Genomic DNA, 41,554 nt, shown 5'->3' with positions numbered 1-41,554 from the left:
GTTCTTGGCCTTCTCCGTGGTATCGCCGGAATCGAGCACGACCAGCTTCAACTTGGCGCCGCCGAGCGCCTTGATGCCGCCTTGCGCGTTGATGTGATCGATCGCCATCTCGGCGCCCTCGCGCATCACAGTTCCTGGGCGGGCATAGAGTCCGGAGATCGGCACAAGCAGGCCGACCTTGATCTCGGCAGGCTGCTGCGCCGAGGCGCGGGCCGCGATCAGCGTGCCCGACGCGCCGGCCAGCAGCGTTCGCCTCGATATCGTGATCTTGCTCTTTGCAGTCATGGCAATTCTCCTCCCTGAAATCGCGCGACGTTTAGGATTTTTTCGGCCAGAACGGCTCTGCCTGCGCGAGTTCGGGCGGATAAACGGTGACAGGCACGCCCGATTGCCATTGAACGATGACGACGCCGGCGCCGACGCGGCGGCCCTTCTCGTCGAATTTGAGTTGACCACCCGGATAATATTTCGACGGGCCGCCATCCATGCTGCGGAAGGCCTGCGCGACCGCATTGCGGTCGGCCTTGCCGGCCTTCTCCAATGCCTCCTTCATCAGCCACATGTCGCCATAGGTCGAGATGACGTTCTGCGTCATCCAGGGCTCCTTGTATTTGGCCTTGAGCTCGGCGATCAGGGCTTCGTGGCCTTTCGAACCCCAGTTGGCGACGATGGTCATGATGCCCTGCACGGTTTCCGGGCTCACGCTCTGGAGCATGTCGGGCTCGGCAATGGTGATGCTGAAGGACACCGTCGGGATCTTGCCCTGGCCGAGGCCGAATTCGCTGATCTTCTCCAGGCCGAGCTTGGCGTCGGACACCGCATTCGGCATGAACAGCAGCAGATCGGGCTTCGCGGAGCGAACCTTCTGTATCAGCGGCGTCGCATCTGATAGCGGCGGGGTCCAGACCTCCTCGACGACGAGCTGGAGGCCTTCCTGCGCGAACAGCTTCTCCTTGAGCGCCTTGGCTGTGGCGACAGACGTTGCGGTGTTGTCCATCAGCATCGCCACGGTCTTCGGCTTCTTGCCCGATGCATTTTCGGCGAGCTTCATGAGCGTCGGCAGGCCGAGCTCGGACTGGCGGCTTGCGGTCGCGGCGGTCTGGAAGATGTATTTGAAGCCGCGGTCGGTCAGCAGGTCCGAATAGGACAGTGTCAGCATGGGAAGTTCGGCGCGCTCGGTTACCTCGGTCACGGCGAGCGTGAAGGAGGAGAGATAGGCGCCGGTGGCGGCGACGAGATCGGGCTCCTGCGCGACCATCCGCTGCGCCGCGTTCTTGGCTTTCTCGGTGGTGTCGCCGCAGTCGATCACGACCAGCTTCAGCTTGGCGCCGCCGAGTGCCTTGACGCCGCCTTGCGCATTGATGTGCTCGAGGCCCATCTCGGCGCCCATCTTCATCACCTGCCCCGGGCGGGTGTAGATGCCCGAGAGCGGTACGATCAGTCCGACCTTGATCTCGCCAGGGGCCTGCGCGCGTGCAACGCCGGCTAGGCCCACGGCGGCGGCGCCGGACAGCACGGTCCGGCGGCTCAATCCTGTCGGTGTCACGCCTTTCGACGTCTTGTTCATTTTGTTTTCTCCCTGGTCTTTGTTTTTCTGTTCGTCACATGCCGAGATAGGCTTTTCGCACGCGATCGTCGGCGCGCAGCGTGTCGTTGGTGCCTTCGAGAACGACATGTCCGGCTTCGAGGACGTAGCCGTGATCGGCGGATTCCAGCGCTTCCGCGACGCGCTGCTCGACCAGCAGCATGGTCAGCCCGGACTGGCGCCGGATCTCGATCAGCCGCTCGAAGATGAAGTCTGCGGTCGACGGCGCGAGCCCCATCGAGGGCTCGTCCAGCATCAGCAGCTTTGGCGAGGAGGCGAGGCCGCGGCCAATCGCGAGCATCTGCTGCTGGCCGCCGGACATCGTGCCAGCGAATTGATTGCGGCGCTCCTTCAGCACCGGCAGCCACTCGAAGATGCGCTCGATATTGGCCTGCCAGTCGCGGCGGCCGCTTTCGGTCATTGCCCCCATTTCCAGGTTCTCCATCACGGTCAGTGACGGGAAGACCTGCCGGCCCTCGGGGACATGAGCGATGCCGAGATGGGCGCGCTGTGGCGGCGGGACGGCGAGCAAATCGACGCCATTGAACGAGATCGCTCCTCCGCTCGGCTTCACGATGCCGGAGATCGTCTTGAACAGGGTGGTCTTGCCGGCGCCGTTGGGGCCGACGATCGCAACGAACTGGCCGGTGCCGACATTGATCGAGACGTCGTTCAGGACGGGTTTGGCCGAATATCCTGCGCTCAATCCCTCAATTCGCAGCATGGCCCACCCACTTCTTGCCGAGATAGGCCTCGATCACGCGGCTATCGCGCGTCACCACCTCCGGGAGGCCCTCGGTGATCACGGCGCCGTGGTCGAGCACGAGGAAGCTGTCGACAAGGCGGACCATCGCCTGCATGGTGTGCTCGATGATGGCGATGGTCATGCCGTCGCGTGCAAGCTGCTGGATCACGGCGACGAGCTCGTCCGCCTCGCCATGGCCGAGGCCCGCGAGCGTCTCGTCAAGCAGCAGGATGCGCGGCTTGCCGGCGATCGCCCGGGCGAGCTCCATCAGTCGCAGTTCCTTGGTCGACAGCTCGCCGGCAACACGATCGGCAACGGCGGAAAGCCCGACACGGGCGACCGCATCCGCGGCAAGCTGGCGGGCTTCCTCGTCGGAGCGCGCGCGCACATAGGCGCCGATCACGACGTTGTCGAGGATCGACATCCGTAGGAACGGCCGCATCACCTGGAAGGTTCGGCCGATACCGGCCTCGCAGATCGTGTGGGGTCGCTGGCCGGACATGTTGCGGCCGTCGATCAGCACCTCGCCCTGGCTTGGCTTCAGGAAGCCGTTGAGAAGATTGAACAGCGTCGTCTTGCCGGCACCGTTCGGGCCGATGATGCCGAGGATCTCATTCCTGTGCAGCTTGAAACTGACATCCTGCACGGCCTTCAGGCCGCCGAAGGAGCGCGAGAGCCTGCGAACTTCGAGCACGACTTCGCCGGTCGCCGCGCGCTGCCGCCCGGCGGGCTTCAGTGCCGTGACGTTGGCGGCCGATGCTTCCGGGACATTGGCGGCAGCCGCGTTGGGGGCGATCCGCTTGCGCACGAGATCGCGCAGTTTCCAGAACAGCCCTTCCGGCGCCAACAGGATGACGCAGACAATGGCGAAGCCAAAGATCACGCCCTGGATGCCGGGGAAGCGCGCGCCGGCCTCGGCGTGCAGGATTTCGGCAAGCGGGATCAGGATCACCGAGCCGATGACCGGACCCCAGACCGTGCCGACGCCGCCGAACATCGCGACCGTCAGCGCCTGTGCGGACACCAGCATGCCGAACACCGATTGCGGGGTCACGACCAGCAGCACTTGCGCGTAGAATCCGCCGATCGCGGCAGCGATCGCGCCGCTGAGCGTGATCGCGCGCAGCTTCCAGGCCAGCGTGTTGATGCCGGCTGCTTCAGCCGCAGCTTCGTTCTGCTTGATCGCGAGCAGCGCCATGCCAAATCGGGAGCGCTCAATCACCTGCGTTAGCACGATGGTGGCAAGCATGATGGCAAGCCCCAGCAGCGTGTAGAGGCGGGGATCGGCGAATTGCATATAGGCGATCGGCGCGTCGCGCTTGATCGGAAGCGTCACCTCCTGGAAGCCGAGCCACTCGAACACATAGAGAATGGCGAGCGGATAGGCGAGCATCGCCAGGGCAAAATAGTGGCCCTGCAGGCGGAAGGTCGGAAACCCGATCAGCAGCCCGGCGATGCCGCCGAGCATGGCGGCGACCGGGATCAGCAGCCAGGGAGAGATGTTGAAATAGATCTGGCCGAGCGCGGTCGCGTATGCGCCAATCCCGAAGAAGGCGGCGTGGCCGAACGAGATCAGTCCGGTGTAGCCGCTGAGCAAATTCCAGGACAGACCGAACACCGCCCACACCGGCACCAGCGTCAGAATGAGCTGGTAGTAGGAGTTGGTGACGCTGAGCGAGATCCCCGCATAGGCGAGGGTGAAGAGGAGGGGCGGAAGAAAGGAACGCATCCGGAGCATGGTCATGTCCTCTCGACCATGCGCCCGAAGAAGCCTTGCGGGCGGAAGAAGATGATGAGGAGGAAGACCGCGAAGATCGCGGCGTTCTGCAATTGCGTCGGCAGGATCAGCGTCGACATCTGCTGCACGAGCCCGATCGTCATGCCGCCCCAGAAGGCGCCGATGATGCTGCCCATGCCGCCAAGCACGACGCCCGCGTACATGACGATAACGTATTCAAGGCCGACGAAGGGATGGAACGGATAATTGGTGGCAAGCAGGCCGCCGGCAATTGCAGTGATGCCGGAGCCGAGTGCGAAGGCGGTGCGGTGCGCGCGGTCGACGTCGATCCCCATATAGGTCGCGGCGGTCGGATTGTCCGCGGCTGCGCGCAGCGATTTTCCGATCCGCGTGCGCGTAATCAGCAGCGAAAGCAGAATCATGATCGCCAGCGAGACGATCGCATCGATGCTGCGCGCCTTGTTGAGGAAGATGCTCATGTCGAAGAAGGGACCGAGCTCCCACGCCGAACTTGACAGCGGCGTGCGGATCGAGGCCAGCACCGAGCCGAAGACGATCAGGCCGCCGTTCTGCAGGATCAGCGCGATGCCGAGCGTAAGGATGAGCTGGGCGTAGTGACCTTCGCCCTCGAGCGAGGCGGTACGCGTGCCAGAAACGTGTGAGATCAGCGCCAGATGGACGACATAGCCGAACACGGCGAGCACTGGTCCGGCCAGGAGAATGGCGACGAACGGGCCGACCGTATTGCCGAACAACGCCTGGACGCCGGCGGCGGTGAAGAGATAGAAGGCGACATACATGCCGAGCATCATGAAATCGCCATGGGCGAAGTTGATGACCCGCATGACGCCGAAGATGAGGCCCAGCCCGACGCACATCAGGCCGTAGACGGCTCCGATCAGCAGGCCCGCGGCGAGCGCTTGCAGAAATCCTTCCATCAGCCCCGCCTCCGCGCAACGGTCGTGCTGGCTTGCCAGCGATCGTTCACTACTGACGATGCCCGGCTGGTCTCCCGGTCGACCATGTTTCCCCCGTAGTCCCTGGCATTTCTTATGATGCCGATCGCAAGGCCCGTTCCGGCGCGTCCAGACGACACTGTGCTGCGATGACGCTGACATCGCCGAGCCGTTCGCAATCCTCGATCAGCTGTTCGAGCCGGCGCGCGCGGTCGTCGCCGAGGACGCGGCTGGCGGCAGCGCGAAAACGCGCGCGAATATCTGAAGGCGTTGCGGCGATGACATCGGGCAGGGCGTGCCTGATGGTCCGGCCGTCCCGCAAATGCACGGTCACGTCAGCGCCTTGCTTGCCCGGGAAGGCGGCGGTGAAGCCGGGATCTGCCCTGAGGTCGGTGACTGAGACGAGGCGGATGATGTCGGAACCGTCGAGCTCCGCGTAGTTCTCTTCTTCGATCTCGCCCCGCGCCAACGTCGCAGCGACGCTGAACGGAATGCTCATCTTGGCCTGGAGCGCGTTGCGATAGGGCCCCATCGAATCGCAGCCGGGATAGCAAACGGCAGCGTCGGGGGCGCGAATGACGACGCGGTCGATCTCGTCGGCGTCCGCGATCTCGTGCGAGACACGGAGCGCCGCCTGCGCCGCGGTCTGCGCGAAATTGCAGGCCGGGACCGGCTTGTTGTAGACGGCCATGATCTCGCTCTGGCCGTCCGGAAACAGCGTAATGCTGTCGGGCGCGGGCTGGCGCCGGAAGGCTGCGAACAGGCCGGCTTCACCCTCCAGGATCGTTTCCGAGCCGAAGGCGCCGGCCGCAGCGAGCCCGACCGCCTTGATCGCGTTGCTCGCCGCAAAGCCCGGGTGAAAATACATGTCGGAGCCGCCCGCATGCGGCCACTCGTTCAGTCCGCTGGAGGTATTGGCTGCGATCGCGATGGCGCTCGTTGCGGCGTCCTCGGACAGATCGAGCGCAAAGCTTCCCGCAAGCGCCGCGCCTGGCGGCGCCACGAGGCCGGTCGGGCGGTAGAGGCGCGCGAGGTCGGAGGTCAGGAGCGCGCGGCCGATCCGCGCACCGGTCTCGTAGCCGATGATGGCGGCAGCCAGCAGTTTCGTGCCGTGCAGCGGCGTCTGCTCCGAGAGCGCGAGCAGGGTCGGCCAGATCACGACGCCGTGGTGCGCGATGCTGGCCGCATGCATGTCTTCGCGCACGAGACCGTGTCCCATGACCGCATTGGCGAAGGCGGCGTCGGCCGGTGAGGAGAGTTGCGAGGTTCCAATGATGGTTGCATCGCCGCCAGCCTGCGCAATTGCGATGGCCTGGCGGCTCCAGGGGTGATGGCCTGCCTCGAAGGCACACGACAAGAAGTCCAGTAGGCAAAGCTTTGCTTTGGTGATGACGTCAGGGCCGAAATCTCCGAAGTCGACGGCAAGTGCGCTCCGCGCCATCTGGCGCGCAAGCGATACCTTGCCGGAGCCGGTCGCGCCGATCGTCATCGCGAGTCTCTCTCCCAAAGGCTGGCGCGCTTAGCCGCGCATCTCGACCCCGGCCCATTCCTCGAGCACCTTGGCAATCGAGGTGAAGTCGGATGAAGGGCCGTATTTGGCGTTGGTGATCGCGAGCATCTGCCGCACGACTGCGCCGCAGACCATCGGCACGCCCATGGCCTCGGCCTCGTCCACGCACAGGCGGACATCCTTGTAGGATAAGCCGGTCGTGAAACCGAAATCGAACGTGCCGGGCAGCACCGAGCGTGGAAATTTGTCTTCGGAAGCGCTGTTGCGGCCGCTGCTGGCGTTGATGATGTCGATCAGCACCTTCGCGTTGACGCCACCCTTGACTCCCATCGCGACAGCTTCCGAGGTGATCACCAGCGCTGCGGCTGCCATCAGGTTGTTGGCGAGCTTGGCAGTCTGTGCCACGCCCGGCTTGTCGCCGGTGTAGAACAGCTTGCCGAAATTCTTCAGGATCGGCTGCACGGTGTCGTAGGTTGATTGCGGGCAGGACACCATCACGGCCAGCGTGCCGTTGACCGCGCCCTTGATGCCGCCGCTCACGGGCGCATCGACCAGTGTCATCCCCTTGGCCTTCAGGCCTTCCGCAACCAGTTTCGCGGCGCCGGGACCCGAGGTCGACAAATCGATCACAATCTTCGCGCGGGTGCCGCTGCTGATGCCGTCCTTTCCGAGCGTGACCGCCTTGACGATGTCAGGTGTTGGCAGGCTTGCGAGCACGATGTCTGCGCGGGAAGCGACATCCGCCGGCGAGGTGCCGAGCAGCGCACCGCGCTTGACCAGCGGCTGGGTCGCTTCGCTCTGCGTGTCGTACACGACGAGCGGATAGCCCGCATCCATCAATCGCCCCGCCATGGGACCGCCCATGCGGCCCGTGCCGACAAAGCCGAGCGTCTCTCCCGCCATCGTTCACTCCCTGTCGCGCGATCCCGTGATCGGGCGCGGCTTCTTCTCTTGTTCGTTGATCATATCTTGCCGGCTGATCCCGTCGGCCGCCGTCGTTGCGGTCAGGGGCTCACTGCGCCAGCGGGCCGGATTGTTATGATTGTCAGACAAACTGTCAAGCATAACATTTAGGGTCGACAGTTTGCCGCAGATGGGCATAAGGTCCGGGAAAACGAGGAAGACGCCCCGCGTGCCGCAAGACCAGATTCCAAGCGTGAGCACGACGCTCGCCGATTTCGTCGCTGCTTCGTCATGGGCGGAAGTGGAGGCACAAGCCCACCAGGCGCGGCGATCGATTCTCAATTTTTTCGCGACCACGCTCGGCTCCGCGCGAGATCCGGTGGTCACGGCTGCGATGCGGACCTTGTCGCCGTTCAGCGGAGCCGCGACCGCGACGGTGATCGGCCGTTCGGAGCGGCTCGACGCCTTGTGCGCGTCCTTTCTCAATGCCGTCGCGGCAAATCTTCTCGATTTCGACGACACCCATCCCGAGACGATCATTCATCCCGCGGCGCCGGTCGCTGCTCCCGTGCTGGCCCTGGCGGAGACGCGCGGGTTGTCGGGCCGCGACGTGCTGACCGCGTTCATCCTCGGTGGCGAGGTCACGTGTCGCATCGGCAACGCCGTCTCGCCGCATCACTATGCCCGCGGCTGGCACATCACGTCGACTTGCGGGATTTTCGGTGCGGCGGCGGCGTGCGCGAAACTATTGGGCTTGCCCGCGGAAGGCATCGCAAACACCATCGGAATCGCGGCGAGCCAGTCGGCGGGCAACGTCGAGAACCTGCCGAGTGCCGCCAAGAATGTCAGCGTAGGCAATGCGGCTCGTAACGGATTGTTCGCCGCCTTGCTCGCGCAGCAGGGCTATGAGGCCGCCCCTCGCGCTATCGAGGGCCCGCTCGGCTGGGCGCGCACCATGGGCGACGAGCCTGATCTTGCACGCCTGCTCGACGGCCTCGGCAAGACCTGGGAGATCGCGAAGAACACCTACAAGCCTTATCCGGCTGGCATCGTGTTCCATTCGGTCATCGATGCATGCCTCCTCTTGCGCGAACGGATCGGCCGAAGGCTCGCCGAGATCGAGGAGGTGACCGTGCAGGGCTCGGCATTGCTGCTCGCGCGGGGCGATCGCGCCGTCAACAACGAGCGCGAAGCGCGCGTCAGCATCCATCACTGCGCGGCTTGCGGGCTCTTGCTGGGTGCGGCGGGCGTTGCCGAATTTACGCACGACACCGTGGTCCGGCCTGATATCGCTCAATTTCGGAGCGAGGTGAAGGCGGAGCTCGACCCCGGCTTGCCGGACGGCGCCGCGCGAGTCAGCTTGAGTCTGTCATCCGGTGAGATCTTCACCGAAACCGTGATCTCGCCCCGCGGCAGCCCTGCGGCGCCGCTCGCAGATCGCGACATCGAACAGAAGCTGCGTGAATGTGTGCGGACCGGCCGGAGCGATTGGGACGCAGACCGCGTCATCGAAGCGGTCTGGCGGCTCGATGCCTCGGATAACGCGGCCGAGCTCATGCAGTCGCTGCGACCAACGCCGCCAGACGATTTCACTCGCTCCTAAACACATCTTGAGACCGGAAAGGACAACCATGAGCAAGACCGAACTGTTCGAAAAGGGCCTCCAAGTCCGCAAGGAAGTGCTCGGCGAGGACTACGTCAACAAGTCAATCGCCGGCGCCGACGAGTTCACGCGCACCATGGCGGAATGGTCGACGGAGTTCTGCTGGGGCGCGTTGTGGACGCGGCCCGGCGTCGACCGGCGTACGCGCTCGATCGTCAATCTGGCGATGCTTGGGGCGCTGAACCGGCCGCACGAACTGAAACTGCACGTCAAGGGCGCCTTGAAAAACGGGCTGACCAAGGAGGAGATCAAGGAGATCCTGCTTCAGGTCGCCGTCTATTGCGGTGTTCCCGCCGGCATCGACGCATTCCGGAATGCCCGCGAGGCTTTCAACGAAGTCGACGCGGGTTCCTGAACACCGCGCCCATTTGCTGGTGGAAGCGATGAGCGAGCCGGACTACGAGCTCTTTGCCATTCGTTACGCAACGCGTGAAGCGCAGCGGAGCGAGCATTTCATCGGTGGCGACCCGCATGACGGGCCGATGCCGATGGACTATTTCATATGGCTGGCAAGGGGAGGCGGAAGCGTCTTCGTTATCGACACCGGTTTCAATGCTGCGATCGCCAAGCAGCGCAGGCGGACGTTCCTGCGCTGCCCGGTTGAAACGCTTCGCGCCTTCGACATCGACGCAGCTGACGTCAGGGATGTGATCCTCACGCATCTACACTACGACCACGCCGGCAATTTCGACCGGTTTCCGAATGCGCGATTTCATCTGCAGGAGCGCGAGCTGGCGTATGCCACCGGACGCTACATGCAGTATCCGAGGCTGTCGCATTCCTTCGAGGCCGATGATGTCTGTGGGATCGTGCGCCTCAACTATGCGCGCCGCGTCTTGTTCTATGATGGCGACGCCGAGATTGCGCCCGGGTTGACGGTCCATGCGGCCGGCGGGCATTCGGCCGGTCTACAATTCGTCCGCGTCAAGACCCGCCGGGGCTTTGTCGTACTCGCCTCCGACGTCAGTCATTTCTACGAGAACATGACCAGCGAGCGTCCGTTCACGACTGCCTTTCATGTCGGCGACATGCTTGCGGGCTTCGACAAGCTACGGGCAGCCGCGGCTGATATGGATCACATCGTTCCAGGCCATGATCCGCTCGTCATGAAGCTCTATCCGTCACCAAGTCCGAACCTCAGCGGTGTCGCGGTCCGGCTCGACGTCGCACACTCCGAAGCCGCTCCTACCCGGTAGGAAATCAGGCACGGCGCAGGAGGATGCGATTCCAAACATCGCTCCATCCGCGTCTTGCTTCGGCGGACTATTTGTCTACACTCGAGCAGCAGCTTTGATGCCTTATGTGCCGGTCGCGGCCTTCAGCCATCTCGGTGAGCCCGACGCCGCGCAGCGCTTCCTGGCGCTGCCGTCGTCGTTCGAGGGGACCTAATAGGCGCCACCTGACTCTCCGTTCGCGTTGTGGAAGGTGGCTAGATCGTCCCGCTGCCGGCGAAGATTTCGACGACCACGGCGCGATTGGCGGCCCTGTTCATCGCGGTCGTGTTGTCTTTCAGATACTCGTGGGGTGAAGCGGGCTTGACCGAGAAGACGCGCGAGCGGGCGCTTGGGCCGAACAGGTGAAAGACGTTCCTGGCCCGGCCCGTGCGCAGGAAGATGTTGTTCCGTTCGCCGCCGGTGCTGTCGCTGTATCCGACGATCTGGAATTGCAACGACTTGTCGGTCTCGAATCGGATGAGCTGCGCTGCCAGCAGCGGATCGCGCTTGGCGATGTTCTTGAGATGCCGCCAGTCGACGCCGAAATCCCAGATGACGAGATATTGGCAGGTGCCGACCGGCGGGACCAGACTGACGTCCGCACCGAGATGGCCGACCTCGGTGCGGGACGTCGCGACTTCATTGGCTTGGTAGGGAAAGACGTCGGCGCTGTGGACCTTGGCAAGCGCCAAGCACTGAAATTGCGGCGCCGCCATATTCGGCATCTGTTCCACCGGGCCCGGCGGCGTGTATTGCGGCAGTGGCTGCGGCGCGCGTCCCATGGCAATTCTCCCGTTGCTGGCGTGGCCTGTCCAAAGCTGAGCACTGGTGGGAGCCTCGGCTCCCACCGCGGTTATGACCAGTAGTGACGCGAGCGGTCGGGGAAGTTCAAAGGCGAGGTGCGGGCGCCTCAACAGTCATTCCGGGGCGATGCGCAGGATCGAGCTATTGTTCCAATGCCGACGAATGGTTCTCTCGGGGTCATTCCGGGGCGCGAAGGGCGAACCCGGAATCCCGCCCCCCAATATCGAGAGTCCGGGCTCGCCGCTGATGCGGCGTCCCGGAATGACGGAATCAAACGTCAGAGTCACAAGGCCAGTGGCTTGCAGGTGAATAGACGAAAGTTTGCGTCTGCGCCGTCGCAGTCGCGGTCGAGAGCGCTGTTGATTGCGGTGCCCGTACGATTGGCTTAGTCTGTGCGAGCGCTCATTTCATCGGATCGGTCGTCGACCACAGCACAGTCTTGGCGCTCTTCTCATAGGCCATGCCCCTGGGATAGCTGATCAGCTCCATTTGCATCCCCCACGGCGTCAGGAAATAGAGAATGGATTGGCCGGCCGCCGGCCCTTCGTTGACGGGGATCGGACCTTGCATGGTCGTGACGTTCTTCGATCGCAGATAATCCGCCGCCTTGGCGATGTCATCGACATAGAGTGCGATGTGATGGCCGCCGATGTCGCTGTTCTTCGGCAGCGTCTTGGCTTGATCGGGCGACCGGTACTGGAACAGCTCGATATTCGAGCCATAGCCGCAGCGAATCATGCTGATCTCATCGATCACGGCGCGTGGGTTGACGTTGACAACATCCTGCATGAACGTGCCCTTGTCATCCGAGAACGGCCCAAATGACATGGCATGTGAGCAGCCGAGCACGTCGGTAAAGAAGGCGGTTGCCGCCTTCACGTCGGGCACGGTGATGCCGGTATGGTCGTGGCCGCGCAAACCTGGAATGGAATCGGCGGCAGCCGGCAAGACCGACGGACCGAGCGACAGCACGGTGGAGGCTAGCAGCACTTTCAACCTGTTCATGATCGCATCCTTCTGCTTCGCAACAAACTCGACATCCGACGTAGGGCTCAGCCTGGCGATGACGGACCCTTGATGGTCTCGGTCATGCGGCTGATCCTTGCGGCTGGGCAGCGACAACCGGCGGAGGACCGAGCCAACCCGGCTCGACATCGGGCAACGGGATCGCGGCGAGCAATTGCCGCGTATAGGCGTGCTGCGGCGCGCCGAACACCTTTGCGACGGGCCCATATTCGACGACCTCGCCATGGTGCAGGATCGCGACGTCGTCGCAGAGCACGCGCACCACCGAGAGATCATGACTGATGAACACCATGGTGAGGCTCAGCCGCGCACGCAGCTCCTTTAACAACAGCAGGATGTGCGCCTGGGTCGAGACATCCAGTCCAGAGACGATCTCGTCGGCAACGATGAAATCCGGCTCGAGCGCGAGCGCGCGAGCAATGCCGGCGCGCTGGCGCTGGCCGCCCGACAATTCATGCGGATAGCGATCGGCAAATTCGGCCGGCAAACCGACCAGATCGAGCAGCGCCGCCGCGCGCTCCCGCTGATCCTGTCGTCCCCTCAGCCGGCCGTGCACGCCGAGGGGGCGTGTCAAGGTGATGCCGAGCCGCAGCCGCGGATTGAGCGAGGATTGCGGATCCTGGAAGATCATCTGGATGCGCGCGCGGAGCCGGCTGAGCTCCGCCTCGTCGGGCCCGCCGATCTCGACACCGTCGAACTGGATGCCGCCGGACGTCGGCTTCAGGAGGCGCACCAGCAGGCGGCCGAGCGTGGTCTTGCCCGAGCCGGATTCGCCGACCAGGCCGAGCACCGAGCCGCGCGGCACGGCAAGATCGACGCCTCTGATCACTTCGCGCAGACGCGGCTTGCGAAACAGGCCGGTGCGCTCCGGATACCCAAAGCTGAGATTTCCGGTGCGGAGCAAGATGTCGTTCATGTCGGCCCCGCAATCGTCAGACGGTCAAGACGGCGCGCCTCCGACCACAATTGCTCGATCAGCGCCGGAGGGACCGGACGCAGCGCCTCGGCCGGCCGGTCCGCGCGCGGGGTCGCCGCGAGCAGCGCGCGCGTATAGGCGTGGCGCGGTCGGGCCAGCACGTCCGCCGTCTCGCCGTCCTCGAGCACGCGGCCGCCATGGAGCACGGTCATGCTGCCGCAGATCTTTGCCACTACGCCGAGGTCGTGGGTGACGAACAGCACCGCGCTGCCGTGGCGCTGTCGCAATCGCTCGACGAGCTGCAGCACCTGACGCTGCACGGTGACATCGAGCGCCGTGGTCGGCTCGTCGGCGATCACGAGCGCGGGATCGCAGGCAAAGGCCATCGCAATCAGTACGCGCTGGCGCATGCCGCCGGAAATCTCATGGGGATAGAGCGAGAGCACCCGCGCAGGCTCGCGGATCGCGACCTCGGCGAGAAGCTCGCTCGCACGCGCAAGCGCCACCCGCTTCGAGACGCCGAGATGATGGCGCAGCAAGTTGCCGATCTGCACACCCACGCGCTTGACCGGATTGAGCGAGGTCATTGGGTCCTGCGGGATCAACGCGATGCGGCGGCCGAGAAGCTTTCGCCGCTCCGTCTCGTGCATCGCCAGGAGATTTCGCCCCTCGAAGGTGATGCTGCCCGAGATGATCGTCGCGTTCGCCGGCAGCAGGCCGAGCACGGCGCGACCCAGCATCGATTTGCCGGCCCCGGATTCACCGACCAGGCCACGGACCTCGCGCGGTTGCAATGCGAGGCTCACGCCACGCAGCACGTTGGCCGCGCCGATTGCGACCTTCAGCCCGTCGATTTCGAGCGTTGCGGTCATGAGCGCTGCACCGGGTCGAGAGCGAGGCGGAGACCGTCGCCGAGCAGGTTGAAGCCGATCACGCTTGTGATGATGCAGCCGATCGGCAGCGCCATGATCCACGGCGCCTGATAGACGATCTGGCGGCCCTCGGCGATCATGCTGCCCCAGGTCGGCGTGTCGCCGGAGACCGAGATCCCGACGAAGGACAGGATCACCTCGACGAGGATGGCGATGCCCATCTCGACGGCGAGCAGCGTGGCCAGGAGCGGAACGAGATTGGGGAGGATTTCCAGCCGCAGCAGTTTCGCGCGGCTCAAGCCGATGACGCGGGCCGCCGCAGCATAGTCGCGCGTCAACTGCACCATGGTCTCGGCGCGCACGACGCGCGCGAACCGGGTCCAGTCGACCACGACGATTGCGGCGATCACGGAGGTCAAGCCGGCGCCGATGACGGCCGCCAGCACGATCGAGAGCAGTACCGGCGGAAACGCCATCCAGACATCGATCAGGCGTGAGATCGCCTGATCGACCCAGCCGCCAAAGCTGCCGGCGAACAGTCCGAGCGCTACGCCGATCAGCGCCGCCAGCGTCGCCGCGACCAGCGCCACCATCACCGCAGTACGCGCCGAATAGATCAGCCGCGACAGCACGCAACGGCCCAGGCTGTCGGTGCCGAGGAGATAGGCGTGATCGCCGCCGACGATCCAGGACGGCGGCAATTGCGCGGACATCAGGTCCTGCTCGAGAGCATCGTGCGGCGCGAGGACGGGCGCCAGCACCGCGACCAGCACCAGCAGCGCAACAACAGCCGCGCCGACCCACAGCCGGGCGCCGCCGCGCTGCAACGCGGCGAGGAGGCGCGATTGGCGTACAACGGGAGAGGACAGCGCGAGGTCAGCCATGGCGCAGCCTCGGATCGAGCACGGTGACAATGAGATCGATGGCGAGGTTGAGCGCGATGAACAGCACCGCGAAGGTCAGCACGAGGCCTTGGATCAGCGGGAAGTCGCGGTTGATCACCGCGTCGATCGCCATGTTGCCGATGCCCTCGTAGGAGAAGATGCGCTCGACCAGGACGGTGCCGCCGAGCAGCAGCGTGACCTGGACCCCGCCGAGCGCGACGGTCGGGATCAGCGCGTTCGGGAGCACCTCATGCAGCAGGATGTCGGGCCGCGAATAGCCGCGGGCCCGCGCGATCTGGGCGTAATCCTGGTCCTCGGCCTCGGTCAGCGACGCTTTCAAAATACGCGCCACCAGCGCTGCGAACGGCAGCGCCAGCGCGAGCGCCGGCAGGATCATATGATGCAGCAGGGCGAAGGCGATCGCGAAGCGGCCGGTGAGGAGGCTTTCGAGCAGGTAGAAATTGCTGTGGAGATGGACGTCGATCTGCGGATCGACGCGGCCGGAGATCGGCAGCCACGGCAGCAGCACGCCGAAGACGAGCAGCAGGATCAAGGCCCAGAGGAAATCGGGAATCGCAAGCAGCACACCGATGCCGCCATCCACCGCCCATTCTGCGCGCCGGCCGCGCAACAGGATCCCGGCAAGCGCAGTGAGAACACCCAACACGACGGCGATGAGGGTTGCCAGCAGCGCGAGCTCGATGGTGGCCGGCAGGCGCTCCAGCAAGAGCTCGAGAACGCCTTGATGCACGCTGATGGACTTGCCAAAGTCGCCGCTGGCGACCTGTCCCAGCCAAGTCGAAAACTGTTGCAGGATCGGCTGATCGAGGCCGTAGAGCGCACGCAGCCGCGCGATGTCGGCTTCGGACGCACCGGGCGGAATCATCATGGCGATGGGATCGCCCGGCACCACGCGCAACAGCACGAAGACGATCACCGCCACGCCAAACAGCGTGGGCGGCACGAGGACGAGTCGCCGGATGATCTCGCCCCATCGCATCGCTCGATCGCCCCCTTGGTTTCGCCGCTCAGGCCGGCGTGATGAGTTGCGGAAGGATCATGCCGTTGGACTGCGACACGACCTTCAGGCCCTTCTTGTGAATGATCGGCTGTACATACTGGAACAGCGGGATCACCTCGCCTTCCTCGGTGATGTATTTGTCGACTGCCTTGTAACCGGCGATGCGCTTGGCCTCATCCTTCTCGCCCCACAGCGGCCCGATGCGCTCGACGAGGTCCTTGCCTTTCCAGGCACAATGCGGCGACGGACCGAACATCGCAAAGCCGGTCGAGGTCGAGGGATCGCCGATCGCATTGCCCCAGTTGTAGAAGGCGGCGGGCGCCAGCGCGTGGCGCGCGCGCAATTCGAAGTGCTTGGCGATCTCGTATATCTCGATATTGGCGTCGATGCCGACCTTGCGCCACATGCCGACGATCGCCTGGATCATCTCGTAGTCCTTCGGCTTGAAGCCGCGCGTGGTCTGGATCGTGAACTTCACCGGCTTCTCCGGCGAATAACCGCTCTTGGCGAGCAGGCTTTTCGCAAGCTCGGGATCGTAGGATACCTTGATCGAGGGATCGAAGGCTGCATAGCCGGGCGCTTCCAGTGTCGAGATCGGCACGCCGTAACCCTTGAGAAGGCGGTCGACGATCGCCTTCTTGTCGATCGCATGGTGGGCGGCGAGCCGCACGTTGCGGTCGAGCATCGGGTCGATGTCGGTGATGAAGATCATTGCGATGTCGGACACCGGCTTGGTCTGTCCCGCCAACCCCGGCTTGGCTTTCAGACGGTCGAACTCCTCGTAAGGAATCTCGAAGGTCAGGTCGGAGCCACCGGACTCCATCTCGGCGACGCGACTCGTCGGATCGGTGATGAACTTGAACACCACGGTCTCGAACGCCGGCTTGCCGCCCCAGTAGCCGGGATGCGCCTTCAGCCGCAGGAAGGCGTTGCGCTCGAAGGCATCAACCTTGTAGGGGCCAGATCCGATCGGCGCCTTCTCGAAGCCTTCCGCGCCGACCTTCTCGTAATAAGCCTTCGGCAGGATATAGCCGGTGAGAAACGCCATCCATTTGAACAGTGTCGGCTCGAATTCGAGCACGTCGCCGGTGATGGTGTTGCCGTCGATCTTGTAGTTGCCGACCTTGGACCAGACGAATTGGATCGGGTTGCCGCCTTTCAGATCGGCCGCGCGGGTGAGCGACCACACGACGTCCTCCGGCGTCACCGGCGAGCCGTCATGCCAGGTCGCATCCTTGCGCAATTCGAGGATGATCTTGCTGCGGTCCTCGTTCCAGCCCCACTTGGTCAGCAGGCCCGGCTTGAACGAGAGATCCGCGGCCTGGCCGATATAGGGATCGAATACTGACTGGTAGATCGACTGGATGGTCGGGTTGACCGCGGAGACGCCAATTGTCGGATCGAATGACGGCAGATTGACGTTGTAGGCGATGGTCAACGTGCCCGATGCCGCGGCATGCGCGGCACCGGTGCCGGGAAGAGCTGAGGCGAAGGGCAGGGCGGCGGCACCGCCGGCGAGCTGCAGGATCGAACGGCGCGACAGGGAAGACATGCGTGTTACCCCTACGATATGAGCCAGGTACGATGAATCAGGTTTCGGCGAGCGTGTACGAAGACGGCGCCGGGTGCGGCGCCGTCAGTCGGTTCTGATTATTTGCCGGTGCTCTCGGACCAGCGCGCCATCAAGGTGTTCGACGGCAGCGCTTCATCGACCAGCTTCTTCGCCGTCTCGATGCCCGCGATCGGGAGCTTCGCGGGATCGAGCAGCCCGATCTGCGCCAGCACCGAGGCCTGATCCCAGTAGATGTGCTCGTTGTAGAGCTTGTCGCCACGGAAGCGCACGATCGCCACCAGCGGTATCTCGACATATTTTCCGGTTGGCGGAACGCCGGGCAGCATCCAGTCGATCTCGATGTCGTGGGTGAAGCAGAACAGCATCTCGTCCACGATACGATCGGCGCCGATGGTGCGCGAGATCGGCACGAGCTTGGTGTCTTGGGGCGTCTTGGGGATGAAATGGTGCTTATAGAAGCGCAGCAGGTCGCGATAGCCGACGCCACCGGTCATGGTCGGGATGTGATTGACGTAAGGCTCTGCGACCATGGTGGTCATGGTCTCTTCCGCCGAGCGCGTGGCGAATTCCAGCTCGGTATGCCGGTCCCACAGCGTCGAAAGGTCGTAGTGCGGACCCAGCACCTTCCGGAACAGCGCGATCGAGCGCGAATGCGCCATCAAAGTCGCGGGCTTGTTGAAGCTCGCGCGCTCAGGCGCGGCAAACGCGTGATCGCAGCCGGGGTAGAGATAGAATTCGACGTCGGAGCGCCCCTTGAACGCTGCCTTGATCTGCTCGCGTGCTTCGGCGGGCGCGAAGCGGTCGAGCTCGGCGAAGTGGAAGACCATCGGGCACTTCGCGTTGCCGGCTTCCGCCAGATCGGCCTCGATGCCGACGCCGTAATAGCTGACGGCGCAATCGACGTCGGTGCGGGCTGCAACGAGATAAGCGAGCTTGCCGCCGAGACAGAAGCCGAGTGCACCGACCTTGCCCTTGCATTCGGGCCGGGCCCGCAGGACTTCTAATGCGTCGGCGGCATCCTTGATCGACTGATTGGCGTCGAAGCGCTGATAATAGCCCATCGCCTTGCCGAAATCGGCCTCGGTGTAGCCGAGCTCGACCCCGGGCTCCAGGCGCCAGAACAGGTCGGGCGCCAGCACGACATAGCCTTCTTCAGCATAGTAGTCGGCGACATCGCGCATCGATTTGTTGACGCCGAAGATCTCCTGCAACAGCAGGATGCCGGGACCAGAGCCCGAGGCGGGAACGGCGAGATAGCCTCTGAAGCTGCCGCCATCCTTCGCGGCGATATCGATCCACTGTCCCGCCATGCGCGATTCCCCCCTCGTCGTTGAGCCCTTGAGCTGCTTCCGTCCCTGCGCGCGTCTGCGACGCGTCCCGCATGAGGCCAGGACCTTGTCTTTTCATCATGCTTTCTTAATTGTATTTTTAATGTAAGAATCGAACTTGTAAATAGCATTGATTGGGCACGCCCTGCCCAGCTAGTGAGCGAGGGCGGTAACCAGGAGATGATTTTGAGGAAGACGAAGCCTGCGACGAAGAGAACCGGCGAAACGGCAAAGCCGAAGCAACAGCCGGCTACCGGCGAGCGACTGGGCTCCTGGCACTTGGCGCGCACCGAGACCGAGCGGCGACTTTCCGAATTCGAGTTCAGGCTGGAGCGCCTGGCGCAGGCCTACTACCGCTGGAAGGCCGCGTGCCTCGCGGCCGTCTGCGACGTGCCGCTGACCGGCGACGACGTCGCCGTGCTCAACGTCATCCGCATGGGCGACGAGCCGAAGCGGCTTTCCGAAATCGGCCAACTGCTTAATCGCGTCGATGTTCCGAACCTACAATACGCCACGCGAAAGCTGGTGAAGGCCGCTCTGATCGAGACCGAAGGCTCGTCGTCGCGCAAGGAGACGCGCTACCGTGCGACCATGCATGGGCGCGAGGTTACCGAGGCCTATGCGAGCCTTCGCGCCGCGACGTTGCCGCCAATGCTTGAGTCCCTGGACGGCTGGGCGGAAAAATCGGAAGCAGCAGGCAGCCATCTCGAATTGGTGTCTGGCCTCTATACCCAGGCAGCCCAAGTCGCCATCACGCGGCGGCATCAGCCGTAAGGCTCCAAACAGGAGAATTTGCTTCACGGCGGCCGCCATGAACCGCATTGACCATCGCGGCGCTGGTAGCTCATGCCAATGGCTCGGTGACGAGCAAATAGGTTCCATACGCTTGACACGGCGCTCATCATGGCTGCGAGACACGATCTCGGGCTACATTCAAGGGCTTCGTGACGGCATTGAGTTCAAGCAGACTGGCACATCTCCGGGGGAGTCGGCCCGTCATTGCGAGCGAAGCGAGGCCATCTAGACTTTGTGCCCTGAGGCAAGATAGGACTTCGTGCGAGGCTGGATCGCTTCGCTCGCGATGACAGCTCAGCGCGGCCTACACCGTACCCTTGCCGGCGTCGGAGCCGTGGCGGCGCTGGCGGGCCTGCAGCACCAGGATGACCGAGAGCGCGGCGAAGATGACGAGGAACGACACCGCACTTGTTAGCGTGCCGAGCGCGTAGATGTCGGGCTTGGTCACCGTCGTGGTCAGGCCCTGCAGTTCCAGCGGCAGCGTGTTGACCGAGCCGATCGCCTGGCTGGAACGCGCCAGTTCATCCCATGACAGTGTGAACCCGAACAGGCCGATGCCGACCACCGATGGTGCGATGATCGGCAGCACGACGTAGCGAAACGTCTGCCAGGGCGTGGCGCCGAGGTCGCGCGCGGCCTCTTCGAGCCGGCCGTCGAAGCGATTGAAGATCGCGAACATGATCAATAGCCCGAACGGCAGCGTCCAGGTCAGATGCGCCCCTAAGCCGGAGGTGAACAGCCCCATGCCGGTGGTCCAGCCGTCGGCCAGCCATCCGAGCCCGACATCGGCGCCGTGCTTGTTGATGAAGTCGTCGAGCAGGCGGAATTCCAGCGCGATGCCGAGCGAGGTGATGATCGAGGGCATGATCAGGCTTGCGATCGCGGTGTAGAACAGCACCGACGAGCCGCGGAACGGCTTGCGGAAGGCCATGCCAGCGGCGACCGAGAGCACGACCGTAACCACCATCACGACCAGCCCCAGCGCGAGCGAGCGCTTGAACGCCGCGCCGATGTCGACGATCCCGGCGCCAGAAAGCACCTTGCCGAACCAGGTCAGGGACACCCCGTTCATCGGGAAGGTGAGGCCGCCGTCGGGGCCCTGGAACGACAGGATGTAGATCGCGATCATCGGCCCGTACAGGAACAGCACATAGGCCGCGAAGAACGCCGCCAGGATGTAGAAGGAGCGCGGCCGTTTGTCGCCCATTTACAGCTCCTTGCGGACGTCGACGATCCGCGTCAGCGCCGAGATGATCAGGATGGTGATGCCGAGCAGGATCACCGCGTTGGCCGCCGCCGCCGGAAACTGCAACGCTGACAGCCTGGACTCGATGATCTTGCCGGCGGAAGCGATCTGCTGGCCGCCCATCACGCCGACGGTGATGAAGTCGCCCATCACGATGGTGATCACGAAGATCGAGCCGATCACGATGCCAGGTTTGGACAAGGGGATGACGATGTTGACCAGGGTCTGCCAGCCGCTCGCGCCGGCGTCATAGGCGGCTTCGATCAGCCGCTTGTCGATGCGGATCATCGAATTGAAGATCGGCACCACCATGAAGAAGGTGAAGAGGTGCACCAGCGCCAGCACCACGGAGAATTCGGAGAACAGCAGCCATTCGATCGGCTGCGTGGTCAGGCCGCTGCCGATCAGGCCCTGATTGACCAGCCCGTTGCGGCCGAGCAGCGGAATCCAAGCGATCATGCGGATCACGTTCGAAGTCCAGAACGGGATCGTGCAGAGCAGGGACAGCACGATCTGCCAGGTCTTCGAGCGGACGTGAAAGGCGAGGAAGTAGGCCACCCAGAAGCCGATGAAGAGCGTCAGCCCCCAGGTGAGCAGGCACAGCTTCAACGTCTTCAGATAGGTCTTGAGGATGGTGCAGAGCTCTGGAAGCCCGGAGATGCAGCCCTCGAACGTATCGGTGTAGCCGCGCAGGCTGAACGCCGGGATCATCTCATATTCATTGTAGTCCCAGGCGCTGACGATGATGACGAGAACGAGCGGGAGCAGGAAAAACAGTGCAAACACCAGCATCATCGGACCGGCCTGCAGCCAGGCGATCGACCGCGCGGCGGCCTTGCGCAACCGGCCGCCGGATGCCGCCTGGTCCGAACCGCCGGCGGTCATCGGTGCGAGCGGCGAGGTCAGATCGGCGGCCCCGGTGTCCTGCGTCATGAATGCGATCTTTGACTAATTTGCAAACCAGCGTGCCGCGCCTGATGGCGCGACACGCCTCTCGAGCATGATCAGGCCGCGATGAACTCGTTCCACTTGCGGACCATGTAGTCGTTCTCGTCCATCACGGCGTTCCAGCAGACCACCGCGCCCATGCGGTCGTCATAGGAGCCGCCGTCGCGCACCGCGCCGGCCTTCTCGAGCACGGTGCCGTCCGGCGCCTTGATGTCGGCCTGAGCCGGCTTGCCTTCCATCCAGTAGCCCCACTCGTCCGCGCTCATATTGGCCTTGGCGGTCGAGAGCACGGCGGAGTAGTAGCCCTGGCGGTTGAGATAGGCGCCGGCCCAGCCGGACAGATACCAGTTCACGAACTCATAAGCCCAGTCGAGCTTCGGCCCGCCCGCCACGGCCTTGGAGACGCAGAAGCCGGACGCCCAGGAGCGGTAGCCTTCCTTGAGCGGCTGGAAGATGCACGGGATGCCCATCGAGCGCACCTTGGTCACTGCCGGCGACCACATCGACTGGATCACGGTCTCGCCCGAGGCCATCAGGTTGACGGATTCGTTGAAGTCCTTCCAGAACGCGCGGAACTGGCCGGCCTTCTTGGCTTCGGTCAGGACTTTCATCGTGAGGTCGATCTCGGCCCGGGTCATGTTGCCCTTGTCGCCATATTTGTATTGGCCGGTGGCTTCGACCACCAGCGCGGCGTCCATGATGCCGATCGAGGGGATGTTGAGGATCGAGGCCTTGCCCTTGAATTCGGGATTGAGCAACTCGGCCCAGGAGCTGATCGGACGCTTGATCAGGTCGGGGCGGATGCCGAGCGTGTCGGCATTGTAGACGGTCGGGATCAGCGTGATGTACTCGGTCGGCGTCGCCGAGAAGGTCTTCGAGTTCGCGCCGTCGAGATACAGCACCTTCCACGGTGCGGTGCCCTGGCCGCCGATCTTCTTGCCGTTCGGCAATTCGCCCTTGGTGAAGACGGGCGTGATGTTGTCGAATTCCTTGATCTTCTTGGCGTCGAGCGGAAAGATGTTGCCGGACGGGACGAGCTTCTTCAGCGAGAAATATTCGGTGTCGAGCACGTCGAACGAGTTCGGCTGGGTGATGACGCGCTTGGTCACGTCGTCGGTCGTCGCCGTGATGTATTCGATCTTGATGCCGGTGTCGGCGAGGCACTTCTTCGAGATCTCGTCGCCCTCGTTCACGGCGGTGCCGAGATAGCGCAGCACCTTGGCGTCGGCGGCGTGAACATAGGGGGCGCCGAGCAGGGTGCCCGAACCGGCGGCGAGGCCGGCGACGCCGGCTGCGCCCTTGAGCAACGTGCGGCGGCTGATGGTCTTCTTCTTGGTCCGATCGGTCATGGTCATCTCCATGGATATCAAGCGACAAGTTCAGGTGATGTGGCGATGGCGAGATGGCGCGGCGGCGTCAGCGGATCGGCGAGTGCAGGATTCCACGTCGCGATCACCTGTTCGCCGATGCTGTAAGTCGTGCCGTCGAACTGATCGTCGGTGAGCTGGGCGGAGATCTCGCGACCGCCATCGGTGACGATGGCGACGAGCACATACGTGCCCTGATATTCGATCTTGCTGATCGTGCCCGCGACCTGCGGCCCGTCGATCGGCTGTCCCGGCTTTCTCAGGAGAATACGGTCGACCCGCACCGCATAGCTGGTATCGCCGAGCGCAATTACGTTGTGCCCGCCGATGAACTTCGCGGCGAATTCGGTGCGCGGATGGTTGAAGATCTCGCGCGGGCTGCCCTGCTGCTCGATCCGGCCGCCATTCATCAGCACCACGAGGTCGGACAGCGCCATCGCCTCGTCCTGGCCGTGGGTGACGTGGATGAAGGTCAGCCCCAACTCGCGCTGCAGTCGCTTCAGCTCGGCGCGCATGCGCAAGCGTAGGAAAGGGTCCAACGCCGACAGCGGTTCGTCCAGCAGCAGCACCTGCGGCGAGGTGATCAGCGCCCGTGCCAGCGCGACGCGCTGCTGCTGGCCGCCGGAGAGCTGGGCCGGCAGCCGCGCCTCATAGGCCTGCATGTCGACGAGCTCGAGCAACTTGCGCGCCTCGGCATGGCGCTCGGCCTTCGCGACGCCTTTCATCTTCAGGGCGAAGGCGACATTGTCGATCACCGATAGATGCGGAAACAGTGCATAGGATTGGAACATCATCGCGGTGCCGCGCCCAGCCGGGGGCAGATCGGTGACGTTCTTCGCGCCGACGATGATATCGCCGGCGGACACCGATTCGTGGCCGGCGATCATCCGCAAGGTCGAGGTCTTGCCGCAGCCGGAGGGTCCGAGCAGGCAGCAATAGGAGCCCGCGGGTATCCTCAGGTCGATCGTATCGACGGCGGTGACGTGGCCGTACATTTTCGTCACCTTGACCAGTTCCAAGCTTGCGCCTGCCGCCATCCGTATTCCGCCCCTGTGATGGTGAGGCTGGAGGCGCGGCCGGCGATTCCTTGCCCGCCGCGCTCCAACCGGCAAATATCTGCAACGGATATGCCAGCTGCCGCGGTGGAGGTGCCGGCGTGCCCCGCATGCACTCAGATCGGTCGTGTCCGCCAATAAGGTCCGGGGCAGCACATGAGGCTGCAGCTGCGCAAACCCGGCATCCGTGCCGGTCGTCAGCTCCGAGCCAAATTGGCGCCGCCTCAATTCTAGGCAAGTTTCCTCATTTGAGGCAAACCTTTGCTGACCTGCATGCAGGACGGGGCATCGGGCGCTGCATCGCCTGCGTCGGCATCACTTGGCTGTTTCGCGCCGCAGCGCGCCAAGCTCCAGCGCGGCTCACTCATGGGCATGCGGGGCCGGCAGCGTCAGGCCGAAGGTCTTGACCAGGTCCGCCACCTGCTGCGGCGACAGGTGGCGCGGGTTGAGCCCGCGCAGCAGCAGATAGAGTTTTGCGGTCTCCTCTAGCTCCTCCATCGCGAACACGGCGGCTTCCAGCGTGTCGCCGGAGACGACCGGCCCGTGATTGGCGAGCAGCACCGAGGCATATTGCCCGGCCAGGCCCTTGATCGCATCGGCCACCGCGGGATCGCCCGGCCGGTAATAGGGCAGGAGCGCGGTCTGACCGCAGCGCATCAGATAATAAGGTGTCATCGGCGGCAGTGCCGCACACGGATCGATCTCGGGCAGCATCGTGAGTGCGACCGAATGGGTCGAATGCAGATGCACCACCGCGCGCGCCGCATCCCGGGTCTGATAAAGCGCGCTGTGCAGTGGCACTTCCTTGGTCGGCGCATCGCCGGATACGAGCTTGCCGTCGGCATCGAGCCGCGACAGCCGGGCCGGATCGAGAAAGCCGAGCGAGGCATTGGTCGGCGTCACCAGCCAGCCGCCATCGTCGAGCCGGACGCTGATATTGCCGGACGAGCCCGGCGTCAGCCCGCGCTCGAACAGCGAGCGGCCGAAGCGGCAGATGGCCTCGCGTATCTCGGTATCGCCCATGCGTCTCCCTCATACCCTTTGTCTCACGCTTTGGCAGCGCGGCCAAGCCGTGATACCGAAAGGTGAGCCGGGGCAACCGGACGTGATCAGGAAACGCCGTAAGGATTTGCCGTATGTCATCGCCATCTCAAACGAAAGTCGCCGTGATCGGGCTCGGCTCGATGGGCTTTGGCATGGCCACCTCGCTGCGGCGCAAAGGCTTCGATGTGACCGGTTGCGACGTGTCGGCGGATGCGGTCGCGCGCTTCGTGGCCGAAGGCGGCAAGGGGGCCAAGACGCCGGCCGAAGCGGCGGAAGGCGCCGAGATCGTGGTCAGCGTCGTCGTCAATGCCGCGCAGACCGAGGCGATCCTGTTTCGTCCGAAAGGCGTGGCGGAGACGCTGCCGAAGGATGCGGTGTTCATCTCCTCCGCAACCATGGACCCCGAGGTCGCGCGCCGGCTCGCCCAGCAGCTCGAGGCCACGGGGCGGCACTATCTCGACGCGCCGATCTCCGGCGGCGCGCAGCGCGCCGCCCAGGGCGAGCTGACCATTCTCGCCTCCGGCAGCGCGGCCGCCTTCGCCAAGGCGCGGCCGGCATTGGATGCGATGGCCGCAAAACTCTATGAGCTCGGCGATGCGGCAGGTCAGGGCGCAGCGTTCAAGATGATCAACCAGCTCCTGGCGGGCGTCCATATCGCCGCGGCCTGCGAGGCCATCGCATTTGCCGCCAAGCAGGGGCTCGACATCAGGAAAGTCTATGAGGTGATCACGGCTTCCGCCGGAAATTCCTGGATGTTCGAGAACCGCATGCCGCATGTGCTCGACGGCGACTATGCGCCGCGCAGCGCGGTCGAGATATTCGTCAAGGATCTCGGCATCATCCAGGACATGGCGCGCTCGGCGCGCTTCCCGGTGCCGGTCTCGGCTGCGGCCTTGCAGATGTTCCTGATGACGGCGGCCGCCGGCATGGGCCGCGACGATGATGCCTCGGTGGCGCGGATCTATGCGCAGGTCACCGGCACCAAGCTGCCGGGTGCCAAGTAACGAGTGCCAAGTAAGCAGTCAGCTCGAGTTCACGCCATGCCCCGTTTCGCCGCCAACCTCACCATGATGTTCACGGAACATCCGTTCCTCGACCGCTTCGCGGCGGCCGCGAAGGCCGGCTTCACCGCGGTGGAGTTCCTGTTTCCCTATGCCTATCCCGCCGACGACGTCGGCAAGCGGCTGCGCGACAACGGCCTGACGCAAGCGCTGTTCAACCTGCCGCCGGGCGATTGGGACGCCGGCGAGAAGGGCTTTGCGGCGCTGCCGGACCGCTTCGACGACCTCAAGGCGAGCCTGGAGACCGCGTTGCCCTACGCGCAGGCGACCGGCGTCAAGCGCGTGCACCTGATGGCCGGGATCGCCAGCCGCAGCGATGCCAAGGCGGTCGAAGCCTTCTATAAATCGGTGGCCTGGGCCGCCGAGTTCTTCGCGCCCCACGGGCTCGACGTGGTGATCGAGCCGATCAATCCCCGCAACGTGCCCGGCTATTTCCTCAACGACTTCACCTTTGCGCGCGACCTGATCCGCGAGCTGAAGATCCCGAACCTGAAGCTGCAGTTCGACATCTATCATTGCCAGATCATCCACGGCGACGTGACGATGCGGCTGCGCGAGATGATGGACATCATCGGCCACATCCAGATCGCCAGCATTCCCTCGCGCCATGAGCCCGATGATGAGGAGCTCAACTATCCGTTCCTATTCGCTGAGCTCGACCGGCTCGGCTATGCCGGCTTTGTCGGCTGCGAATACAATCCGCGCGGGCGGACGGAGGAGGGCCTCGGCTGGTTCGCGCCGTATAAAGGAGTGAGGCCGTGACCATCAAACTCGGCTGCATCGCCGACGACTATACCGGCGCCTCCGACCTCGCCAACACGCTGACGCGTGCAGGGCTTCGCACCGTGCAGACCATCGGCGTGCCCGCCGACAATCTTGCGCTGCCCGAGGTCGATGCCGTCGTGGTCTCGCTCAAGAGCCGCTCGATCGAGGCGCAGCTCGCCGTGGCCCGCTCGCGCGAGGCCGAGCGGTGGCTGCGAGGCCGCGGCGCCGATCACGTGCTGTTCAAGATCTGCTCCACCTTCGATTCCACCGACGCCGGCAATATCGGTCCGGTGATGGATGCGCTGCGGGCGGATTGCGGCGAGACAATCGTGCTGGTGACGCCGGCTTTCCCTGAAACCGGGCGCACCGTCTATCAGGGCCATCTGTTCGTCGGCCATGTGCCGCTGAACGAGAGTCCGTTGAAGGACCATCCGCTCAACCCGATGCACGACGCCAATCTGGTACGGGTGCTGTCGCGTCAGAGTCGCACCAAGATCGGGCTGGTTGATCTCCCCACGGTGGTGCGCGGGCCGGAGGCGGTGCGCGACCGCCTGAACGAGCTCGCCGGCCAGGGCGTCGGCGCCGCCATCATCGATGCGGTGTTCGATGCCGATCTCACCACGGTCGGCACCGTGGCGTTGACCCATCGCGCGTCGGTGGGCGCCTCCGGCATTGGGCTGGGGCTGGCGCGGGCGCTGGTCGAATCCGGTGGTGCGAAGACAGGGACCGCCGATGCCGCAGCGGGCGCGCCGGTCGGCGGACCGGCCGCGTGCCTGGCCGGCAGCTGCTCCCAGGCGACGCTTGGGCAGATCGCGCATGCCGAAAAGATCATGCCGGTGCTTCGCCTCGATCCCGAGCAACTTGTCGCCGGCAAGGACGAAGTGCACCGCGCGCTCGCCTGGGCGGGCGAGTGCCTCGGTGATGGCCCGGTGCTGATCGCCTCGAGCGCGGCGCCTGACCAGGTCACGGCGGTGCAGGCGCGCCATGGTCGCGACGCGGCGGGACATGCGATCGAACAGGCCATGGCCGATATCGCCGAGGGCCTCGTGCAGACCGGCGTTCGGCGGCTCGTCGTCGCCGGCGGTGAAACCTCCGGCGCCGTGGTCGATCGCCTGAAGATCCCCGCCTTCCTGGTCGGACCCGAAATCGCGCCCGGCGTGCCGGTGCTGCGCACCGTCGGAACGACGTCAGATATGCTGCTTGCACTCAAGTCCGGCAATTTCGGCGGTCCGCACTTCTTCTTGGATGCGCTCGGGCTGATGCGATAGCCCTTCGGGCCTGCGGGCGGCCGATTTCGACGCGAAATGTCAGCGCGGGTCTCGCGGATCTGAGAAACTGGAGATTCCGGGTTGAGCCCTGACGGGCCGCCCCGGAAAGACGGCGCTCGTGGCGGAGAAAGATTAACGGCCTCCGGTCCGCTTAATTCGATTTAAATTGTTTTGGCTTTCCGTAGGACTACGGGGCGATTCTTGATTCACGTTTCAATTCTTGTGGTCGGAAACGTCTTGAACCGTCGGGTCGGACGTGTCGGCCACCGACGGCTGCTGCCTGCGCACCCAGCTTGAAAGTGAAGAGATATCGCCATGTTTGCCCAATATTCGATCCGCGCGAAGATCGTCACGGTCGTCGCCTTCCTGCTGCTTGCGGTTACCGGCACTGGACTGTTTGCCGTGAACAATATGCGCGCGATCAACGCGGCCACGGTCGACATCGCGACCAGCTGGCTGCCGAGCGTGCGCGTCCTTGGCGAGCTGCAGCAGGGCGTGGTCATGAACCGCAATATTGTGCGCGCTCATCTCCTGGCCGAGCAGCTGGAGGACAAGCTCAAGGTCGAGAAGGCGCTGAACGCGAATTTCGAGGAGATCGCCCGGACCATCCAGGCCTATCAGCCGTTGATCACCTCGCCGGAAGAGCGCGCGCTGTTCAATGACTGGTCGCGGATCTGGGAGGACTATAAGCAGGGCGTGCAAGAGGTGCTGGCGCTGTCGCGCAAGGAGTCCGGCCAGGTCCCGCACGAGGCGAGCGAGCTCAACAGCAAGAAGGTCAACCGCCTGCTCACCGACGCCGATGTCATCCTCAAGCGAGACATCGAGCTGAACAACAAGGGCGCCGACAAGGCCTACAAGGATTCGGCTGACAATTATACGTCGACCCTGACGTGGGTTGCGGTCATCCTGGTCATGACCCTGATCGTCGGCATCGCGCTCAGCGTCTACCTGGTGCGGGACGTGTCCGCCGGCATTGCCTCGATCGTGAGCCCGATGCAGTCGCTCAGCGACGGCGATCTGTCGGCGGAGGTGCCCCACCGCGGCGAGAAGACCGAGATCGGCACGATGGCCGATGCCTTGCAGCTGTTCAAGGAAGCGCTGATCGCGAAGAAGGCCGCCGACGCAGCCGCAGCGCGTGACGCCGAAGACAAGATCGCGCGTGGCCGCCGGGTCGACGACATCACCCGCAACTTCGAAGCGATGATCAGCGAGATCGTCAATACGGTGTCGTCGGCGTCCTCCCAGCTCGAGAGCTCAGCCGGAACGCTGACTTCAACTGCGGAGCGATCGAAGCAGCTGGCCACCGCGGTCTCCGCGGCGTCGGAGGAGGCCACGACGAATGTGCAGTCGGTGGCGTCGGCCACCGAACAGATGGCGTCCTCGGTCACCGAGATCAGCCGCCAGGTGCAGGAGTCCGCGCGCATGGCCGGCGAGGCGGTCGGGCAGGCCCGGACCACCACGGGCCGGGTCAGCGAGCTGTCGAAGGCGGCGACCCGCATCGGCGATGTCGTCGAGCTGATCAACACCATCGCAGGCCAGACCAATCTGTTGGCGCTCAACGCCACCATCGAGGCGGCGCGCGCCGGCGATGCCGGCCGCGGCTTTGCCGTCGTGGCATCCGAGGTGAAAGCGTTGGCCGAGCAGACCGCGAAGGCCACCGGAGAGATCGGCCAGCAGATCTCCGGCATTCAGGCCGCGACCCAGGAATCCGTGAACGCGATCCGGGACATCTCGTCCACGATCGAGAAGCTCTCGGAGATCTCGTCCACGATCGCCGCTGCTGTCGAGGAGCAGGGCGCGGCAACCCAGGAAATCTCGCGCAACGTTCAGCAGGCCGCGCAGGGCACGCAACAGGTGTCGTCCAACATCAGCGACGTCGAGCGTGGCGCCGCCGAGACCGGCTCGGCGTCGAGCCAGGTGTTCTCGGCCGCGCAAGCCTTGTCGGTCGAAAGCCAGCGGCTGCGGGTCGAGGTCGGCAAGTTCTTGGGTTCGGTTCGCGCCGCCTAACACGGCGGATTTGTCACCAAATTTCTGTCTCGCACGCGAGGGAGCTTGGCTCGACGCCACAGCTCCCTCGAGTTTTATGCGGCACTGAGTTTGTACCGATCAAACACAATCTCTGCGGGTATTCCGTAGTTGTACGGTGCGACAAGTTAACTCGGGTTAAGCGTGCAGTGCGGTCTGATCGGGACGGAAGATTCTGTCCCGCGCGCCGTCCGCACAGTTGCGGCGCGCCGTTGCAACGCCGCAAGCCGAAGAGATTTGCCCCATGCTCGCCTCCATGTCGATCCGCGCCAAGATCATCACGGTCGTGGCGTTCCTGCTCGTTGTCATGACCGGCGTGGGCCTGCTCGCCCTGAAGAACATGCGGTCGATGAATGCCAATACGGTCGACATCACGACCAATTGGTTGCCGAGCGTGCGCGTGCTCGGCGAGCTGCGCGCCAATGCCATCACCTACCGCAACGTAATCCGCGAGCACATGCTCGCCGAGACGCTGGACGAAAAGGTCGCGCAGGAAAAGACCGCCGCGACCGTCAACGAGATGATCGCCAAATCCCGGCAGAGCTACGAGCCGATGATCACGACGGCGGAGGAGCGGTCCATGTATACCGAATGGGCCCGGCTCTGGGGCGACTACCTCAAAGGCACCGAGCAGGTCATGGCGCTGTCGCGCAAGGAGGCCGGGAAGATCGCGCACGAGGCGCATGAGCTGAACCAGCAGACGGTCAACAAGATCGGGCTGCAGGCCGACGAGATCTTGAAGAAGGATATCGACGTCAACAATACGGGGGCGGACAAGGCTTCCACCGATGCTGCGGACACCTATTCGTCTTCCTTCATGCTGCTGGTCGTGATCATCGGCATTGCGGCAGTCGCAGGCATCGCGGTCGGCCTCTATATGGTGCAGGACGTCTCGAAGGGGATCGCGTCGATCGTGACGCCGATGCAGGCGCTGGGCCAGGGTGATCTTGCGGCCGAAGTGCCGCATCGCGGCGAGAAGACCGAAATGGGCGCGATGGCGGATGCGCTGCAGATCTTCAAGGACGCGTTGATTGCCAAGAAGGCCGCGGACGAGGCGGCGGCGCGCGACGCGGAAGCCAAGATCGAACGCGGCCGGCGCGTCGACGGCATCACGCGCGAATTCGAGGCGATGATCGGCGAGATCGTCAGCACCGTCTCTGCCGCGTCGACGCAGCTCGAAGCTTCCGCCGGCAAGTTGACCTCGACGGCCAATCGCTCGCAGCAGCTCGCCACCACCGTGGCTGCGGCTTCCGAAGAGGCGTCCGCCAATGTCCAGTCGGTTGCGACTGCGACCGAGGAGATGGCCTCCTCGGTCAACGAGATCAGCCGCCAGGTGCAGGAATCGGCGCGGATGGCGAGCGAGGCCGTGGGCCAGGCGCGCAGCACCACCGATCGCGTCAGCGAGCTGTCGCGGGCGGCGACGCGGATCGGCGATGTCGTCGAGCTCATCAACACCATCGCAGGCCAAACCAACCTGTTGGCGCTAAACGCCACGATCGAAGCGGCGCGTGCCGGCGAAGCCGGCCGCGGCTTCGCCGTCGTCGCCACCGAAGTGAAGGCGCTCGCCGAGCAGACCGCGAAGGCGACCGGCGAGATCGGACAGCAGATCTCCGGCATCCAGGCGGCCACGCATGAGTCCGTCAATGCGATCCGGGATATCTCCTCGACGATCGAGAAGCTGTCGGAGATCGCCTCGACCATCGCCGCCGCCGTCGAAGAGCAGGGCGCTGCCACCCAGGAAATTTCGCGCAACGTGCAGCAGGCTGCCCGCGGCACCCAGGACGTCTCCTCCAACATCACCGACGTGCAGCGCGGCGCGACCGAGACCGGATCAGCATCGTCGCAGGTGCTGTCGGCCGCCCAGACCCTGTCCGGCGACAGCACCCGTCTCCGCCAGGAGGTCAGCAAATTCCTGACCTCGGTGCGCGCGGCTTAGAACGGCGTCAGTCCGACAACGGACCGCGATCCAACGGTTTCAAGGGAGCCCGGCGGCAGCCGCGGCTCCCTTTGCATTTAGATTTGTATTTGAACATGAGTTGTAGTTGCGGCTGCGTCAGCATGCGGCATCTGATCGATCCGTGATTTCCCGGCGCGGCAATTTAACGCGATACTAGCCAGCCTGTTCAATTCTTAGCCGCTCGCCGCCGCAAAAGACGGCACATGATTCGCGGTCCTGGCGGTGCACGCATTTGTGCTGTTGCCGGCCGTGACTATCTTCGAGGTCCTCAGAATGCGCAAAAATTTTCCCGTCACCACCGTCGAATATCCCGTCACGGACGAGACCCTCATCGTCTCACAGACGGATACCAAGGGAAAGCTCACGTTCTTCAACGACGACTTCATCGCGGCCGCCGGCTTTGCGCCGGCGGAACTGATGGGCCAGCCGCATAACATCATCCGCCATCCGGACATGCCGCCGGAGGCGTTCGAAAATCTCTGGAGCACGCTCAAGACCGGCAAGCCCTGGGTCGGCGCGGTGAAGAACCGGCGCAAGAACGGCGACTTCTATTGGGTGCTGGCGACGGCCTCGCCGATCCGGCAGAACGGGCAGGTGACGGGCTACACTTCGGTTCGTACCAAGCTGCCCGCCGACCAGCGCGCCGAGGCCGAACAGGTCTACGCGGCGATCCGCGAGAAGCGTTCGCACAACTACAAGATCGCGGCCGGCGTGATCCGTCGCCGCTCGATCTTCGATGTTTTCGAGATGTTCACGCGAACGCTCAACGCGCGTCTTCTGACGCTGCTTGCCGTGCAGACGGCGCTGATGCTCGCGATCGCGGGCAGCGCTCTGTTGGGTCTGCCGGGCGCCGTGGTACCGACGCTGGCACTGTTCGGCGCCGCCTTCGCCGGTTTGCTGGTGGTGCAACTGCTCCAGGCGATCGGTGCGCCACTGCAGCATGTCAACGAGACGATGGGCAACATCGTGCAGGGCAAGCTCGATACTCGCGTCAGGATCGAACGCGACGACGAAATCGGCGAGGTGCTGCGCAATCTGCAGAGTGTGCAGACCATCGTCCGCTTCAGCAAGGAGGAGCTGAAGGCCTCCGAGCACCGCGCTGCTGTGCAGCGCCGCACTGAAATGACCAGGCTGGCCGACACGTTCGAAGGCGCGGTCGGCGAGATCGTCGAGACCGTTTCCTCGGCCTCGACCGAACTGGAAGCATCGGCCACGACGCTGTCGTCGACCGCCGACCGCGGGCAGGAGCTGGCGAGCGTGGTCGCGTCGGCCTCCGAGGAGGCGTCCACCAATGTCCAGTCGGTGGCCTCCGCCAGCGAGGAGATGGCGTCCTCGATCCAGGAGATCGGCCGGCGCGTGCAGGAATCCGCCAAGATGGCAGGCGAGGCAGTTCATCAGGCCCGCGCCACCAACGATCGCGTCGGCGAGTTGTCGAAGGCTGCGACCCGCATCGGCGATGTCGTCGAGTTGATCAACACCATCGCCGGCCAGACCAACCTCTTGGCGCTGAATGCCACGATCGAGGCGGCGCGTGCCGGCGAAGCCGGACGCGGCTTCGCCGTGGTGGCCTCCGAGGTCAAGGCGCTCGCGGAGCAGACGGCGAAGGCGACCGGCGAGATCGGCCAGCAGATTTCGAGCATCCAGGCCGCAACGCAGGAATCGGTCAGCGCCATCCAGGCGATCAGCATCACCATCGAGCGGCTGTCGGAAATCTCGTCCGCGATTGCGGCCGCGGTGGAGCAGCAGGGCGCGGCCACCCAGGAGATTTCCCGCAGCGTCCAGCAGGCGGCGATCGGCACCCAGGAGGTCTCCTCCAACATCGCCGACGTCCAGCACGGCGCCACCGAAACGGGCTCGGCCTCGGTGCAGGTGCTGAGCGCCGCCAAATCCCTGTCCGACGAGAGCAACCGTCTCAAGCTGGAAGTGGACAAATTCCTGCATTCGGTGCGCGCCGCCTAAGGCCGCATCGGCGGTCGCCCCGCGAGCTTCTGGCTTCCGGTGACGGCGTTTCGGCATGGCTGCCCTTCGCGCAGGCAGGCCGGAGCTTATTGCAGGCCTTCGCGGGCGCCGGTCATGCAGAAGTGAGAGGGGAGCATTCCGCTGCCCTCTTTTCTATTTTGCTGCAGTTGCGCTAGATCAATGCGAATGCTTCCAAATGGGGTCCGCGCAGGTGTGGCCCGGAAAAGCTTGATCGATGATCGCACTGGTCCGCATCGCCCTGAGCCGGCCGTACACCTTTGTCGTGCTCGCGCTCCTTCTCCTGATCGTCGGGCCGCTGGCGGCGCTGCGCACCCCGACCGACATCTTTCCGGACATTCGCATTCCCGTAATCGGCGTGGTCTGGCAGTACACCGGCCTGCCGCCGGACCAGATGTCCGGCCGCATCACCACCCCATTCCAGCGCGCGCTGACCACGACCGTCAACGACATCGAGCATATCGTCGCCAATTCCTATAACGGCTTCGGCATCATCAAGATCTTCTTCCAGCCGGGCGTCGATATCCGCACCGCGAACGCCCAGGTCACCGCGATCTCGCAGACGCTGCTGAAGCAGATGCCGCCGGGCGCGACGCCGCCTTTGATCTTAAACTACAGCGCCTCCACTGTGCCGATCATCCAGGTGGCGCTGTCCGGCGAAGGCCTGACCGAGCAGAACCTCGCCGATATCGGCATCAACCAGCTGCGCACGCCGCTGGTCACGGTTCCCGGTGCGGCGATTCCGTATCCATTCGGCGGCAAGCAGCGCCAGGTGCAGATCGACCTCGATCCGACCGCGCTGCAGGCCCGCGGCCTGTCGGGCCAGGACGTCGCCAATGCGCTCGCCGCGCAAAACCTGATCACCCCGGTCGGCACCCAGAAGATCGGCGAGTTCGAGTACAACATCCAGCTCAACAACTCGCCTTTGAAGCTGGAGGATCTCGGCAACCTGCCGATCAAGGCCGCGAATGGGGCCATGGTTTATATCCGCGACGTCGCCAGCGTCCGCGACGGCAACCCGCCGCAGACCAACATCGTGCATGTGAACGGCAACCGCTCGGTGCTGATGATGGTGCTGAAGGCCGGCGCCACCTCGACGCTCGACATCATCTCCGGCATCAAGCAGAAGGTGATCGACGTTCGCGATCAATTGCCCGACGCCTTGCGGATCGGCTTCATCGGCGACCAGTCGGTGTTCGTACGCTCCGCCATCTCGGGCGTTGCCTTCGAGGGCGTGATCGCCGCGCTGCTGACCAGCGTGATGATCCTGTTGTTCCTCGGGAGCTGGCGCTCGACCGTCATCATCGCAGTCTCGATCCCGCTGTCGGTGCTCGGCGCCATCATCATGTTGGCTGCGATCGGCGAGACGCTCAACATCATGACGCTCGGCGGGCTCGCGCTCGCGGTCGGTATCCTCGTCGACGACGCCACGGTGACGATCGAGAACATCAACTGGCATCTGGAGCAGGGCAAAGCAGTCGAGCCCGCGATCATGGACGGCGCCAACCAGATCGTGACACCGGCCTTCGTCTCGCTGCTCTGCATCTGCATCGTGTTCGTGCCGATGTTCTTCCTGACTGGTGTCGCCCGCTTCCTGTTCGTGCCGATGGCGGAAGCGGTGATGTTCGCGATGGTGTGGTCGTTCATCCTGTCGCGCACTTTGGTGCCGACCATGGCGAAATATCTCTTGAAGCCGCATGTCGCCCATGGCGAGCATGGGCCGGCGCCGACGCGCAATCCGCTCGTACTGTTTCAGCGTGGCTTCGAGGCGCGGTTCGAGCGCATCCGCGCTGGCTATCGCGGGCTGCTCACGCTGGCGATGCAGGCGCGGCCTGTGTTCCTGCTCGGCTTTCTCGGCTTCGTCGGGCTGTCGTTCCTGCTGGTGCCCTATCTCGGCCGCAACTTCTTCCCGTCGGTCGATGCCGGCGCGATCCTGATGCATGTGCGCACCCAGGTCGGCACCCGCATCGAGGAGAGCGCCAACCAGTTCGCAGACGTGCAGAAGGCGATCCGCAGGATCGTCCCGCCATCCGAGATCGAGACGCTCGCCGACAACATCGGCATGCCGATCTCCGGCATCAACATGACCTATAACAACACCGGCGTGATCGGCGCCCAGGACGGCGACATCCAGATCAAGCTGAAGGAGGGGCATCGCCCGACCGAAGAATACGTCCAGGCGCTGCGCGAGCAGCTGCCGCGGCAGTTTCCCGGCATGAGCTTCGCATTCCTCCCCGCGGACATCGTCAGCCAGATCCTCAATTTCGGTGCGCCGGCGCCGATCGACCTGCAGGTGCGCGGTGCCAATGTCGCGGCGAACTTCGCCTATGCCAACAAGCTGCTCGCCCGCATCAGACACATCCCGGGCATTGCGGACGCGCGCATCCAGCAATCGCCGAGCAACCCGACCTTCAACATCGATGTCGACCGCACCCGCGCGCAATATGTCGGCCTGACCGAGCGCGACGTCACCAACAGCCTCGTGGTCAACCTCGCCGGCTCCTCGCAGGTCGCGCCGACCTATTATCTCAATCCCGACAACGGCGTGTCCTATTCGATCGTGATGCAGACGCCGCAATTTGCGATCGACTCCTTGAGCAAGCTAGAGACCTTGCCGATCTCCGCGACCAATTCGCCGTCGGCGCCGATCCTGGGCGGCATCGCCGACATCAAGCGCTCGACCTCAAGCGCGGTGGTCTCGCAATACGACATCCAGTCGATGGTGCAGATCTACGCCACCACGCAGGGCCGCGACCTCGGCGCGGTCAGCAACGACGTGCGCGCCGTGATCGCCGACACGGCCAAGGAGGTGCCGAAGGGCTCCTCGGTGGTGCTGCTGGGCCAGGTGCAGACCATGAACAGCGCCTTCTCAGGGCTCCTGTTCGGCCTGCTCGGCGCGGTCGTGCTGATCTATCTCTTGATCGTCGTCAACTTCCAGTCCTGGTCCGATCCGTTCGTGATCATCACTGCGCTGCCGGCGGCGCTCGCCGGCATCGTCTGGATGCTGTTCGTCAGCCACACCACGCTGTCGGTGCCGGCGCTGACCGGGGCCATCATGTGCATGGGCGTGGCCACCGCGAACAGCGTGCTGGTGATCAGCTTCGCCCGCGAGCGCTACGAAGAGCTCGGCGATCCCGTGGCCGCCGCGATCGAGGCTGGCTTCGTCCGCTTCCGCCCGGTGCTGATGACGGCGCTCGCCATGATCATCGGCATGACACCGATGGCGCTGGCGCTGGGCGAGGGCGGCGAGCAGAATGCGCCGCTCGGCCGCGCCGTGGTCGGCGGTTTGATTTTCGCGACGTTCGCGACGTTGATGTTCGTTCCCGTCGTGTTCAGTTTGGTGCATAAGAAGCAGGCCGGCAAAGACGCCGCCGCATTGGAGACAGCGCATGTCCACTGAAACGCACAAGCCGGTCTCGCGCTTGAAGTTCGGCCTGTTCGCGCTGGTGGCGGGCGCCGGCCTGGTGTTTGCCGTGGTCACCGGCATCCGCGCCCGCGAGGACAGCGATGCCAAGCTGAAGGAATGGACCGACGACCAGGCGGTCCCGACGGTGGCGGTGACCAACCCCGATGCGAAGGTGCTGAACAACACGATCGATCTGCCGGGCCGGCTGGAAGCCTATTATCGCGCGCCGATCTTCGCCCGCGTCAGCGGCTATCTGAAGAGCTGGAGCGCCGACATCGGCACGCCGGTCAAGGCGGGGCAAGTGATCGCCGAGATCGAGGCGCCCGACCTCGATCAGCAGCTGTTGCAGGCGCGCGCCGACCTGACCAGCGCGCAGGCCTCAGCCGTGCTGTCGGAGGCGACATTGAACCGGCGCAAGACCCTGCTGGCCTCGAACTTCGTGTCGATGCAGGAGATCGACGAGCGCACCGCCGACCTCGACAACAAGAAGGCGGCGGTGAAGTCGGGTCAGGCCAATGTGGAGCGGCTGGAGGTGCTGGCTGGCTACAAGAAGATCACAGCTCCCTTCGGTGGCGTCGTCACGGCGCGCGATACCGACGTCGGCGCGCTGATTAATGCCGGTGGCGGCTCGACGCCGATGTTCGTGATCTCGGATATCAAGAAGCTGCGCGTCTACGTCAACGTGCCGCAGAACTACGTGCCGGCGGTGAAGATCGGCGCCAAGGCCACGATATCCGTGCCGGAATATCCGACGCGGAGCTTCGAGGCGACGGTGGAAGCCTCGGCCCAGGCCGTCGACGTCGCCTCAGGCACCACGCGGATGCAGCTCGGCCTCGACAACGCGAAGAGCGAGCTGATGCCCGGCGGCTATGCCAGCGTGAAGCTGAACCTGCAGCGCGACACCGTGCCGCTCTACATTCCCGCGAGCGCGCTGATGTTCGATCAGAACGGCCTGCGCGTGGCCACCGTCGGCGCGGACGACAAAGTGAAGTTCAAGACTGTGACGATCGCGCGCGACCTCGGCCGCAACATCGAGCTCGGCTCCGGGCTCACGGTGGACGACCGCGTCATCGTCGCGCCGCCTGATGGTCTGGCCGATGGCGATCCGGTCCACATCGCCGGACCCAAGAAGGACGCCAAGCCCGAGAAGGTCTCGGCCGCGCAGGACGGCAAGGGCTGATAGTAAAAGCTGACGTCGAAGCCAGGCTCCGGCGTTGCCTCGTCTGCTGCGTTGTCGCCAGCGCAACGATTGCGCTGTCAGCTAGGGCATGTACTCATTAGGCGGCCGGCCGATTGATGTCCGGTCAACCCCCGACAGCAGCCCAGGAGCGGACATTCTCCGAGGTCGCAGGGTGAGCCAAGAGCCGACATGAGTTGATCGCGACGGCGAACCGTCCCCGTCATTCTAGTGGTGAGCACCTTTGGCGGCTAACATCCGCCAGCGCCTCAAATACAGCAGGCGTGCGCTCCAAGCGGGCAATCGTTCGCGCGCCTTCGAGGGCGGCGACCAATGCGGCTGCGGTAGAGGATGCGCGCGCCGGAGCGAAGCCGCACCCCCTAAAATGCTCCACAATAATCTCGGTCGAATCAACAAATCCGCGCGCTACCCGTTTGGTCAGCTCAGCGTCCAGCGCGGGCAGCTCATTCGCCAGATTCTGCATGAGACATCCGTACTGGAAATCAGAGGTGACCATTTCGGCGGCGAACGTGCGGAAGAGCTGATGAACAAAATTCAGAGCATCGCCCGTCGTATTCGCGGAGATACTCCGCAATACCGCGATCCTACTCGCAACGTAATGATCGATTGCTTCTTCTGCGAGCTGTGCCTTGCCGCGTGGAAAGTGAAAATAGAACGACCCTTTAGGCGCACCGCTTTCTTCAATGATCTGGGTCAATCCGGTCGCAGTGTAGCCTTGGATGCGAAACAGCCGTTCGGCCGTGGCAATCGCGCGAGCGCGGGCGTCAGTCTTACGTGGCATGCCGTGAACCTAACACCTTTCGCTTGACCTTTCTATGGCGATCGCCATAGTATGGTGATCACTATAGAACAGCGGGGGATGTGCCTCTGCCCAGGCGGACTCAGCGTTTCGTCATGACTGAGCCAGTGAGTTTCGAGCCATCGGCGTCTCGACGAGCCATCTTGGCGATGGGCGCGGCCGGCTTGGCTGCGGCTTCACTTCGACCGGCCCGCGCAAACCTCCCAGGAGGAACTGATTTGACCACATCAACGTATCGCGAGGGCACGCTTCCCAAGGGGGTCCGCTCGCGCATGATCCATGGGGTCAATGGCCTCGATGTCCATATTCTCGAGGCCGGTTACGAAAGCCCCGGCCGGCCGCTCGCGCTGCTTCTGCACGGCTTTCCGGATTTGGCTTATGGCTGGCGCCAACTGATCCCAATTTTGGCTGACGCCGGGTACCATGTCGTGGCGCCCGATCAGCGGGGTTTTGGCCGCACCACCGGTTGGGTGAATGGCTATGACACCCCGCTGGAGCCCTTCAGCCTCCTGAACATGACGCGCGACGCCCTCGGATTGGTTTCGGCGTTGGGGTATCGGCGCACGGCGATGCTCGTCGGGCACGACTTCGGCTCGCCCGTGGCGGCCTATTGTGCGCTCGCTCGACCTGACGTCTTTCCGTCGGTGGTGCTGATGAGCGCACCGTTCCCCGGTCCGCCGGCGTTTCCGTTCGACATTGCGGAAAGCGAGGCATCGCCGCTTCAACCGAACACTGAAAATCAAAAGTTGGCGGCCGCGCTGGCGGCGCTCGACCCGCCCAGAGTGTACTACCAACAATATTTGAGCACACGGGAGGCGAACGATGACATGTGGCATCCCCCTCAAGGTCTACACGCGTTTCTTCGCGCGTTTTTCCACGTCAAGAGCGCCGACTGGCCGGGAAATAAGCCGCATCCGTTGAAGGCGCGAACCGCCATCGAACTTGCACAAATGCCCACCTATTACGTCATGGATCTCGGCAAGACGATGCCCCAGACCGTCGCTCCATTCCAACCTTCCGCCGCCGAGGTCCGATCCTGCAAATGGCTCACCGAGCCGGAACTTGGAGTGTACACGGAGGAGTATGGCCGCACTGGATTTCAAGGCGCTCTGCAGGCTTATCGCGTCTATTCCGATCCTGACCTAAACGCTGAGTTGCGCCTGTTTTCGGGCAAGACGATCGATGTCCCTTCGCTCTTCATCGGCGGGAAGAGCGACTGGGGGACCTATGCGGCGCCGGGCGCGGTCGATCTTATGAGGACGAAGGCTGCGACGAGGATGGCTGGCATCGAGCTGATCGACGGCGCCGGTCACTGGATCCAACAGGAGCAGCCGGTTCGGCTCGGCACGCTCCTGCTCGCCTTCATCAAGGATGTCGGTGGGGCGGATCACACCGGCGATTTTGGACTTGGCGGCCGTTAGCCCGGGTGACGCGATCGTTTTTTGTCTTGCCAATCACACAACCCGCCAACATGCGTCGCGCCCATCCTGGCGCTCCGGGCGCGTCCCAACGTGTTGTAAGAAACGAGTCTGCTCTGGGTCAGCCCAGAAGCTTTCTGGCGACAGCGGCTGGCTGAAGCAGGAGGTCAGCAAATTCCTGAGCTCGGTGCGGACGGCGTAGCCCTGCCGCTCTGAACTCGCTGATTCACTCCTCAGGTCAAAATTGTTCAGAGGGCTTCGGATCGAAGCGGCATTGACCGGCCATCAAGCGCTTGATGGCCGGGCGATGCATGTCTTGCACACACTTGAAGGAAAAAGCGGAGGCGCGGGCGTTCGGGCTCAACAGGCTCCCGCCAATAGACAGGGCCACCGGCCGCTGCCCTCTGCACACGCTATGGTAGTCCCTCGAAAACACCATCGCGTGGTGTCCGGGGCTCGTGGGCGACCAATTCATCAAACCGCTTCG

The 41,554-nt window shown here is 64.1% G+C and carries 34 protein-coding genes; 13 read left to right on the top strand and 21 right to left on the bottom strand.

All coding sequences use genetic code 11. The features are described from left to right. The 7 genes from BRAS3843_RS11915 to BRAS3843_RS11885 all read right to left on the bottom strand — a co-directional run. The coding region (locus BRAS3843_RS11915) for an ABC transporter substrate-binding protein (RefSeq protein ID WP_035981488.1) at positions 1-285 on the bottom strand (285 nt) is incomplete at its 3' end. Positions 286-316: 31 nt separating this feature from the next. Further along, the gene (locus BRAS3843_RS11910; protein ID WP_008969138.1) at positions 317-1,567 is read right to left on the bottom strand and encodes an ABC transporter substrate-binding protein; all 1,251 of its coding nucleotides are present in this window, start codon (positions 1,565-1,567) and stop codon (positions 317-319) included. Between the two features lie 34 nt (positions 1,568-1,601). Further along, entirely contained in the window at positions 1,602-2,309 is a 708-nt protein-coding gene (locus BRAS3843_RS11905; protein ID WP_008969137.1) for an ABC transporter ATP-binding protein, read from the bottom strand. Beyond that, positions 2,296-4,074, bottom strand: coding sequence for a branched-chain amino acid ABC transporter ATP-binding protein/permease (locus BRAS3843_RS11900; RefSeq protein ID WP_008969136.1), 1,779 nt, complete (start codon positions 4,072-4,074; stop codon positions 2,296-2,298). Before BRAS3843_RS11900 ends, BRAS3843_RS11905 begins: the two co-directional genes overlap by 14 nt. Then, complete coding sequence (locus BRAS3843_RS11895) at positions 4,071-5,006, bottom strand: branched-chain amino acid ABC transporter permease (RefSeq protein ID WP_008969135.1); 936 nt, start codon at positions 5,004-5,006, stop codon at positions 4,071-4,073. Before BRAS3843_RS11895 ends, BRAS3843_RS11900 begins: the two co-directional genes overlap by 4 nt. A 112-nt stretch (positions 5,007-5,118) precedes the next feature. Then, positions 5,119-6,513: an MmgE/PrpD family protein gene (locus tag BRAS3843_RS11890; protein ID WP_008969134.1), complete on the bottom strand. Its 1,395-nt coding sequence runs from the start codon at positions 6,511-6,513 to the stop codon at positions 5,119-5,121. A 30-nt stretch (positions 6,514-6,543) separates the two neighbouring features. Next, positions 6,544-7,437, bottom strand: coding sequence for an NAD(P)-dependent oxidoreductase (locus BRAS3843_RS11885; RefSeq protein ID WP_008969133.1), 894 nt, complete (start codon positions 7,435-7,437; stop codon positions 6,544-6,546). Between the two features lie 253 nt (positions 7,438-7,690). On the opposite strand from BRAS3843_RS11885, the gene BRAS3843_RS11880 reads away from it, so the two are divergent. The 3 genes from BRAS3843_RS11880 to BRAS3843_RS11870 are packed head-to-tail and all read left to right on the top strand — an operon-like array spanning position 7,691 to position 10,296. After that, the gene (locus tag BRAS3843_RS11880) at positions 7,691-9,040 is read left to right on the top strand and encodes an MmgE/PrpD family protein (protein ID WP_244425260.1); all 1,350 of its coding nucleotides are present in this window, start codon (positions 7,691-7,693) and stop codon (positions 9,038-9,040) included. 28 nt (positions 9,041-9,068) lie between these two features. Further along, the gene (locus BRAS3843_RS11875; protein WP_008969130.1) at positions 9,069-9,455 is read left to right on the top strand and encodes a carboxymuconolactone decarboxylase family protein; all 387 of its coding nucleotides are present in this window, start codon (positions 9,069-9,071) and stop codon (positions 9,453-9,455) included. A gap of 28 nt (positions 9,456-9,483) precedes the next feature. Continuing rightward, positions 9,484-10,296, top strand: coding sequence for an N-acyl homoserine lactonase family protein (locus BRAS3843_RS11870; RefSeq protein WP_035981487.1), 813 nt, complete (start codon positions 9,484-9,486; stop codon positions 10,294-10,296). Positions 10,297-10,529: 233 nt separating this feature from the next. Here the strand turns inward: BRAS3843_RS11870 and BRAS3843_RS11865 are convergent, their stop codons facing one another. The 8 genes from BRAS3843_RS11865 to BRAS3843_RS11830 form a co-directional block, all read right to left on the bottom strand. After that, positions 10,530-11,096: a hypothetical protein gene (locus BRAS3843_RS11865; protein ID WP_008969127.1), complete on the bottom strand. Its 567-nt coding sequence runs from the start codon at positions 11,094-11,096 to the stop codon at positions 10,530-10,532. Positions 11,097-11,520: 424 nt separating this feature from the next. Then, on the bottom strand, positions 11,521-12,123 hold the full coding sequence (locus BRAS3843_RS11860; protein ID WP_008969125.1) for a VOC family protein: 603 nt from the start codon (positions 12,121-12,123) through the stop codon (positions 11,521-11,523). An 82-nt stretch (positions 12,124-12,205) separates the two neighbouring features. Further along, positions 12,206-13,060, bottom strand: coding sequence for an ATP-binding cassette domain-containing protein (locus BRAS3843_RS11855; RefSeq protein WP_008969124.1), 855 nt, complete (start codon positions 13,058-13,060; stop codon positions 12,206-12,208). Next, a complete protein-coding gene (locus tag BRAS3843_RS11850; protein WP_008969123.1) occupies positions 13,057-13,932 on the bottom strand; it encodes an ABC transporter ATP-binding protein in 876 nt (291 codons plus the stop codon). Before BRAS3843_RS11850 ends, BRAS3843_RS11855 begins: the two co-directional genes overlap by 4 nt. Then, positions 13,929-14,816: an ABC transporter permease gene (locus BRAS3843_RS11845; protein ID WP_008969122.1), complete on the bottom strand. Its 888-nt coding sequence runs from the start codon at positions 14,814-14,816 to the stop codon at positions 13,929-13,931. Before BRAS3843_RS11845 ends, BRAS3843_RS11850 begins: the two co-directional genes overlap by 4 nt. Beyond that, complete coding sequence (locus BRAS3843_RS11840) at positions 14,809-15,816, bottom strand: ABC transporter permease (RefSeq protein ID WP_008969121.1); 1,008 nt, start codon at positions 15,814-15,816, stop codon at positions 14,809-14,811. Before BRAS3843_RS11840 ends, BRAS3843_RS11845 begins: the two co-directional genes overlap by 8 nt. A 28-nt stretch (positions 15,817-15,844) precedes the next feature. Beyond that, positions 15,845-17,389, bottom strand: a complete 1,545-nt coding sequence (locus tag BRAS3843_RS11835) for an ABC transporter substrate-binding protein (RefSeq protein ID WP_008969120.1) — start codon at positions 17,387-17,389, stop codon at positions 15,845-15,847. Positions 17,390-17,487: 98 nt separating this feature from the next. Further along, entirely contained in the window at positions 17,488-18,720 is a 1,233-nt protein-coding gene (locus BRAS3843_RS11830) for a dienelactone hydrolase family protein (protein ID WP_008969119.1), read from the bottom strand. Between the two features lie 297 nt (positions 18,721-19,017). Here BRAS3843_RS11830 and BRAS3843_RS11825 point away from each other — a divergent pair, with 297 nt between their 5' ends. Continuing rightward, positions 19,018-19,512 (top strand): winged helix DNA-binding protein, encoded by a 495-nt coding sequence (locus BRAS3843_RS11825; protein WP_244425259.1) that lies wholly within the window; start codon positions 19,018-19,020, stop codon positions 19,510-19,512. A gap of 325 nt (positions 19,513-19,837) precedes the next feature. Here BRAS3843_RS11825 and BRAS3843_RS11820 read toward each other — a convergent pair whose 3' ends face one another. The 5 genes from BRAS3843_RS11820 to BRAS3843_RS11800 form a co-directional block, all read right to left on the bottom strand. Next, positions 19,838-20,740, bottom strand: a complete 903-nt coding sequence (locus tag BRAS3843_RS11820; RefSeq protein WP_008969117.1) for an ABC transporter permease subunit — start codon at positions 20,738-20,740, stop codon at positions 19,838-19,840. Then, positions 20,741-21,664: an ABC transporter permease gene (locus BRAS3843_RS11815; protein WP_035981497.1), complete on the bottom strand. Its 924-nt coding sequence runs from the start codon at positions 21,662-21,664 to the stop codon at positions 20,741-20,743. Positions 21,665-21,783: 119 nt separating this feature from the next. Continuing rightward, positions 21,784-23,076 carry an extracellular solute-binding protein gene (locus BRAS3843_RS11810; RefSeq protein ID WP_035981496.1) on the bottom strand — a complete coding sequence of 431 codons (1,293 nt, stop codon included), beginning with the start codon at positions 23,074-23,076 and terminating at the stop codon, positions 21,784-21,786. A 17-nt stretch (positions 23,077-23,093) separates the two neighbouring features. Beyond that, entirely contained in the window at positions 23,094-24,131 is a 1,038-nt protein-coding gene (locus tag BRAS3843_RS11805; protein ID WP_008969114.1) for an ABC transporter ATP-binding protein, read from the bottom strand. A 378-nt stretch (positions 24,132-24,509) separates the two neighbouring features. Then, complete coding sequence (locus BRAS3843_RS11800) at positions 24,510-25,172, bottom strand: aldolase (RefSeq protein ID WP_008969113.1); 663 nt, start codon at positions 25,170-25,172, stop codon at positions 24,510-24,512. Between the two features lie 113 nt (positions 25,173-25,285). Between BRAS3843_RS11800 and ltnD the strand changes: the two genes are divergently transcribed. The 8 genes from ltnD (at position 25,286) to BRAS3843_RS11760 (ending at position 38,832) form a co-directional block, all read left to right on the top strand. After that, positions 25,286-26,197 (top strand): L-threonate dehydrogenase, encoded by a 912-nt coding sequence (gene ltnD / locus BRAS3843_RS11795; RefSeq protein ID WP_035981483.1) that lies wholly within the window; start codon positions 25,286-25,288, stop codon positions 26,195-26,197. 36 nt (positions 26,198-26,233) lie between these two features. Then, the gene (otnI, locus tag BRAS3843_RS11790; protein ID WP_035981482.1) at positions 26,234-27,016 is read left to right on the top strand and encodes a 2-oxo-tetronate isomerase; all 783 of its coding nucleotides are present in this window, start codon (positions 26,234-26,236) and stop codon (positions 27,014-27,016) included. Then, positions 27,013-28,287: a 3-oxo-tetronate kinase gene (gene otnK, locus BRAS3843_RS11785; protein WP_008969110.1), complete on the top strand. Its 1,275-nt coding sequence runs from the start codon at positions 27,013-27,015 to the stop codon at positions 28,285-28,287. The genes otnI and otnK overlap by 4 nt, the downstream gene beginning before the upstream one ends. A gap of 315 nt (positions 28,288-28,602) precedes the next feature. Beyond that, complete coding sequence (locus BRAS3843_RS11780; RefSeq protein WP_008969109.1) at positions 28,603-30,294, top strand: methyl-accepting chemotaxis protein; 1,692 nt, start codon at positions 28,603-28,605, stop codon at positions 30,292-30,294. 262 nt (positions 30,295-30,556) lie between these two features. Beyond that, a complete protein-coding gene (locus BRAS3843_RS11775) occupies positions 30,557-32,248 on the top strand; it encodes a methyl-accepting chemotaxis protein (protein ID WP_008969108.1) in 1,692 nt (563 codons plus the stop codon). 294 nt (positions 32,249-32,542) lie between these two features. After that, entirely contained in the window at positions 32,543-34,228 is a 1,686-nt protein-coding gene (locus BRAS3843_RS11770) for a methyl-accepting chemotaxis protein (protein ID WP_008969107.1), read from the top strand. Positions 34,229-34,463: 235 nt separating this feature from the next. After that, the gene (locus BRAS3843_RS11765) at positions 34,464-37,646 is read left to right on the top strand and encodes an efflux RND transporter permease subunit (RefSeq protein WP_008969106.1); all 3,183 of its coding nucleotides are present in this window, start codon (positions 34,464-34,466) and stop codon (positions 37,644-37,646) included. Beyond that, positions 37,636-38,832 carry an efflux RND transporter periplasmic adaptor subunit gene (locus tag BRAS3843_RS11760; protein ID WP_008969105.1) on the top strand — a complete coding sequence of 399 codons (1,197 nt, stop codon included), beginning with the start codon at positions 37,636-37,638 and terminating at the stop codon, positions 38,830-38,832. The genes BRAS3843_RS11765 and BRAS3843_RS11760 overlap by 11 nt, the downstream gene beginning before the upstream one ends. 220 nt (positions 38,833-39,052) lie before the next feature. Here BRAS3843_RS11760 and BRAS3843_RS11755 read toward each other — a convergent pair whose 3' ends face one another. Further along, on the bottom strand, positions 39,053-39,631 hold the full coding sequence (locus BRAS3843_RS11755) for a TetR/AcrR family transcriptional regulator (protein WP_008969104.1): 579 nt from the start codon (positions 39,629-39,631) through the stop codon (positions 39,053-39,055). A 290-nt stretch (positions 39,632-39,921) separates the two neighbouring features. Here BRAS3843_RS11755 and BRAS3843_RS11750 point away from each other — a divergent pair, with 290 nt between their 5' ends. Beyond that, entirely contained in the window at positions 39,922-41,070 is a 1,149-nt protein-coding gene (locus BRAS3843_RS11750; protein ID WP_035981480.1) for an alpha/beta hydrolase, read from the top strand. The last annotated feature ends 484 nt before the right edge of the window (positions 41,071-41,554 follow it).

This window comes from Bradyrhizobium sp. STM 3843 (assembly GCF_000239815.1).
Taxonomy (GTDB): Bacteria; Pseudomonadota; Alphaproteobacteria; order Rhizobiales; family Xanthobacteraceae; genus Bradyrhizobium.
Note: the sequence above shows the minus strand (reverse complement) of the source record. Positions and strands in the feature narration are given on the sequence as shown.

What these genes read in the sequence shown, in the direction of transcription:
- BRAS3843_RS11910 (WP_008969138.1), bottom strand. Translation starts at nt 1,567, where the DNA reads ATGAACAAGACGTCGAAAGGCGTGACACCGACAGGATTGAGCCGCCGG.
- BRAS3843_RS11855 (WP_008969124.1), bottom strand. Translation starts at nt 13,060, where the DNA reads ATGAACGACATCTTGCTCCGCACCGGAAATCTCAGCTTTGGGTATCCG.
- BRAS3843_RS11780 (WP_008969109.1), top strand. Translation starts at nt 28,603, where the DNA reads ATGTTTGCCCAATATTCGATCCGCGCGAAGATCGTCACGGTCGTCGCC.
- BRAS3843_RS11805 (WP_008969114.1), bottom strand. Translation starts at nt 24,131, where the DNA reads ATGGCGGCAGGCGCAAGCTTGGAACTGGTCAAGGTGACGAAAATGTAC.
- otnI (WP_035981482.1), top strand. Translation starts at nt 26,234, where the DNA reads ATGCCCCGTTTCGCCGCCAACCTCACCATGATGTTCACGGAACATCCG.
- BRAS3843_RS11760 (WP_008969105.1), top strand. Translation starts at nt 37,636, where the DNA reads ATGTCCACTGAAACGCACAAGCCGGTCTCGCGCTTGAAGTTCGGCCTG.
- BRAS3843_RS11885 (WP_008969133.1), bottom strand. Translation starts at nt 7,437, where the DNA reads ATGGCGGGAGAGACGCTCGGCTTTGTCGGCACGGGCCGCATGGGCGGT.
- BRAS3843_RS11770 (WP_008969107.1), top strand. Translation starts at nt 32,543, where the DNA reads ATGCGCAAAAATTTTCCCGTCACCACCGTCGAATATCCCGTCACGGAC.
- BRAS3843_RS11900 (WP_008969136.1), bottom strand. Translation starts at nt 4,074, where the DNA reads ATGACCATGCTCCGGATGCGTTCCTTTCTTCCGCCCCTCCTCTTCACC.
- BRAS3843_RS11850 (WP_008969123.1), bottom strand. Translation starts at nt 13,932, where the DNA reads ATGACCGCAACGCTCGAAATCGACGGGCTGAAGGTCGCAATCGGCGCG.
- BRAS3843_RS11815 (WP_035981497.1), bottom strand. Translation starts at nt 21,664, where the DNA reads ATGACCGCCGGCGGTTCGGACCAGGCGGCATCCGGCGGCCGGTTGCGC.
- BRAS3843_RS11800 (WP_008969113.1), bottom strand. Translation starts at nt 25,172, where the DNA reads ATGGGCGATACCGAGATACGCGAGGCCATCTGCCGCTTCGGCCGCTCG.
- BRAS3843_RS11750 (WP_035981480.1), top strand. Translation starts at nt 39,922, where the DNA reads ATGATCCATGGGGTCAATGGCCTCGATGTCCATATTCTCGAGGCCGGT.
- BRAS3843_RS11775 (WP_008969108.1), top strand. Translation starts at nt 30,557, where the DNA reads ATGCTCGCCTCCATGTCGATCCGCGCCAAGATCATCACGGTCGTGGCG.
- BRAS3843_RS11835 (WP_008969120.1), bottom strand. Translation starts at nt 17,389, where the DNA reads ATGTCTTCCCTGTCGCGCCGTTCGATCCTGCAGCTCGCCGGCGGTGCC.
- BRAS3843_RS11845 (WP_008969122.1), bottom strand. Translation starts at nt 14,816, where the DNA reads ATGGCTGACCTCGCGCTGTCCTCTCCCGTTGTACGCCAATCGCGCCTC.
- BRAS3843_RS11755 (WP_008969104.1), bottom strand. Translation starts at nt 39,631, where the DNA reads ATGCCACGTAAGACTGACGCCCGCGCTCGCGCGATTGCCACGGCCGAA.
- BRAS3843_RS11875 (WP_008969130.1), top strand. Translation starts at nt 9,069, where the DNA reads ATGAGCAAGACCGAACTGTTCGAAAAGGGCCTCCAAGTCCGCAAGGAA.
- ltnD (WP_035981483.1), top strand. Translation starts at nt 25,286, where the DNA reads ATGTCATCGCCATCTCAAACGAAAGTCGCCGTGATCGGGCTCGGCTCG.
- BRAS3843_RS11870 (WP_035981487.1), top strand. Translation starts at nt 9,484, where the DNA reads ATGAGCGAGCCGGACTACGAGCTCTTTGCCATTCGTTACGCAACGCGT.
- BRAS3843_RS11895 (WP_008969135.1), bottom strand. Translation starts at nt 5,006, where the DNA reads ATGGAAGGATTTCTGCAAGCGCTCGCCGCGGGCCTGCTGATCGGAGCC.
- BRAS3843_RS11810 (WP_035981496.1), bottom strand. Translation starts at nt 23,076, where the DNA reads ATGACCGATCGGACCAAGAAGAAGACCATCAGCCGCCGCACGTTGCTC.
- BRAS3843_RS11890 (WP_008969134.1), bottom strand. Translation starts at nt 6,513, where the DNA reads ATGACGATCGGCGCGACCGGCTCCGGCAAGGTATCGCTTGCGCGCCAG.
- BRAS3843_RS11865 (WP_008969127.1), bottom strand. Translation starts at nt 11,096, where the DNA reads ATGGGACGCGCGCCGCAGCCACTGCCGCAATACACGCCGCCGGGCCCG.
- BRAS3843_RS11905 (WP_008969137.1), bottom strand. Translation starts at nt 2,309, where the DNA reads ATGCTGCGAATTGAGGGATTGAGCGCAGGATATTCGGCCAAACCCGTC.
- BRAS3843_RS11765 (WP_008969106.1), top strand. Translation starts at nt 34,464, where the DNA reads ATGATCGCACTGGTCCGCATCGCCCTGAGCCGGCCGTACACCTTTGTC.
- BRAS3843_RS11860 (WP_008969125.1), bottom strand. Translation starts at nt 12,123, where the DNA reads ATGAACAGGTTGAAAGTGCTGCTAGCCTCCACCGTGCTGTCGCTCGGT.
- BRAS3843_RS11840 (WP_008969121.1), bottom strand. Translation starts at nt 15,816, where the DNA reads ATGCGATGGGGCGAGATCATCCGGCGACTCGTCCTCGTGCCGCCCACG.
- BRAS3843_RS11830 (WP_008969119.1), bottom strand. Translation starts at nt 18,720, where the DNA reads ATGGCGGGACAGTGGATCGATATCGCCGCGAAGGATGGCGGCAGCTTC.
- BRAS3843_RS11820 (WP_008969117.1), bottom strand. Translation starts at nt 20,740, where the DNA reads ATGGGCGACAAACGGCCGCGCTCCTTCTACATCCTGGCGGCGTTCTTC.